General features: G+C 56.9%; 55 protein-coding genes, 1 pseudogene and 1 other annotated feature (2 of these 57 cut by a window edge). Of the genes and pseudogenes, 32 read left to right on the top strand and 24 right to left on the bottom strand.

Annotated elements, in window-relative coordinates:
* From USF70_RS01115 to USF70_RS01105, 3 genes are all read left to right on the top strand, one after another.
* Positions 1 to 680: the final stretch of a PTS transporter subunit EIIC gene (locus USF70_RS01115; protein WP_148243963.1), read on the top strand. It extends 820 nt beyond the left edge of the window; the window shows 680 of its 1500 coding nt (coding positions 821-1500); the start codon falls outside the window, past its left edge; the stop codon is at positions 678 to 680.
* An 86-nt stretch (positions 681 to 766) separates the two neighbouring features.
* A complete protein-coding gene (gene malI, locus USF70_RS01110) occupies positions 767 to 1783 on the top strand; it encodes a Mal regulon transcriptional regulator MalI (RefSeq protein ID WP_320735179.1) in 1017 nt (338 codons plus the stop codon).
* 74 nt (positions 1784 to 1857) lie between these two features.
* Positions 1858 to 2385, top strand: a complete 528-nt coding sequence (locus USF70_RS01105; RefSeq protein ID WP_039263988.1) for a metal-dependent hydrolase — start codon at positions 1858 to 1860, stop codon at positions 2383 to 2385.
* Positions 2386 to 2474: 89 nt separating this feature from the next.
* Here USF70_RS01105 and cysS read toward each other — a convergent pair whose 3' ends face one another.
* Positions 2475 to 3860 carry a cysteine--tRNA ligase gene (gene cysS, locus USF70_RS01100; RefSeq protein ID WP_029741052.1) on the bottom strand — a complete coding sequence of 462 codons (1386 nt, stop codon included), beginning with the start codon at positions 3858 to 3860 and terminating at the stop codon, positions 2475 to 2477.
* A gap of 174 nt (positions 3861 to 4034) precedes the next feature.
* On the opposite strand from cysS, the gene ppiB reads away from it, so the two are divergent.
* The 7 genes from ppiB to mnmH all read left to right on the top strand — a co-directional run bounded on the left by ppiB (position 4035) and on the right by mnmH (position 8746).
* Positions 4035 to 4529: a peptidylprolyl isomerase B gene (ppiB, locus tag USF70_RS01095; protein WP_010428247.1), complete on the top strand. Its 495-nt coding sequence runs from the start codon at positions 4035 to 4037 to the stop codon at positions 4527 to 4529.
* Positions 4530 to 4532: 3 nt separating this feature from the next.
* Positions 4533 to 5255 carry a UDP-2,3-diacylglucosamine diphosphatase gene (lpxH, locus tag USF70_RS01090; protein WP_232938487.1) on the top strand — a complete coding sequence of 241 codons (723 nt, stop codon included), beginning with the start codon at positions 4533 to 4535 and terminating at the stop codon, positions 5253 to 5255.
* Between the two features lie 137 nt (positions 5256 to 5392).
* Positions 5393 to 5602 (top strand): YdgH/BhsA/McbA-like domain containing protein, encoded by a 210-nt coding sequence (locus tag USF70_RS01085; protein WP_033144821.1) that lies wholly within the window; start codon positions 5393 to 5395, stop codon positions 5600 to 5602.
* A gap of 68 nt (positions 5603 to 5670) precedes the next feature.
* The gene (locus USF70_RS01080; RefSeq protein ID WP_029741050.1) at positions 5671 to 5856 is read left to right on the top strand and encodes a hypothetical protein; all 186 of its coding nucleotides are present in this window, start codon (positions 5671 to 5673) and stop codon (positions 5854 to 5856) included.
* 161 nt (positions 5857 to 6017) lie between these two features.
* Entirely contained in the window at positions 6018 to 6527 is a 510-nt protein-coding gene (purE, locus tag USF70_RS01075; protein ID WP_023310631.1) for a 5-(carboxyamino)imidazole ribonucleotide mutase, read from the top strand.
* Positions 6524 to 7591 carry a 5-(carboxyamino)imidazole ribonucleotide synthase gene (gene purK, locus USF70_RS01070; protein ID WP_033144820.1) on the top strand — a complete coding sequence of 356 codons (1068 nt, stop codon included), beginning with the start codon at positions 6524 to 6526 and terminating at the stop codon, positions 7589 to 7591. The genes purE and purK overlap by 4 nt, the downstream gene beginning before the upstream one ends.
* A gap of 84 nt (positions 7592 to 7675) precedes the next feature.
* On the top strand, positions 7676 to 8746 hold the full coding sequence (mnmH, locus tag USF70_RS01065) for a tRNA 2-selenouridine(34) synthase MnmH (protein WP_320735178.1): 1071 nt from the start codon (positions 7676 to 7678) through the stop codon (positions 8744 to 8746).
* 125 nt (positions 8747 to 8871) lie between these two features.
* Here mnmH and USF70_RS01060 read toward each other — a convergent pair whose 3' ends face one another.
* The 3 genes from USF70_RS01060 to ybbA form a co-directional block, all read right to left on the bottom strand.
* Positions 8872 to 10017 carry a porin gene (locus tag USF70_RS01060; RefSeq protein WP_045887957.1) on the bottom strand — a complete coding sequence of 382 codons (1146 nt, stop codon included), beginning with the start codon at positions 10015 to 10017 and terminating at the stop codon, positions 8872 to 8874.
* A gap of 183 nt (positions 10018 to 10200) precedes the next feature.
* Complete coding sequence (gene ybbP / locus USF70_RS01055) at positions 10201 to 12615, bottom strand: putative ABC transporter permease subunit YbbP (protein ID WP_320735177.1); 2415 nt, start codon at positions 12613 to 12615, stop codon at positions 10201 to 10203.
* Positions 12612 to 13298, bottom strand: coding sequence for a putative ABC transporter ATP-binding protein YbbA (ybbA, locus tag USF70_RS01050; protein WP_033144812.1), 687 nt, complete (start codon positions 13296 to 13298; stop codon positions 12612 to 12614). Before ybbA ends, ybbP begins: the two co-directional genes overlap by 4 nt.
* Here ybbA and tesA point away from each other — a divergent pair.
* Genes tesA through USF70_RS01035 form a run of 3 tightly spaced genes read left to right on the top strand, consistent with a single transcriptional unit; the run spans position 13269 to position 15604 of the window.
* Positions 13269 to 13892, top strand: coding sequence for a multifunctional acyl-CoA thioesterase I/protease I/lysophospholipase L1 (gene tesA, locus USF70_RS01045; RefSeq protein ID WP_032661743.1), 624 nt, complete (start codon positions 13269 to 13271; stop codon positions 13890 to 13892). The two genes, ybbA and tesA, sit on opposite strands and share 30 nt — an antisense overlap.
* Before the next feature lie 28 nt (positions 13893 to 13920).
* Positions 13921 to 14691: an SDR family oxidoreductase gene (locus USF70_RS01040; protein WP_014882827.1), complete on the top strand. Its 771-nt coding sequence runs from the start codon at positions 13921 to 13923 to the stop codon at positions 14689 to 14691.
* A 58-nt stretch (positions 14692 to 14749) separates the two neighbouring features.
* Positions 14750 to 15604: a co-chaperone YbbN gene (locus tag USF70_RS01035; RefSeq protein WP_320735176.1), complete on the top strand. Its 855-nt coding sequence runs from the start codon at positions 14750 to 14752 to the stop codon at positions 15602 to 15604.
* A 49-nt stretch (positions 15605 to 15653) separates the two neighbouring features.
* On the opposite strand, the gene fetB is transcribed toward USF70_RS01035, so the two are convergent.
* Both fetB and fetA read right to left on the bottom strand, forming a co-directional pair.
* Entirely contained in the window at positions 15654 to 16436 is a 783-nt protein-coding gene (gene fetB / locus USF70_RS01030; RefSeq protein ID WP_023310623.1) for an iron efflux ABC transporter permease subunit FetB, read from the bottom strand.
* A complete protein-coding gene (gene fetA, locus USF70_RS01025; RefSeq protein WP_320735175.1) occupies positions 16429 to 17100 on the bottom strand; it encodes an iron efflux ABC transporter ATP-binding subunit FetA in 672 nt (223 codons plus the stop codon). Before fetA ends, fetB begins: the two co-directional genes overlap by 8 nt.
* Positions 17101 to 17243: 143 nt before the next feature.
* Between fetA and USF70_RS01020 the strand changes: the two genes are divergently transcribed.
* The 3 genes from USF70_RS01020 to USF70_RS01010 are packed head-to-tail and all read left to right on the top strand — an operon-like array spanning position 17244 to position 19503.
* Complete coding sequence (locus tag USF70_RS01020; protein WP_033144808.1) at positions 17244 to 18095, top strand: hypothetical protein; 852 nt, start codon at positions 17244 to 17246, stop codon at positions 18093 to 18095.
* Between the two features lie 44 nt (positions 18096 to 18139).
* Positions 18140 to 19054 carry an SPFH domain-containing protein gene (locus USF70_RS01015; protein ID WP_023310620.1) on the top strand — a complete coding sequence of 305 codons (915 nt, stop codon included), beginning with the start codon at positions 18140 to 18142 and terminating at the stop codon, positions 19052 to 19054.
* Positions 19051 to 19503, top strand: a complete 453-nt coding sequence (locus USF70_RS01010) for an NfeD family protein (RefSeq protein ID WP_039263977.1) — start codon at positions 19051 to 19053, stop codon at positions 19501 to 19503. Before USF70_RS01015 ends, USF70_RS01010 begins: the two co-directional genes overlap by 4 nt.
* Here the strand turns inward: USF70_RS01010 and cueR are convergent.
* A complete protein-coding gene (gene cueR / locus USF70_RS01005; protein WP_214579314.1) occupies positions 19500 to 19910 on the bottom strand; it encodes a Cu(I)-responsive transcriptional regulator in 411 nt (136 codons plus the stop codon). The genes USF70_RS01010 and cueR overlap by 4 nt on opposite strands.
* Positions 19911 to 20018: 108 nt before the next feature.
* Between cueR and copA the strand changes: the two genes are divergently transcribed.
* The 3 genes from copA to ybaK all read left to right on the top strand — a co-directional run bounded on the left by copA (position 20019) and on the right by ybaK (position 24041).
* The gene (copA, locus tag USF70_RS01000; RefSeq protein ID WP_320735174.1) at positions 20019 to 22517 is read left to right on the top strand and encodes a copper-exporting P-type ATPase CopA; all 2499 of its coding nucleotides are present in this window, start codon (positions 20019 to 20021) and stop codon (positions 22515 to 22517) included.
* Positions 22518 to 22567: 50 nt separating this feature from the next.
* On the top strand, positions 22568 to 23362 hold the full coding sequence (locus USF70_RS00995; protein WP_087822114.1) for a TraB/GumN family protein: 795 nt from the start codon (positions 22568 to 22570) through the stop codon (positions 23360 to 23362).
* A gap of 199 nt (positions 23363 to 23561) precedes the next feature.
* On the top strand, positions 23562 to 24041 hold the full coding sequence (gene ybaK / locus USF70_RS00990; RefSeq protein ID WP_023310615.1) for a Cys-tRNA(Pro)/Cys-tRNA(Cys) deacylase YbaK: 480 nt from the start codon (positions 23562 to 23564) through the stop codon (positions 24039 to 24041).
* A 121-nt stretch (positions 24042 to 24162) separates the two neighbouring features.
* Here ybaK and ushA read toward each other — a convergent pair whose 3' ends face one another.
* Entirely contained in the window at positions 24163 to 25815 is a 1653-nt protein-coding gene (ushA, locus tag USF70_RS00985; RefSeq protein ID WP_033144802.1) for a bifunctional UDP-sugar hydrolase/5'-nucleotidase UshA, read from the bottom strand.
* Positions 25816 to 25984: 169 nt separating this feature from the next.
* On the opposite strand from ushA, the gene USF70_RS00980 reads away from it, so the two are divergent.
* Together USF70_RS00980 and ybaL are read left to right on the top strand one after the other, a co-directional pair.
* Positions 25985 to 27193 carry an MFS transporter gene (locus USF70_RS00980; RefSeq protein WP_320735173.1) on the top strand — a complete coding sequence of 403 codons (1209 nt, stop codon included), beginning with the start codon at positions 25985 to 25987 and terminating at the stop codon, positions 27191 to 27193.
* A gap of 229 nt (positions 27194 to 27422) precedes the next feature.
* On the top strand, positions 27423 to 29099 hold the full coding sequence (ybaL, locus tag USF70_RS00975) for a YbaL family putative K(+) efflux transporter (RefSeq protein ID WP_087822111.1): 1677 nt from the start codon (positions 27423 to 27425) through the stop codon (positions 29097 to 29099).
* A 119-nt stretch (positions 29100 to 29218) separates the two neighbouring features.
* Here ybaL and USF70_RS00970 read toward each other — a convergent pair whose 3' ends face one another.
* From USF70_RS00970 to USF70_RS00930, 9 genes are all read right to left on the bottom strand, one after another.
* The gene (locus tag USF70_RS00970) at positions 29219 to 30523 is read right to left on the bottom strand and encodes an inosine/guanosine kinase (protein ID WP_069303753.1); all 1305 of its coding nucleotides are present in this window, start codon (positions 30521 to 30523) and stop codon (positions 29219 to 29221) included.
* Between the two features lie 62 nt (positions 30524 to 30585).
* Complete coding sequence (gene hemH, locus USF70_RS00965) at positions 30586 to 31548, bottom strand: ferrochelatase (RefSeq protein WP_069303752.1); 963 nt, start codon at positions 31546 to 31548, stop codon at positions 30586 to 30588.
* 124 nt (positions 31549 to 31672) lie between these two features.
* Complete coding sequence (adk, locus tag USF70_RS00960; RefSeq protein WP_006809841.1) at positions 31673 to 32317, bottom strand: adenylate kinase; 645 nt, start codon at positions 32315 to 32317, stop codon at positions 31673 to 31675.
* 228 nt (positions 32318 to 32545) lie between these two features.
* Positions 32546 to 34420: a molecular chaperone HtpG gene (htpG, locus tag USF70_RS00955; protein ID WP_320708984.1), complete on the bottom strand. Its 1875-nt coding sequence runs from the start codon at positions 34418 to 34420 to the stop codon at positions 32546 to 32548.
* Between the two features lie 110 nt (positions 34421 to 34530).
* Positions 34531 to 35136: a recombination mediator RecR gene (recR, locus tag USF70_RS00950; protein ID WP_008499298.1), complete on the bottom strand. Its 606-nt coding sequence runs from the start codon at positions 35134 to 35136 to the stop codon at positions 34531 to 34533.
* Complete coding sequence (locus USF70_RS00945) at positions 35136 to 35468, bottom strand: YbaB/EbfC family nucleoid-associated protein (RefSeq protein WP_003858972.1); 333 nt, start codon at positions 35466 to 35468, stop codon at positions 35136 to 35138. The genes recR and USF70_RS00945 overlap by 1 nt, the downstream gene beginning before the upstream one ends.
* Positions 35469 to 35522: 54 nt before the next feature.
* Entirely contained in the window at positions 35523 to 37451 is a 1929-nt protein-coding gene (dnaX, locus tag USF70_RS00940) for a DNA polymerase III subunit gamma/tau (RefSeq protein WP_320735172.1), read from the bottom strand.
* Positions 36129 to 36193 (bottom strand) — a sequence feature (DnaX frameshifting element). It overlaps the preceding gene by 65 nt.
* Positions 37452 to 37539: 88 nt before the next feature.
* Positions 37540 to 38091 carry an adenine phosphoribosyltransferase gene (gene apt / locus USF70_RS00935; RefSeq protein WP_000127359.1) on the bottom strand — a complete coding sequence of 184 codons (552 nt, stop codon included), beginning with the start codon at positions 38089 to 38091 and terminating at the stop codon, positions 37540 to 37542.
* A gap of 150 nt (positions 38092 to 38241) precedes the next feature.
* Positions 38242 to 38619 (bottom strand): DUF454 family protein, encoded by a 378-nt coding sequence (locus USF70_RS00930; RefSeq protein WP_033144794.1) that lies wholly within the window; start codon positions 38617 to 38619, stop codon positions 38242 to 38244.
* Between the two features lie 50 nt (positions 38620 to 38669).
* Between USF70_RS00930 and priC the strand changes: the two genes are divergently transcribed.
* Together priC and rsmS are read left to right on the top strand one after the other, a co-directional pair.
* Positions 38670 to 39197 carry a primosomal replication protein N'' gene (gene priC / locus USF70_RS00925; protein ID WP_047061255.1) on the top strand — a complete coding sequence of 176 codons (528 nt, stop codon included), beginning with the start codon at positions 38670 to 38672 and terminating at the stop codon, positions 39195 to 39197.
* Between the two features lie 14 nt (positions 39198 to 39211).
* Positions 39212 to 39410 (top strand): annotated as a pseudogene (rsmS, locus tag USF70_RS00920) (pleiotropic regulatory protein RsmS).
* 11 nt (positions 39411 to 39421) lie between these two features.
* On the opposite strand, the gene mscK reads toward rsmS, so the two are convergent.
* Positions 39422 to 42769, bottom strand: a complete 3348-nt coding sequence (mscK, locus tag USF70_RS00915; protein ID WP_232938490.1) for a mechanosensitive channel MscK — start codon at positions 42767 to 42769, stop codon at positions 39422 to 39424.
* 113 nt (positions 42770 to 42882) lie between these two features.
* On the bottom strand, positions 42883 to 43536 hold the full coding sequence (gene acrR / locus USF70_RS00910) for a multidrug efflux transporter transcriptional repressor AcrR (RefSeq protein ID WP_033144791.1): 654 nt from the start codon (positions 43534 to 43536) through the stop codon (positions 42883 to 42885).
* Positions 43537 to 43677: 141 nt separating this feature from the next.
* On the opposite strand from acrR, the gene acrA reads away from it, so the two are divergent.
* From acrA to USF70_RS00880, 6 genes are all read left to right on the top strand, one after another.
* Positions 43678 to 44871, top strand: a complete 1194-nt coding sequence (gene acrA / locus USF70_RS00905; protein WP_029741963.1) for a multidrug efflux RND transporter periplasmic adaptor subunit AcrA — start codon at positions 43678 to 43680, stop codon at positions 44869 to 44871.
* A 22-nt stretch (positions 44872 to 44893) separates the two neighbouring features.
* A complete protein-coding gene (gene acrB, locus USF70_RS00900; RefSeq protein WP_063145542.1) occupies positions 44894 to 48040 on the top strand; it encodes a multidrug efflux RND transporter permease subunit AcrB in 3147 nt (1048 codons plus the stop codon).
* Positions 48041 to 48551: 511 nt separating this feature from the next.
* Complete coding sequence (gene tomB, locus USF70_RS00895; RefSeq protein WP_008499288.1) at positions 48552 to 48926, top strand: Hha toxicity modulator TomB; 375 nt, start codon at positions 48552 to 48554, stop codon at positions 48924 to 48926.
* A gap of 27 nt (positions 48927 to 48953) precedes the next feature.
* Positions 48954 to 49172: an HHA domain-containing protein gene (locus tag USF70_RS00890; RefSeq protein WP_008499287.1), complete on the top strand. Its 219-nt coding sequence runs from the start codon at positions 48954 to 48956 to the stop codon at positions 49170 to 49172.
* A gap of 205 nt (positions 49173 to 49377) precedes the next feature.
* On the top strand, positions 49378 to 49929 hold the full coding sequence (gene maa, locus USF70_RS00885; protein ID WP_023310599.1) for a maltose O-acetyltransferase: 552 nt from the start codon (positions 49378 to 49380) through the stop codon (positions 49927 to 49929).
* Between the two features lie 117 nt (positions 49930 to 50046).
* Positions 50047 to 50514, top strand: coding sequence for a YlaC family protein (locus tag USF70_RS00880; protein ID WP_023310598.1), 468 nt, complete (start codon positions 50047 to 50049; stop codon positions 50512 to 50514).
* Here USF70_RS00880 and USF70_RS00875 read toward each other — a convergent pair.
* A complete protein-coding gene (locus USF70_RS00875) occupies positions 50486 to 51946 on the bottom strand; it encodes a PLP-dependent aminotransferase family protein (protein ID WP_232938492.1) in 1461 nt (486 codons plus the stop codon). The genes USF70_RS00880 and USF70_RS00875 overlap by 29 nt on opposite strands.
* Positions 51947 to 52047: 101 nt before the next feature.
* Here USF70_RS00875 and USF70_RS00870 point away from each other — a divergent pair, with 101 nt between their 5' ends.
* The gene (locus tag USF70_RS00870; protein WP_221702704.1) at positions 52048 to 52758 is read left to right on the top strand and encodes a GNAT family N-acetyltransferase; all 711 of its coding nucleotides are present in this window, start codon (positions 52048 to 52050) and stop codon (positions 52756 to 52758) included.
* Here USF70_RS00870 and ykgO read toward each other — a convergent pair.
* Together ykgO and USF70_RS00860 are read right to left on the bottom strand one after the other, a co-directional pair.
* Entirely contained in the window at positions 52755 to 52895 is a 141-nt protein-coding gene (ykgO, locus tag USF70_RS00865; RefSeq protein ID WP_003859006.1) for a type B 50S ribosomal protein L36, read from the bottom strand. The two genes, USF70_RS00870 and ykgO, sit on opposite strands and share 4 nt — an antisense overlap.
* A 2-nt stretch (positions 52896 to 52897) precedes the next feature.
* Entirely contained in the window at positions 52898 to 53158 is a 261-nt protein-coding gene (locus USF70_RS00860) for a type B 50S ribosomal protein L31 (protein ID WP_006176933.1), read from the bottom strand.
* 219 nt (positions 53159 to 53377) lie between these two features.
* Between USF70_RS00860 and USF70_RS00855 the strand changes: the two genes are divergently transcribed.
* On the top strand, positions 53378 to 54943 hold the full coding sequence (locus tag USF70_RS00855; protein WP_320735171.1) for an EAL domain-containing protein: 1566 nt from the start codon (positions 53378 to 53380) through the stop codon (positions 54941 to 54943).
* Here the strand turns inward: USF70_RS00855 and USF70_RS00850 are convergent.
* Positions 54936 to 55208, bottom strand: a complete 273-nt coding sequence (locus USF70_RS00850) for a metal-sensing transcriptional repressor (protein WP_023310594.1) — start codon at positions 55206 to 55208, stop codon at positions 54936 to 54938. The genes USF70_RS00855 and USF70_RS00850 overlap by 8 nt on opposite strands.
* A 134-nt stretch (positions 55209 to 55342) precedes the next feature.
* Here USF70_RS00850 and USF70_RS00845 point away from each other — a divergent pair, with 134 nt between their 5' ends.
* Entirely contained in the window at positions 55343 to 56176 is an 834-nt protein-coding gene (locus tag USF70_RS00845) for a nickel/cobalt efflux protein RcnA (protein ID WP_232938494.1), read from the top strand.
* Positions 56177 to 56215: 39 nt separating this feature from the next.
* On the opposite strand, the gene USF70_RS00840 is transcribed toward USF70_RS00845, so the two are convergent.
* Positions 56216 to 56387 carry the 3' end of a beta-galactosidase gene (locus tag USF70_RS00840; RefSeq protein ID WP_232938496.1) on the bottom strand. The gene runs 2918 nt beyond the window's last position, so the window shows 172 of its 3090 coding nt (coding positions 2919-3090); its start codon lies beyond the right edge, outside the window; it ends in the stop codon at positions 56216 to 56218.

The raw sequence follows: 56387 nt of genomic DNA, 5'->3' as shown, positions 1-56387 counted from the left end.
TGTTCGCGCTGCCCGCCGCGTGCCTGGCGATGTATCACGAAGCCCATACGAAGAATAAGAAAATCGCGGCCGGTATTCTGTTCTCTGCGGCGCTGACCTGCTTCCTGACGGGGATCACTGAACCGGTAGAGTTTACCTTTATCTTCGTGGCGCCGATCCTGTACGTCTTTAACGCCATCATGGCGGGCCTGGCCTACATGACCATGTATCTACTGCATGCGCATATCGCCAAGTCGTTCTCCGCGGGCTTTATCGACTATCTGTCATTCGGGATCCTGCCGTCCTTTAACGGCTACAAGACCAACTTCCTGAATGCGATTATTATCGGCATTCCGATGGGCCTGATTTATTACTTCACGTTCCGCTTTGTGATCCGTCGTTTCGACGTGAAAACGCCGGGCCGCACTGAAGTGACCGCCAACGCGGATGATAAGTCTGATTCAGAACTCGCAACTGAGATCATCTCCCTGCTGGGCGGGGCGCATAACATCGACTCCGTTGGTTCCTGTATCACCCGCCTTCGCCTGGAAGTGGCAAAAAGCGAGGTGGTCGATAAGGACGGCCTGAACGGACTGGGTGCGCGCGGCGTGGTCTTCGTCGGCGACAACGGTATTCAGGTGATATTCGGTGCCAGAGCACAGTTTATCGCCCAGACCATGTCCACCATGATCGGCAAATAATAAGATGCCTGAACGACGCGTCTCCTGTAGTCTGGGAGACGCATTGTCGTATCTGACTGATAATCGGTGAATTTCAGGGAGCGGTTTTGAAGAAAGTCAGCATTATTGATGTCGCAAAGCACGCGGGCGTATCGGTCTCAACCGTCTCGCTGGTTTTGCGCCAGAAAGGGAAAATCTCAGAGGCAACGATCGAGAAGGTCAACGCTGCCATCAATACGCTGGGCTATGTTCATAACGTTGCCGCTGCCAATCTCCGCGCCAATACGTCCAATCTGATTGGCCTGATCCTCCGCGACTTTAGCGACAGTTTCTCCATCAAGGTGATGGCGAGCATCGTCCAGGATCTTGAAAAACAGGGGTATATGGTTTTTCTCGGCCAGCCCCAGAACGACCATGACCATCTTAAGCGCTGCCTGCTGTCGTTTAAGCAGCAGGGCGTCGCCGGGGTTATCTATCTGGCCTCGGATACCCGCACCTCCACCCTGCCGGAGCAAATTCGCCGCTGCCCGCTGCCGCTGGTGGTGGTTTCTCAGTCGCTGCTGGATGAAAAATGCAATCTGGTGATGCGCGATAACCGTCAGGCGGCAAACCTGGCGGTGCGTTATCTTATCGAGCGCGGCCATCGCAATATTGCCTACATTGGCGGGCGTGAAGGCTGCCTCATCCGCGAGCAGCGCCTGCTCGGTTTTCGCAGCGCGATGACGCAGAACGGGCTGGTCTGGCGCGATGAATACTCTCCGGCCTGCAGCGATGACACCCTGGCAGCGGGTTTCGCCACCCGCCAGCTGCTGGAAAAAAACAACACCATCACCGCCCTGCTCTGCCACTCGCCGGATGCCATGATCGGCTCCATCTCCGGTATTCATCAGGTTGGACGAACGGTGGGTAAAGATGTGTTTTTGACGCAGCAGGTCGCGCTGGTCGGTTTCGAAGATATGCTCCACGTTAACCTCACCTCGCCGTCCTTTACCTACGTGTCGTCCGCCAGCGAAGAGACGGGGCGTCAGGCTGCCGGGCTGATTATTCGCACGCTGAAGGAGCCGACGCTGCAAACCCAGCGCATTACGCTTTCCGGACAGCTTATCGCGCGCGAGTCGGCGTAAAAATAAGAATTTGACGCGGGTCTGCCGGCGCGGGATTGCTGCTATATTTCCATGATTTGCCATGGATAATCGCAATGCCTACCGTTATTACACACGCTGCTGTTCCGCTTTGTCTGGGCTTAGGCCTGGGAACCAAAGTGATTCCTCCCCGCCTGCTGTTTGCCGGGATTGTCCTCGCCATGCTGCCGGATGCCGACGTGCTGGCGTTCAAGTTCGGCGTCGCGTACGGCAATGTTTTCGGCCATCGCGGCTTTACCCACTCCCTGCTGTTCGCCTTTGTGGTGCCGATACTCTGCGTGCTGACTGGACGACGATGGTTCCGGGCCAGCCTGACGCGGTGCTGGCTGTTTTTAACCGTGTCATTGCTATCGCACAGCCTGCTGGATTCGATTACCACGGGCGGGAAAGGCGTCGGCTGGCTGTGGCCGTGGTCAGATGAACGCTTCTTTGCGCCGTGGCAGGTGATTAAGGTCGCGCCGTTTGCGCTGTCGCGCTACACCACGCCGTACGGGCATCAGGTGATCGTGTCGGAGCTGCTGTGGGTGTGGCTGCCGGGAGTCGTGCTGATGGGGTTGCTGTGGTGGAGAAAACGTGGGCGCTGATGCCCTCACCCCGGCCCTCTCCCACGGGGAGAGGGAGAAAACCTAATAATTCCCTCTCCCTTTGGGAGAGGGTTAGGGTGAGGGGAAAATTACTTACGGCGCCAGGTGGTGCCCTGCGGGCCATCTTCCAGAATGATGCCCATCTCGGTCAGACGGTTACGCGCCGCATCTGCCGCCGCCCAGTCTTTTGCCTGACGCGCTTCCAGACGCGCTTTGATCAACGCTTCAATTTCCGCCACTTCACCGTCGTCCGCCTGCGCACCGCTCTGCAGGAACGCGTCCGGATCCTGCTCCAGCAGGCCGAGCACGGAGGAGAGCTTACGCAGATGGGACGCCAGCGCATTCGCCGCGGCCATATCTTCTGACTTCAGGCGGTTCACTTCGCGCGCCATGTCGAACAGCACGGAGTACGCTTCCGGGGTGTTGAAGTCGTCGTTCATCACCTCAACAAAGCGGGCTTCGAACGCTTCGCCGCCTGCAGCAGGAACAGACCTGTCGGTACCGCGCAGCGCGGTATACAGACGCTCCAGCGCAGAGCGCGCCTGTTTCAGGTTCTCTTCGCTGTAGTTCAGCTGGCTGCGATAGTGGCCGGACATCAGGAAGTAGCGCACGGTTTCCGCGTCGTAATACTTCAGCACGTCGCGCACGGTGAAGAAGTTACCCAGCGATTTAGACATCTTCTCGCGGTCAACCATTACCATGCCGGAGTGCATCCAGTAGTTAACGTACTCGCCGCCGTGGGCGCAGGTGGACTGCGCGATTTCGTTTTCGTGGTGCGGGAACATCAGGTCTGAACCGCCGCCGTGGATATCGAAGTGCTTGCCCAGCTGCTTGCAGTTCATCGCGGAACATTCAATGTGCCAGCCCGGACGGCCTTCGCCCCACGGTGATGGCCAGCTTGGCTCGCCCTCTTTGGACATTTTCCACAGCACGAAGTCCATCGGGTTACGCTTCACGTCAACCACGTCAACGCGCGCGCCGGCCTGGAGCTGGTCCAGATCCTGACGGGAAAGCGAACCGTAGGTTGGGTCCGTCGGCACCGAGAACATCACGTCACCGTTGTCCGCAACGTAGGCATGACCGCGAGCGATCAGCTTTTCGGTGATCTCGATGATTTCGTGAATATGGTGGGTCGCGCGCGGCTCGCTGTCCGGGCGCTGAATATTCAGGGCGTCGAAATCTTTGTGCATTTCGACGATCATGCGATCGACCAGCGCAACGAAGCTTTCGCCGTTTTCATTAGCGCGCTTGATGATTTTGTCGTCGATGTCGGTGATATTACGCACGTATTTCAGGGTGTAGCCCAGAAAACGCAGGTAGCGTGACACCACGTCGAAGGCGACAAAGGTACGGCCATGGCCAATATGACAGAGATCGTAAACCGTAATACCACACACGTACATGCCGACTTCCCCGGCATGGATAGGTTTAAATTCCTCTTTCTGGCGCGTCATTGTATTAAAGATTTTTAACATCGAAGATTCCATGTAAACACGTGTGTGGTTGAAAACCGGCTATTCTACCCGTAATTCAAACCCGAAGCAGCACACAATGCAAGGTGATCGCATCCTGTGGTTATGCTATAACAAGCCCCTATAGATGACCCGAACGCGGGTCGACGTACCACAATAACGGAACAGGATGCAAAAATGGTTACTTTCCACACTAATCATGGCGATATCGTAATCAAAACCTTTGATGACAAAGCGCCTGAAACAGTTAAAAACTTCCTGGACTACTGCCGCGAAGGTTTCTACAACAACACCATTTTCCACCGCGTGATCAACGGCTTTATGATCCAGGGCGGCGGTTTCGAACCTGGCATGAACCAGAAAGAGACCAAAGAAGCGATCAAAAACGAAGCGAACAACGGTCTGAAAAACACCCGCGGTACGCTGGCAATGGCCCGTACTCAGGCGCCACACTCTGCCACCGCGCAGTTCTTCATCAACGTGGCGGACAACGACTTCCTGAACTTCTCCGGCGAAAGCCTGCAGGGTTGGGGCTACTGCGTATTCGCAGAAGTGGTTGAAGGTATGGACGTGGTTGACAAGATCAAAGCCGTCTCTACTGGCCGCAGCGGTATGCACCAGGACGTTCCTAAAGAAGACGTTGTGATTACAAGCGTGACCGTCAGCGAGTAATTCGTGGCGACACTCTTTATTGCGGATCTGCATCTGCAAACAGAAGAACCGGCGATAACCGCCGGTTTTCTGCGTTTTTTACGCGGTGAAGCGAAAAGCGCCGATGCGCTGTACATCCTGGGCGACCTCTTTGAAGCCTGGATTGGCGACGACGACCCTAACCCGCTGCACCGTGAAATGGCAGACGCCATTCACGCCCTCGTGGATTCCGGCGTTCCCTGCTATTTCATTCACGGCAACCGTGATTTCCTGATCGGCAAGCGCTACGCCCGCGAAAGCGGCATGACGCTGCTGCCGGAAGAGCAGGTGCTCGATCTCTATGGCCGCAGGATCCTGATCATGCACGGCGACACGCTCTGCACCGATGATACCGGCTACCTGGCGTTTCGCGCCAAAGTCCACACCCCGTGGATCCAAAAGATGTTCCTTGCGCTGCCGCTGTTTATCCGCAACCGTATCGCCGCCAGAATGCGCGCGGGCAGTAAAGCCGCCAACAGCAGCAAATCCATGACCATCATGGACGTGAACCCGCAGGCCGTGGTGAGCGTGATGGAAAAGCATGGCGTTCAGTGGTTGATCCACGGTCATACCCATCGTCCTGACGTCCATTCCCTTATCGCCAACGGCGAACCGGCCCATCGCGTGGTATTAGGTGCCTGGCACACCGAAGGTTCCATGGTCAAAGTCACGCCAGAGGGCGTGGAGCCGATCGCCTTTCCGTTTTAACCCCTCGCACCATCATTCTATTTTTTTGAACAATATCGGCAAATTGTTTCGATTTTAATCAGCCCGTGGGCGGCCTATTATTTATCACATCAGGGCAACACGCCCTATCCCAGATAAAACACTTAAGGAATACGACCATGAAATCCATCAAAACTTTCGTTGCAGCTGCCGCTCTTTCCCTGGTTTCTTTCGGTTCTTTCGCTCAAAGCGTGAGCGCAACCGCCTCTACCCTTGACCGCGCAGAAGCGAAAATTGCCGCGCAGGCCGCCGAGCAGAATGCCTCTTATAAAATCACGAGCGCGAAGGTCAACAACCGCGTGTACATGACCGCAGAACTGACTAAATAAAAACCCTGATTGCCGTGCCGCCAGCGAAGACGTGCGACAGCGACAATACGATGAGGAAGGAACAGAGAATGAAAAACATCAGCATCGTAAGTACCCTGCTGCTGGCAGTCGTGGTGTCCACTGGCGCACAGGCCGCGGAGAATCGCTTCTCCGTGCCAAAATCGGGCTCGAATGCCGACACCAGCATGGTGAATCATATCGATGTCAGCCGCGCGTTCGACAACGAGAACCTGTCCGCAGGGGATCTTCAGTAACATCATATAAAAGACCGCCATCGTGCGGTCTTTTTTGTTATCGCTTTCTCGCCATAACTGCTCACCTTTTAACCGCGCAACCGTTTTCCTTGCCCGTATAACATGCTATTCTCTGTGCCCTCGAAAGCAGTGTGTTTCGCACCACAGGAGTTTTAAGACGCATGTCTTCCCGCAATAATCCGGCGCGTGTCGCCATCGTGATGGGGTCCAAAAGCGACTGGGCTACCATGCAGTTCGCCGCCGAAATCTTTGAAATCCTGAATGTTCCGCACCACGTTGAAGTGGTCTCCGCGCACCGTACACCGGACAAACTGTTCAGCTTCGCCGAAAGCGCCGAAGAGAACGGTTATGAGGTGATCGTTGCCGGCGCGGGCGGCGCAGCACATCTGCCAGGCATGATTGCCGCTAAAACCCTGGTGCCGGTACTGGGCGTTCCGGTCCAAAGCGCCGCGTTAAGCGGTGTGGATAGCCTCTACTCAATCGTCCAGATGCCGCGCGGTATTCCTGTCGGCACGCTGGCGATTGGTAAAGCGGGTGCTGCCAATGCCGCCCTGCTGGCGGCGCAAATTCTTGCGACGCACGATAAAGCATTACACCAGCGTCTGGCGGAGTGGCGTAAAGCCCAGACAGACGAGGTGCTGGACAATCCGGACCCGCGGGGTGCGGCATGAAGCAGGTTTGCGTCCTCGGTAACGGCCAGCTAGGCCGCATGCTGCGTCAGGCCGGTGAGCCGCTGGGTATTGCCGTCTGGCCCGTCGGGCTGGACGCCGAACCGGAAGCCGTACCGTTCCACCAGAGCGTGATCACCGCCGAGATCGAACGTTGGCCGGAAACGGCTCTGACGCGCGAGCTGGCGCGTCATAACGCCTTCGTTAACCGCGACGTGTTCCCGATCATCGCCGACCGTCTGACGCAAAAGCAGCTGTTCGACAAGCTCGGTCTGCCGACCGCGCCGTGGCAGCTCTTGTCCGATAAAAGCGAGTGGAATGACGTTTTCGCGATGCTGGGCGAGCTGGCAATCGTGAAGCGCCGCGTGGGCGGTTACGACGGCCGCGGCCAGTGGCGCCTGCGTGCAGATGAAACGGCAGAACTGCCGGACGACTGCTACGGCGAGTGCATCGTTGAGCAGGGCATCAACTTCAGCGGCGAAGTGTCGCTGGTTGGCGCGCGCGGGCAAGACGGGCATACCGTCTTTTATCCGCTGACGCATAACCTGCATCAGGACGGCATTCTGCGCACCAGCGTCGCCTTCCCGCACGCCAATGCTGACCAGCAGGCGCAGGCGGAAGATATGCTCTCTGCCATCATGCACGAACTCGGGTATGTGGGCGTCATGGCGATGGAGTGCTTTATCACCCCGTCCGGTCTGCTGATCAACGAACTTGCGCCGCGCGTGCACAATAGCGGCCACTGGACGCAAAACGGCGCGTCCATCAGCCAGTTCGAGCTGCACCTGCGCGCGATTACGGACCTGCCGCTGCCGCAGCCGGTGGTAAACAGCCCGTCGGTGATGATCAACCTGATCGGCACCGATCTGAACTACGACTGGCTGAAGCTGCCGCTCGTGCATCTGCACTGGTATGACAAAGAGGTTCGCGCGGGTCGTAAGGTCGGTCACCTGAACCTGAACGACAGCGACACGGGCCGCCTGAGCGCCACCCTGGAAGCAATGATCCCTCTCCTGCCGCCGGAATATGCGAGCGGCATTGTCTGGGCACAGTCAAAGCTCAAGTAAGACATCTGCGCCGGGGAGTTGATCTTCCCCTTCCCCGGCGTACAATCCCCGCCCATTGCTGCTGAGTTTTCTTCTGGAACAACCATGAACGATGGAACGGACTATCGCGCGATCCTCGCGTCTGATACCCCTTTAATCGACGTTCGCGCGCCGATCGAATTTGCCCAGGGCGCGATGCCTGCGGCGATCAACCTGCCCTTAATGAACGACGACGAGCGCGCCGCCGTCGGTACCTGCTATAAACGCCAGGGCCCCGAGGCCGCGCTGGCGCTCGGCCATCAGCTGGTGAGCGGCGAGACGCGTGAGGCACGCATTAACGCCTGGCGGGAAGCCAGCCTTACCCATCCTGAGGGCTTTCTCTGCTGCGCGCGCGGCGGCCAGCGCTCGCATATCTCGCAGGCCTGGCTGAAAGAGGCGGGCGTTGACTACCCGCTGATCCGCGGCGGCTACAAAGCCCTGCGTCAGACGGCGATTCAGGTGACCATCGAGCAGTCGCAAAAGCCGATGGTGCTGATTGGCGGCTGTACCGGAAACGGTAAAACCCTGCTGGTGAAGCAGCACGCGCAGGGTATCGATCTGGAAGGGCTGGCGCACCACCGAGGTTCGTCGTTTGGCCGCACGCTCACGCCGCAGCTTTCCCAGGCCAGCTTTGAAAACCACCTTGCGGTTGAGCTCCTGAAAAAAGACGCCGCGCGCTGGGTGCTGGAAGACGAGGGCCGGATGATTGGCTCCAACCACCTGCCGGAGTGCCTGCGCGACCGCATGGCTGAAGCCCCTATCGTTGTCGTCGAAGACCCGTTTGACGTCCGCCTTGAGCGCCTGCGCGAAGAGTATTTCGACCATATGTGGGCAGACTTTTCTGCCGCATACGGCGAGGAAGCGGGCTGGAAAGAATACAGCGAGTATCTGCACCACGGCCTGTTTGCCATTCGCCGCCGTCTGGGGCTGCAGCGGTATGCAGAATTCACCGCGCTGTTAGATTCCGCGCTGCTGGAACAGCAACGCTCCGGCAGCACTGCCGCGCACTTCAGCTGGCTTGCGCCGCTGCTGAAGGATTATTACGACCCGATGTACGGCTATCAGCTGGAGAAAAAGGCGGAGAAGATTGTGTATCGCGGGACGTACGAAGAGATTGCTGAGTGGCTTGATCGCTGAAAAATAAAGCCGGGTGGCGAGGTAAAAGCAAAACGGCAACCTGGGTTGCCGTTTTTAATGTTTATTCCCTCTCCCCGTGGGAGAGGGTCAGGGTGAGGGCATCAGGGCGCACCCAACAAGACGACTTAGAAGTCGTAACGCAGACGCACCAGGTTCATGTCGCCCAGGTTGTCGGTGCTGGAGGTGAACACGTGTTCGTAATCCACGCGGAAACCGTAATCCAGCTGGAAGCTGATACCCACGCCGTTGTCGATGCGCTGGTAGTTACGGCCGTTCACGTACTCAATACGGTCGCCCATGAAGTAAGGCTGGATGGATTTAACCGCGTACTGGCCGACCGGGAACTTGTAGCCCGCAAAGTATTCAATACCCCATGCATCACCCGCAAAGTAGTCGTTAACCGACACTTTTTTGGTGGTCATGAAGTTCTGGTACCAGCCGCCGCCTGCGGAGAAGGTCCAGTTGTCCGGGGTCCAGCTCAGCGCGGTACCGAGAATGTTCTGGTCGTAGGTTTTGCTGTCGCCGTTGTCCGGGTTACGCATGTCCGCGCGGGTGTAGTTCCACGCCGCGCCCCAGGTCAGGTCGGTAGTCAGGTGGTAATCCAGACCCAGCGAGCCGCCGCCTTTACGCTTGTAGCGCAGGCCGTTGCCCGGCAGGTATTCGCTGTCTTCAAACAGGTAAGATGCGTAGATGTCGGCATCGCCCACGGTTTTCTTATATTTCAGCATCTGGCGTGAACGGTAAGAACCGTCGTAATCGCCGTTGATCCCGTTACCCGGAGCCTGACCAATCATGTCGTAGTCCCAGATATCGGTTTTCGCGCCCACCACATCATAGTAAACGCTGTTCTGTTGACCGAAGGTCAGCGTACCCCAGGTATCGCTCTTCAGACCGGTGTAGAGCATACGACGCGTGGTGTCGTGTGCGCCGTCGGCGTAGTGGTGATCCCAGTTAAACTGCGCAGGAATATTGACACCCAGCTCGTAGTAGCTGATCCAGCTGATGTCATCAAACAGGTAGTAATCAGCCGCGAAACGGAAACGGGTGCCGCCGTCAAAGCCGTTACGCTTGTAGCTGTTTTTACCGTCGTCGCCGGTCATGTTCTGGAACTGAGGACGAATACTGCCGCCAACGGTAAAGTTCAGGCGGCTCAGCGGGTTACCCGCCTGAGGCTCCTGCTTAAGAACGGTGATTTCCGCCTGAGAAGCGAAGGTAGTCAATGCCACTGCCGCGCCGATCGTTGCCGCCAGCGCTGATTTTTTTATAGTCATTATTTTTCCTTAATAGACACGCTGCTAAATATTTAGCGGGTGAATATTAACTGGAAATAATCGGGCCGTGTGGTCGGGTTTTTAATGTTTTGTGCTACTAAATGAGTGGGTATTATCAGTTTGTGCTATTTAAACGCTGCGCACCGGCATTAAAACCCGGTGCGCAACTATCACCGTGCTAAATCAACTCGCAAACTGACGGAACAGGGCTTTGCCCTTTAACAGCCGCGTGCCGAGCCAGCCTCCGCAGAGAGAAAGCAGCACCGCGCCGCTGAGAGGCAGGATCAACCAGAGACGCCAGTCAGGCTCCCACGGGAAGTCGAAAACCTTTGTCTGCAGCACCGCCAGCGCCGTTTCCGCGCCAATGGCCGCTACCAGACCCGCCACCAGCCCCAGCAGCGCAAACTCGCTCCAGAGCGTCATCCGCAGCAGCCGCTTTCCAGCCCCCAGCGTGCGGTAGACCACCAGCTCCTGATGGCGCTGGCGCATGCCCACCTGCACCTGGGCCAGCAGCAACAGCACGCCGCAGATCGTCACCAGCACCACCATCACCTCCAGCGCGCGGCTCACCTGCTCCAGAACCTGCCCTACCTGCTTCAGGATCGCGCCAATATCCAGCAGGCTGACCGTCGGAAACTCCCGGTTGAGCTGGGTCAGCATGCCGTTGCCGTTTTCCCAGCGGAAACTGGTCAGCCAGCTCTGCGGCTGACCGTCCAGCGCGCCCGGCGGGAAGATAAAGAAGAAGTTTGGCCGCAGGCTTTCCCAGTCCACTTTACGCAGGCTGGTGACTTTCGCGGTAAAATCCTGGGTATCGCCGGTAAAGGTGACGCTGTCCCCCAGCTTCACGTTCAGGCGCGTCGCCAGCCCCTCCTCCATCGACACTTCCCCCGCTTTTGGCGGCCAGGTGCCGGCGGTAAGCGGGTTGTGGTCAGGGCGTTTCTCCTGCCAGGTCAGGTTCAGCTCGCGGTTCAGCGACTCGTCCTTGTTCCCGTCCGCTGGCTGGCCGTTGATCTGCGTCAGACGCGCGCGAACGATGGGATAGAACGACTCAGGGATAATGTGATGCTCCGCCAGGAAGCCCTTCAGCGACGTGACCTGCTCAGGGGCAATGTTGATCAGGAAATAGTTCGGGCTTTCCGGGGGAAGCTGCTGCTGCCAGCGATCGAGCAGATCGCCGCGCAGCACTAACAGCAGCGCCAGCAGCATAAACGACAGCGAAAACGCCGACAGCTGGCTGAGCGTTGACCACGGCTGATGCAGCAGGCGGTTGACCGCCAGGCGCACGGGCAGCGATTTCACCGTGAGCCGCTTCAGGACGTTGAGCAGTATCCAGCCCAGCACGCCGCACAGCAGCGCCAGCACAACCGCCCCGGCCAGTACCGCCCACAGCAGCGTGCTGCCCCCCATCAGCCACGCCAGCAGCCCCACCGCCACGGCAATAATCACCGGAAGGTAGAACTTCAGCGGCCAGACGTTCGCCACCACATCGTTGCGAAGCACGCGCAGCGGCTGCGTCGCGAGCAGCAGGCGGTAGGGGCGTAGCCCCACCAGCAGCGAAATCACCGTCATTGCGCCCATCGCCCACAGCCACGGCCAGAGGCTGGCCGGCGGCAAGGCGGCCGGGAGCACCGGCTTCAGCATCACCATCAGCAGTTTTTCAAACAGCAGCCCGATTATTCCGCCAGTAATCGCGGAGAGGACCAGCAGCATCAGCCACTGGCCGACAATCAGCTTGCGCAGCTGCGCCCTGCCCGCCCCCAGGGTTTTGAGGATCGCCACCAGGTCGTAACGGCTGCGGCAGTAGTGCCCCATCGCCACGGCAACCGCCGCCACCGCCAGCAGCAGGGTCAACAGTGCCGAAAGCAGCAGGAACTGCTGAGAACGTTCAAGTGATTTACCCAGCGCCCCTTCGTCCTGCTCCAGCCCGTACCAGCGGTGCTCCGGCTTGAGCTGCGGCAGAAGCCATTTTTCGTACGCGTCAAGCTGGGCAGGCGTGCCGCCAAACTTATAGCGCCAGGTGACGCGGCTGCCCGGCTGTACAGCATGGGTTGCCGCGACATCCGCGGTGTTCATCAGCAGGCGCGGCGCGAGCTGGAAGGGGTTAAAGCCGGAATCGGGCTCCTGCACCACTTCCCCGGCAATGTTGAAGGTGGCGTCGCCGACGTCGATGCTATCGCCGGGTTTCAGGTTCAGAAGCGCCATCAGACGTGATGCCAGCAGCACCGTACCGGGCTTTGGCTTCAGCCCTGGCGGGTTGGTCTGCAGTTCGCCGTACATCGGGTAGATATCATCGACGGCTTTAACGCTGGCGAGCTGCGGCGTGTCGCCCGCAAACGTCATGGTCTGGAAGCTTATCTGCTCCCCCACCTTCAGCCCTTGTTTACGTGCTTCGTCAATCCAGCCCGACGGCACCGGGCGGGAGCTTTGCAGCGCCCGGTCACCCGCCATAAACTCCCGGCTCTGCTGGCTAAGCCCTTTTTCCATGCGGTCGCTGACGCTGCCGAGCGCCAGCACGCAGGCCACCGCCAGGCTTAGCGCCAGCCAGACAATCAGCAGCGAGGGCGAGCGCCACTCGCGCCAGAACCAGCGGGTAATCATGCCTCCTCCTGAAGAATACCGTTCACTAGCCGCAGGCGACGGTCGCAGCGGGCGGCGAGCTGCGGATCGTGGGTGACGAGGATCAGCGTGGTGCCGTGCTCGCGGTTGAGCGAAAACAGCAGGTCGGCAATCCGGTCACCGGTTTTACGGTCAAGGTTACCTGTGGGCTCATCGGCAAACAGGACTTCGGGACGACCGTTAAACGCCCGCGCCAGCGCCACGCGCTGCTGCTCACCGCCGGAAAGCTGTGCGGGAAGGTGGTCGAGACGCTTGCCCAGACCGAGCTGCTCCAGCAGCGCCTTCGCGTGCGCCCGGCTTTCACGGCTGTTTTCACCGCGCAACAGCGCCGGGAGTTCGACGTTTTCCAGCGCGTTCAGGGTGGGGATCAGCATGAAGGACTGGAAGACAAAACCAACGTGACGCGCGCGCAGCGCGGCCCGCGCCTCTTCATCAAGCTGGTGCAGCGGGTGCCCGACAAGGTGGACCTCGCCGCTGCTGCCGTCGTCCAGACCGGCCAAAATCGCCAGCAGCGTGGACTTGCCGGAGCCGGATTCGCCAATCAGCGCGATGGTTTCAGCGCGTTTGACAACGAGTTCAACTCCAGTAAGGATGGAAAGCTCGTGTTCCCCCTGACCGACGGACTTCTTAAGATGATGAACTTCAACACTGTTTTCCGCTGGCATTTGCCCTTCCTGTTTTTGATTCTGATGACCTTCCGCGCGGCGGCAGCGGACACGTTACTGGTTCTCGGCGACAGCCTGAGCGCAGGCTATCGCATGGCGGCCAGCGCGGCCTGGCCTGCTCTGCTCAACGACAAATGGCAGAGCAAGACGTCGGTAATTAACGCCAGCATCAGCGGCGATACCTCGCAGCAGGGCCTGTCGCGCCTGCCTGCACTGCTCAAACAGCATCAGCCGCGCTGGGTGCTGGTGGAGCTTGGCGGTAACGATGGATTGCGCGGTTTTCAGCCTCAGCAAACCGAGCAAACGCTGCGCACCATTTTGCAGGATATCAAAGCGGCAAACGCCCAGCCGCTGCTGATGCAAATTCGCCTGCCCGCCAACTACGGTCGTCGGTATAATGAAGCCTTTAGCGCGATCTACCCTAAGCTTGCCAAAGAGTTTGATATTCCGCTGCTGCCATTTTTCATGGAAGAGGTCTATCTCAAACCCCAGTGGATGCAAGACGACGGGATCCACCCCAATCGCGATGCTCAGCCGTTTATTGCCGACTGGATGGCAACGCGGCTGGCTCCTTTAGTTAAACATGACTCCTGATTAAGCGGAGATCCTGACAGGTAAAGTTATGCAAAAATCGGTCTTAATTACAGGATGTTCCAGTGGAATCGGCCTGGAAAGCGCGCTCGAACTGAAGCGCCAGGGGTTTCGGGTGCTGGCGGCGTGTCGCAAACCCGACGATGTCGAACGCATGAACGGGCTGGGCTTTACCGGCGTGCTGCTGGATATGGACTCGCCGGAGAGCGTTGAACGCGCCGCCGATGAGGTGATCGCGCTGACCGACAATCGTCTGTACGGGCTCTTTAACAATGCCGGCTACGGCGTGTATGGCCCGCTGGATACGCTCTCCCGCGAAACGCTGGAGAAACAGTTTTCGACCAACTTCTTCGGCGTGCATCAGCTCACCATGCGCCTGCTCCCCGCGATGCTGCCGCACGGTGAAGGGCGCATCGTGATGACATCGTCAGTGATGGGGCTGATTTCCACCCCGGGCCGCGGCGCCTACGCCGCCAGCAAATATGCGCTGGAGGCCTGGTCCGACGCCCTGCGCATGGAGCTGCGCCACAGCGGCATCAAGGTCAGCCTGATTGAGCCCGGCCCGATCCGCACCCGCTTTACCGAAAACGTGAACCAGACCCAGGCGGATAAGCCGGTCGAGAACCCCGGCATTGCCGCACGTTTTACCCTCGGGCCAGAGGCGGTGGTGGCCAAAGTGCGCCATGCTTTTGAGAGCGAACATCCTAAAATGCGCTATCCGGTGACGCTGGTCACCCATGCCGTAGGCTGGTTAAAACGCCTGCTGCCGGGCCGGATGATGGACAAAATTTTGCACGGTTGAGTTGAAGCGACGACGCTCATCCCCATGTAAAGAACAAACCGACAAAAGAGAAAGCCGCATGTCCGTACAGAATATCGTCAATATTACAGAAGCTAACCTGCAACAGACCCTTGAACAGTCGATGACCAAACCGGTCCTGTTCTACTTCTGGTCTGAACGCAGCCAACACTGCCTGCAGCTGACGCCGGTGCTGGAAAGCCTTACCGCCCAGTACAACGGTCAGTTCATTCTCGCTAAGCTGGACTGTGACGCCGAGCCGATGGTGGCGTCTCAGTTTGGTCTGCGCGCCATTCCTACCGTCTATCTGTTCCAGAACGGTCAGCCCGTTGACGGTTTCCAGGGGCCGCAGCCGGAAGAGGCTATCCGCGCCCTGTTGGATAAAGTGCTGCCGCGTGAAGAAGAGCTGAAAGCGCAGGAAGGCATGGCGCTGATGCAGGAAGGTAAATACGACGAGGCGCTGCCGCTGCTCAAAGAGGCGTGGCAGCTGTCGAATCAGAACAGCCAGATTGGCCTGCTGCTGGCGGAAACGCAGATCGCCCTGCACCGTTCAGAAGACGCGGAAGCCGTACTCAAGACGGTTCCGCTGCAGGATCAGGACACCCGCTATCAGGGTCTTGTCGCGCAGATTGAGCTGCTGAAACAGGCGGCGGACACCCCGGAAATTCAGCAGCTGCAGCAGCAGGTTGCCGACAACCCGGCCGACGCCGCGCTGGCAAGCCAGCTGGCGCTGCAGCTGCACCAGGTGGGGCGTAACGAAGAGGCGCTGGAACTGCTGTTCAGCCACCTGCAAAAAGACCTGGCAGCCGCAGACGGTCAGGCGCGTAAGATGTTCCAGGAAATTCTGGCCGCGCTGGGCACCGGAGACGCGCTGGCGTCGAAGTATCGTCGTCAGCTGTACGCGTTGCTCTACTAACAAAAAAATGCCCGGTGGCGCTAACGCTTACCGGGCCTACAAAACAGGCTTAACCCGTTTTCTTTAATTGCGTCACCACCAGCTGGTGGCGCGCGTTGTAGAACTTCCGATAGGTCAGGTAGCAGGCAATGATGGTTGACAGGCTTGCCGTAGAGAGCAGCATAAACGTCACCATGATCTGATACTTAATCGCTTTGACCGGATCGATACCGGCAAAAATCAGCCCCGACATCATGCCCGGCAGGCTCACCAGCCCCACCGTTTTGGCTGAATCGACCGTTGGGATCAGCGATGAGCGAATGCTCTCACGAATCAGCCGCGCCGAGGCCACTTTAGGCGTCGCTCCCAGGCTTAATTTCTCCTGCAGCTGCTGCTGTTCACTGCTGAAGCGCTGGCCGAGATTGTTATAACAGAGCCCAACGGCCACCATGGCGTTCCCCGCAATCATCCCGGAGATAGGGATAACCTGCATCGGCGTAAACGCAATCGAGCCGGAGAGCACCAGCACCGCCAGCGTGAGCGCCGTTCCGGTGGTAATGGCAATAAACGACGAGATAAACGCCTTATCAATGTATTTACTGCGCTTTTTCGCATTCCACGCCGCGTTAAAACAGATAAAGAGCACCATCAGCAGCGTCAGCACCGCGTGGTTGACGTTGAAAATATACTTCAGCACATAGCCAACAATGATGAGCTGAACCACCGCGCGGCAGATACTCCACACAATATCTTTTTCCAGCCCCAGCTTTTCCCGGTAGCTAACCACAATTGCAATCAGCACCAGCACCATCGAAAACGCCAGGGATTCATTGGTAATGTTATGCTCACCCACGGTTAGCCTCCTGCATTTTCCCGCCGTGCGGCTGAAGCGTAATCACGTCATCCGCATGGGTTATTTCATTAGCGTCGTGCGTCACCCACAGCACGGCAATATTCTGCTCCCGGACGTAGCGATGAATAATCTCGTTAACGTTGCGCTTGTTGACGTCATCGAGCGCGCTGGTAATTTCGTCCAGCAAAAGCACCTTCGGTAAAAACTGCAGGTTGCGGATCAGCGAGACGCGCTGCTTTTCTCCGCCCGACAGCGCGGTGATGGATTTGGTTAACGTCTCCTGCGCCAGGCCAAAGTGGGCCAGATCGCTGATAAACTTTTCCGGCTCCGGCGTTTTATTGCGGATTTGCCACGGGAAAATCAGGTTGTCATAAACCGTATCGCCAAACAGCGCGGGGGTTTGCACGCAGTAGGAGACCTGCTGGCGATAGTTTTCCGGGGACAGGGTTGAGATATCCTGTCCTTCAAACAGAATGGTGCCCTCCGTCGGGCTGAGGAGTGAGGCCACAATTTTCAGCAGCGTGCTTTTACCGCAGCCTGAAGGGCCCGTGATTAATTTAAACTCGCCCGGCGACAGGCTAAACCCGACGTGCTGAAGAATAATGTTTTCTCCAACACGAAATCCGATATCCCTGAGATGTAATAGTTCTTTTTTATCGTTCATTACGCTTCCGTTAACCGCTTCGTGTAATAACCGCCTGTAGCATAATCCTTTCGTGCGCACAGAGCGAATAGCCTCACGCTAAAGCAAGTGTTAAACTTTTTGTTTGTCATTTGTCTCCACCATCACTACAGGAAGTAAGCAGCATGGCACATATCTTTTATGAGTTTCCTTCCCTGAAGCCTGGTGTTCCTGATGTCGAAACATTAATGGAAGTCATCAAATCGTCGGAACTCACGCGTTTTGTCATCGGTGCAGAGGTGGTGGATTTTGTTAAGAAGGCGCTTATCGTGAACACCACGATCGGCAGTTTCAAAAATTGCTATTTCGCCTTCGACAACGGGACACACTTCCTGGAATTTGACGGCAAGGGAAAATCCAAACGTTTCAATGAGGTACCCGACTGGTTCGTCTCTCCGGCTGAATTTTCTCGTACCCAGTGGCTTATCAACCACGATCTTGCGGATGTAAAGGCCACCCAATTCATTGACGTGCTGATGTCCTATCCGCTGAAAGAGCGCCGTGCGCACTGTAATTTGTTATTCGGGCTGGAGCTGGAAAAGGTGAATGCGGTTCCGGCCCCAGCGTCAGCCGCAGGGAAAATCGGCAATAAAAACGGTAAAACGACCAAACCGCGCGTCACCGATCTGGGATCGTTTGAATTGTTCAGCCAGTTCTTTGCGCGCATGAAAACCGCCGTGCTGGCCGATGAGTTTCCCACCCTGCAGGTTCTGACGGGCATGGATAACCTGACTAAAGCGCCGCATAATTTAAAGCAGGGTATCAGAACGTGGTTCAAAGCCATCGCGGGCGATCTTCCTCCCAATAACAAGCGCGTTGAAGCGGGAAATGCCGTTCTGTTCTGCGCCCCCATTCGCGAACAGATCCAGCGTATCGAAGCGCTGGGGCTGGAGAAGTACTACCAGGGATTATCCAAAGCCATTGCCGAAGCGGGTGATGGATTCATCTCTGACTTTACCTATACTTACGAGCAATAAACACACACTTTCACTCATCACAGCATGCAAAACAGGAGGTTTTTATGCTTATCGTTGTTCCTGTCCTTATTTTCGTTGCGCTGGTTATTGTGGGCGCAGGCGTCAAAATTGTCCCTCAGGGCTATCAGTGGACCGTCGAGCGTTTCGGTCGCTACACCAATACCCTCCAGCCAGGCTTAAGCCTGATTGTTCCGTTCATGGATCGGATTGGTCGCAAGATCAACATGATGGAGCAGGTACTGGACATTCCTTCTCAGGAGATCATCTCCAAGGATAACGCCAACGTCACCATCGACGCCGTCTGCTTTATTCAGGTGATTGATGCGCCGAAAGCGGCCTATGAGGTCAGCAACCTGGAGCTGGCGATCGTCAACCTGACGATGACCAACATCCGTACCGTGCTCGGCTCAATGGAGCTGGACGAGATGCTTTCCCAGCGCGACAGCATCAATACCCGCCTGCTGCACATTGTCGATGAGGCAACGAACCCGTGGGGGATCAAGGTCACCCGTATCGAGATCCGCGACGTGCGCCCGCCGGCGGAGCTGATCGCCTCCATGAACGCCCAGATGAAGGCCGAGCGAACCAAGCGCGCCTACATTCTGGAAGCCGAAGGGGTGCGTCAGGCGGAGATCCTCAAAGCGGAAGGGGAAAAACAGTCGCAGATCCTGAAAGCGGAAGGCGATCGTCAGTCCGCATTCTTACAGGCGGAAGCGCGTGAACGTTCAGCCGAGGCGGAAGCCCGCGCCACCCAGATGGTGTCCGAGGCAATCGCCGCCGGTGATATCCAGGCCGTGAACTACTTTGTCGCGCAAAAATATACCGACGCGCTAAAACAGATCGGCTCGGCGAACAACAGCAAAGTGGTGATGATGCCGCTGGAGGCCAGCAGCCTGATGGGCTCTATCGCCGGTATTGCCGAACTGATTAAAGACAGCGGAAACGAGCGTAAAAAATGATTGAGCTGATCGCTGCACATCCTCATGCCTTCTGGCTAAGCCTCGGCGGCTTATTGCTGGCGGCGGAGATGCTGGGCGGCAACGGCTACCTGCTCTGGAGCGGTGTTGCCGCCGTCATTACGGGCCTTCTGGTCTGGATCCTTCCCCTGGACTGGGCGTGGCAGGGTGCGCTATTTGCCGTGCTCACGCTGGTGGCCGCGTGGCTGTGGTGGCGCTGGCTAAACCGGCGGGTTACCGAGCAAAAGCCGCTGGACGCGCACCTCAACCAGCGCGGACAGCAGATTGTCGGCAAGCGTTTTACGCTCGACACCGCGCTGGTAAACGGGCGCGGGCATATGCGCGTGGGCGACAGCTCGTGGCCGGTAGTCGCCGACGACGACCTCAGCGCCGGCACGCGGGTTGAGGTCATTGCGGTGGAAGGCATTACCCTGCGGGTGAAGGCCTGTTAGACAGAGGCCTTACGATGACAGCAGCCGGCAAGATTATCGATAATCGGGCAGTCGGCGCTGTCATCCCCCGGACAGGATTCCGCGAGCTGTAGCAGCTGTTCGCGCATCGACTGCAGCTCGATGATGTGGCGTTCAATTTCGGCCACTTTTTCCAGCGTGCGTTTTTTCACGTCGGCGCTGTGACGCTTCGGATCGTTAAACAGGTTCACCAGCTCGCCGCACTCTTCCAGATTAAAACCGACCTGTCTTGCCTGGCGCAGCAGCGTCAGTTCATCCAGATGCAGCTGCGTGTAGCTGCGGTAGCCGTTTTCACTGCGCAGCGGTGGCGTTACCAGCCCCTTCTCTTCATAAAAGCGGATTGCCTTGCTGGTTAAGCCGGTTTTTTTTGCCACGTCACTGATATTCACAATTCCCCCTTGACCTTCCCCTTGATGGAAGGTTTAACCTTCATAACAGTTAGCGAAAAGCGTTACTCCGGTCAACTACTGACCAGTTCATTATACGGGAGTTTTGTTATGTCTCACACTATCGACCTGACGCTGGACGGCCTCTCCTGCGGCCACTGCGTCAAACGTGTTAAAGAAAGCCTGGAACAGCGCCCTGACGTTGAAAGCGCTGACGTGACTATCGATCATGCCGCCGTAACCGGCAGCGCCAGCGCGGATGCGCTGATCGATACCATCAAGCAGGCCGGTTACGGGGCGGAGTTAAGCCACCCAAAGGCTAAACCGCTGGCAGAGTCATCATCCCCGTCGGAAGCACTGACAGCGGCCACTCCTGAGCTTCCGGCAGCTGATGAGATTGACGACAGCCAACAGCTGCTGATCAACGGCATGAGCTGCGCCAGCTGCGTCTCCCGGGTACAAAACGCCTTGCAGGCCGTACCGGGCGTCGCGCAGGCACGGGTAAACCTCGCGGAGCGCACTGCGCTGGTGATGGGCAGCGCCTCCGCCGCAGATTTAGTGCAGGCCGTTGAGAAAGCGGGCTACGGGGCGGAGGCCATCGAAGATGATGCCGAGCGCCGCGAGCGCCAGCAGGAAACGGCTATCGCCACCATGAAGCGCTTCCGCTGGCAGGCGATTGTCGCCCTGCTGGTGGGTATTCCGGTGATGGTGTGGGGCATGATGGGTGACAACATGATGGTCACCGCTGACAACCGCACGCTGTGGCTGGTGATTGGTCTGATTACCCTTGCGGTGATGGTGTTTGCAGGCGGGCATTTCTATACCAGCGCCTGGAAGAGCCTGAAAAACCGCACCGCGACGATGGATACGCTGGTGGCGCTCGGTACCGGCGCGGCGTGGCTCTATTCGATGAGCGTGAACGTCTGGCCCCAGTGGTTCCCGATGGAGGCGCGTCATCTCTATTACGAAGCCAGCGCGATGATTATCGGCCTGATTAACCTGGGCCACATGCTGGAAGCCCGCGCCCGCCAGCGCTCCTCGAAAGCGCTGGAAAGATTGCTTGATTTAACCCCGCCGACGGCCCGCGTGGTCACGGACGAGGGGGAGAAAAGCGTCCCGCTGGCGGAAGTTCAGCCCGGCATGACGCTGCGCCTGACGACGGGCGATCGCGTTCCCGTTGACGGCAAGATAACCCAGGGCGAAGCCTGGCTGGATGAAGCGATGCTGACCGGCGAGCCTATCCCTCAGCAGAAATCAGACGGCGACGCCGTTCATGCCGGCACGGTGGTGCAGGACGGCAGCGTGCTGTTTACCGCCAGCGCCGTCGGCAGCCACACGACGCTGTCGCGTATCATCCGCATGGTGCGCCAGGCGCAGAGCAGCAAGCCGGAAATTGGCCAGCTTGCTGACAGAATCTCGGCCATTTTTGTGCCGGTGGTGGTCGGCATTGCCCTGCTGAGCGCGGCGATCTGGTATTTCTTCGGCCCCGCACCGCAGATTGTTTACACCCTGGTGATTGCCACTACGGTGCTGATCATCGCCTGTCCTTGCGCCCTTGGCCTGGCGACCCCAATGTCGATTATCTCCGGCGTAGGCCGCGCGGCCGAATTTGGCGTACTGGTACGGGATGCGGACGCGCTGCAGCGGGCCAGCACCCTCGACACGCTGGTGTTTGATAAAACCGGGACGCTGACCGAAGGCAAACCGCAGGTGGTGGCCGTCACTACCGCAGGCATTGCGCAAGAGGAGGCGCTGCGTCTCGCCGCCGCGCTGGAGCAAGGATCCAGCCATCCGCTGGCGCGCGCCATTCTCGATAAAGCGAATGCTTCTGCCCTGCCGCAGGTCAGCAATTTCCGCACCCTGCGCGGGCTCGGCGTCAGCGGTGAAGCAGAAGGCCACGCGCTGCTGCTGGGCAACCAGGCATTGCTCAATGAAAATGGTATTGATACCGCCGCGCTGGAAAGCGAGCTGAAGGCGCAGGCGTCTCAGGGCGCTACGCCGGTTCTGCTGGCGGTGGATGGCAAAGCCGCCGCGCTGCTGGCCGTGCGCGATCCGCTTCGCCAGGACAGCGTGGACGCCCTGCAGCGTCTGCACCGTGCGGGCTATCGTCTGGTGATGCTGACCGGGGACAATCCGACAACGGCCAACGCCATCGCGAAAGAGGCCGGAATTGATGAGGTCATTGCAGGCGTACTGCCGGACGGTAAAGCGGACGCCATCAAGAAACTGCAAAGTCAGGGTCGTCAGGTGGCGATGGTCGGCGACGGCATCAACGATGCCCCGGCGCTGGCCCAGGCGGACGTCGGGATTGCCATGGGCGGCGGGAGCGATGTCGCCATCGAAACCGCTGCCATTACGCTGATGCGCCATAGCCTGATGGGCGTTGCCGACGCGCTGGCCATTTCAAAAGCCACGCTGCGCAACATGAAGCAGAACTTACTGGGAGCGTTCGTCTATAACACCCTCGGTATCCCAATCGCGGCCGGTATTCTGTGGCCGCTGACCGGTACGCTGCTTAACCCGGTGGTCGCGGGTGCGGCGATGGCGCTCTCCTCCATTACCGTGGTGAGCAACGCCAACCGGCTGCTGCGCTTTAAACCGAAGGATTGAACCTTGTACCCGTACGCGCTAGCATGAACCTTTCCATTCATGGAGCGCGTATGGGTCTGTTTAATCGTATAAAAGCATCGTTTCGCGCCCTCTTTCCTCGCCGTTATGCCTGGCCCGGTCTGGATATCTCTCTCCCCGGCGGGCAGCACCTGCACCTGGTCGGCAGCATTCATATGGGTACGCAGGATATGTCTCCCCTGCCACCCGGGCTGATTAAACTGCTAAAACGCGCCGACGCGCTGGTCGTTGAGGCGGACATTTCGGGTCAGGAGTCGCCGTTTGTCGGGCTGGAAAGCGATCTCACTCTGGCGGAACGTCTGGATGATGCCCGGCTTGCGGAACTGACGCGCGTCGCGGATGAAACCGGCGTGTCGCTCTCCATGATTGACACCCTGCCGCTCTGGCAAATTGCGATGGTGCTGCAGGCTACGCAGGCGCAGCGTCTGGGACTGCGCGGTGACTACGGCATTGATTACCAGTTGCTGAACGCGGCAAGGGCCCGCAGCCTGCCCGTCATTGAGCTGGAAGGGACGGACAGCCAGATTGCGCTTCTGCGCCAGCTTCCCGACGACGGCCTGATGCTGCTGGATGATACGTTGACCCACTGGCACACCAACGCGCGCCTGCTGCAGACCATGATTGGCTGGTGGCTGGACGCGCCGCCTGAGGACGGTAAGCTGGCATTGCCCTCGACGTTCAGCGAATCGCTGTATGATGTGCTGATGAATGCGCGCAACAAAGCCTGGCGGCAGACGCTGCATGCTTTGCCCGCGGGGCATTACGTGGTGGCGGTTGGGGCGTTACATTTGTACGGAGAAGGGAATTTGCCGTCACTGTTGAAATAAAAAAATGGCCAATATTTCTATTGGCCCGTCAAAGAGGAATTTCATCGTTTTTATTATGCCGAAGGAGACCTTCGGTTGAGCCGATTGTCGCTCAAAGTGACCATCACTGCCAATACTATTGCGCAAGATGGTGCTATTTTTTAGACAAACGTCAGGCGTATGCTGATGGCATGATTTGTCTGTCGTAAGAAGGATAGCTATGACTCCCGCCGTTAAATTACTCGAAAAAAACAACATTTCTTTCCGGATCCACACTTACGATCACGATCCGAATGAAACTAACTTTGGTGATGAAGTGGTGCGCAAGCTGGGGCTGAATGCTGACCAAGTTTATAAAACGCTGCTGGTGGCGGTGAATGGCGATATGAAACACCTCGCCGTCGCGGTTACTCCGGTGGCGGGACAGCTGGATCTGAAGAAAGTCGCCAAAGCCCTGGGGGCGAAGAAGGTGGATATGGCGGATCCGATGGTGGCGCAACGCACCACGGGCTATCTGGTGGGCGGGATCAGTCCGCTCGGGCAGAAAAAACGCCTGCCGACGCTGATTGATGCCCCTTCGCAGGAGTTTGAAACCATCTTTATATCCGGCGGCAAACGCGGGCTGGATATCGAGCTGGCGGCGGGCGACCTGGCGAAAATGCTGGACGCGAAGTTTGCGGATATTGCGCGCCGGGATTGAGAAAATTGCCCGGTGGCGGCTGCGAGGTAAAAGCAAAACGGTAACAGGCGTTACCGTTTTTTGTGTTCGCGCCCTCTCCCGGTGGGAGAGGGTTGGGGTGAGGGCATCAGGCCGCACACCACTACTGCCAGCTCACCTCACCCTTCGGCTCGTACGCATTCACGTCAATCGGCGAATTCTGCTCGATGAACTGTTTCAGCACTTCCGCATCGATAAAGCCGGTATTCACGTATCCCGGTTTATTATCGATATGCGGATAGCCGTCGCCGCCGGTGGCGTTAAAGCTTAACGTCGCCAGACGGTACGTTTTGGCCGGGTCAACCGGTTCGCCTTTGATCTTCAGGTCGTTAAGCTTGCCGTCTTTCGCCACAAAGCTGACGTTGGCAAACTGCGGATAGGCCCCGGAATCCGGCTTCATCTGCGCCACGGCGGTCAGGTAGTCAATCACCTCTTTCCCGCTCATGTCCGCATAGACCACCACGTTGCCGAACGGCTGCACCTTCAGGACATCCTTATAGGTAATGTTTCCACCCTCGATGGAATCACGAATACCGCCGCCGCTCATCACGCCGAAGTCGGCGCCGGTGCGCGCCATTTGCGCCGCCAGCACCAGGTGGCCCATGTTGGTCTGCACGAAGCGAACTTTACTGCGGTCTCCCTCCAGACGACCGTTCAGCGTGCCGATTTTCACGTCCAGCTGCGCCTTGCCCTTGTTCTGGAACGGCGTCAGCAGGGAGAGCATCTGCTGGTTTTCAGCGATCTCTGGCGTGTAGAGTACGCGCTCACTTTTACCGTCCGGGTAGGTGACTTTCTTCTTCAGGTTGACCGGGATGAGCTGATAATGAACAAGCTTCATCTCGCCGTTACGGAACTCAAAATCCGCCCGGCCGACGTATTTGCCCCACTCGTGCGCCTGAACAATCCAGATACCGTTCTGACGGTCCGGCGCGCACGGCGTGCCCGGCACGTAGTCCACCTGCTTTTTGTTCTCGGATGCCATACACACCGGATCCTGTGAGTGACCGCCCACAATCATTGCCAGCGAGCCCGCAGGCAGGCTGCGCGCCATCTCCACATCGCCGGGCGCGTTAGAGCCGTGCTCGCCGTTGTCGTAGTGCCCCATGTGCGTGGTGGCGATAATCACGTCCGGCTTTTCGTTTTGCTGCAGCTCCTGAATCACCAGCTTCGCTTCGTCTGCCGGTTTGCGGAATTCAATATCGGTAAAGAACTCGGGGTTGCCAATTTTCGCCGTGTCGTCAGTGGTTAAGCCGATGACCGCAATTTTCAGATCCTGGCGCTTAAACAGCGCCCACGGCTTAAACAGGCGTTCGCCGGTGCTTTTCTGGTAAATATTGGCGGAGAGGAAGGGGAATTTGGCCCATTTTTCCTGCTGACGCAGCACGGTCAGCGGATTATCGAACTCGTGGTTACCCACGGCCATCGCGTCGTAGCCAATCAGGTTCATGCCGCGAAAATCAGGTTCCGCGTCCTGTAAATCGGATTCCGGCACGCCGGTATTGATATCGCCACCCGACAGCAGCAGCACGCTGCCGCCCTGGGCAGCCACCTCTTTGCGGATGCCGTCCACCAGCGTTTTTTGCGCCGACAGGCCATATTCGCCGTATTCGCTGCGCCAGAAATGACCGTGGTGATCGTTGGTATGCAGAATGGTGATTTTATAGGTTTTGTCTTTTTCATACGCCTGCGCGGGCAAGCTTACCAGGCCCCACGCGGCGATGAGCGCCAGCGCGACGCCCCGCTTCATAAACTTCATCTTCTCTCTCCCTGACCAATAGACAAAGGCAAAAATTACAGTGACTAACAAGAATAGACAAATAAGTTTTCAGAATTGCGACTTTCTTCAAATGTCCCGGACGGGTATGTTAGTCGGATAATAATTACACCCTGCATCTCTAATAACGAAAAACGTGGTACTTCTCTCTATGGCAATCAGTGAATCAACCCAGCCCGTTCCGGGCGCGCCGGCGTCGCGCACCTCCTTTAAAGTCTTAGGCGCAATCAGTCTCTCGCACCTGCTCAACGACATGATCCAGTCGTTGATTCTGGCCATTTATCCGCTGCTGCAGTCCGAGTTTTCGTTAACGTTCGTGCAGATCGGGATGATCACCCTGACCTTCCAGCTGGCTTCCTCACTGCTGCAGCCGGTGGTGGGCTACTGGACGGATAAATACCCGATGCCGTGGTCGCTGCCGATCGGCATGTGCTTTACCTTAAGCGGGCTGGTGCTGCTGGCCATGGCGGGGAGTTTTGAAGCGGTGTTGGTTGCCGCCGCGCTGGTGGGCACCGGATCGTCCGTCTTCCATCCGGAGTCCTCGCGCGTGGCGCGTATGGCTTCAGGGGGCCGTCACGGTCTGGCGCAGTCTCTCTTCCAGGTGGGCGGTAACTTTGGTAGCTCTCTCGGCCCGCTGCTGGCCGCGGTGATTATTGCCCCTTACGGTAAAGGCAACGTGGCATGGTTTGTACTGGCCGCGCTGCTGGCGATCATCGTGCTGGCGCAGATCAGCCGCTGGTATGCCGCTCAGCATCGCGTGAATAAAGGTAAACCTAAAGCGAAGGTTATCAATCCCCTTCCGCGCAATAAGGTTATCCTGGCGGTTTCCGTGCTGCTGGTACTGATTTTTTCGAAATACTTCTATATGGCGAGCATCAGCAGCTATTACACCTTTTATCTGATGCAAAAATTCGGATTATCGGTACAGAATGCGCAGATCCACCTGTTTGCCTTCCTGTTCGCCGTTGCGGCCGGCACGGTCATTGGCGGGCCTTTGGGTGATAAGATTGGGCGTAAATACGTCATTTGGGGCTCTATCCTCGGCGTGGCGCCGTTTACCCTTATTTTGCCGTACGCGAGCCTTGAATGGACGGGGATTTTAACCGTGATCATTGGTTTTATTCTCGCATCCGCGTTTTCCGCCATTCTGGTCTATGCCCAGGAGCTGCTGCCTGGCCGTATCGGTATGGTTTCCGGGCTCTTTTTCGGTTTCGCCTTCGGCATGGGCGGGCTTGGCGCGGCGGTGTTGGGGATGGTGGCGGATCACACCAGCATCTTCCTGGTTTATAAAATCTGCGCTTTCCTGCCACTTCTTGGGATGTTGACCATATTCCTGCCTGATAACCGTCATAAAGCGTAAATTACGGGTAGCCAAAGTTTTACTTTGGCTACCTGATACCCTGATGCCATAAGGGTTTCTTCTTCTTACCCTCGCTGAATTTATCAAAACGCGCTTTTTTACGTGCATATTGCTGTTTTATTCAAACTTCAACAATAATTCATAAACATAAGGGTAAAAATTGTCATAAACTATTACTCGGTTTTTTGGTTTTCGCCAAAAAGGAACACCCACAACGAAAGGAGACGGAATGCACCACGCCACACCGCTTATCACCACCATTGTTGGTGGACTTGTGCTCGCTTTTATCCTCGGCATGATTGCCAATAAGCTGCGTATTTCTCCTCTTGTCGGCTATCTGTTAGCGGGTGTACTGGCGGGCCCCTTTACGCCAGGCTTCGTGGCGGATACCAAGCTGGCCCCTGAGCTGGCGGAATTGGGCGTGATTCTGCTGATGTTTGGCGTCGGCCTGCACTTCTCCCTGAAGGATCTGATGGCGGTAAAGTCGATCGCCATACCGGGAGCGATCGCCCAGATTGGGGTGGCGACGCTGCTGGGGATGGCGCTTTCGGCGGTGCTGGGCTGGTCGTTAATGACCGGCATCGTATTTGGGCTGTGTCTCTCAACCGCCAGTACCGTGGTGCTGCTGCGCGCGCTTGAAGAGAGACAGCTGATAGACAGCCAGCGCGGGCAAATCGCGATAGGCTGGCTGATTGTTGAAGACCTGGTGATGGTCCTGACGCTGGTGCTGCTGCCAGCCGTCGCCGGGATGATGGAAAAAGACAACGTCGGTTTTGCCTCGCTGGCGCTGGATATGAGTATCACCATCGGTAAGGTGGTGGCATTTATCGCCATCATGATGCTGGTGGGACGCCGTCTGGTGCCGTGGATCATGTCCCGCAGCGCGGCAACCGGCTCCCGCGAGCTGTTCACCCTCTCCGTGCTGGCGCTGGCGCTGGGTATCGCTTTTGGTGCCGTAGAGCTGTTTGACGTCTCCTTTGCCCTGGGCGCGTTCTTCGCCGGGATGGTGCTGAACGAGTCCGAGCTGAGCCACCGCGCGGCGCATGACACTCTGCCGCTGCGCGATGCCTTCGCCGTGCTGTTCTTCGTCTCCGTCGGGATGCTGTTTGACCCGATGGTCCTGATTCACCAGCCGCTGGCTGTGCTGGGCACGCTGGCGATCATCATCTTTGGTAAGTCGCTCGCCGCCTTCTTCCTGGTGCGGATGTTTGGCCACTCGCCGCGGACGGCGTTGACCATCGCCGCCAGCCTGGCGCAGATCGGTGAGTTCGCCTTTATTCTGGCCGGTCTGGGCATGGCCCTGAACCTGCTGCCGCAGGCGGGGCAAAACCTGGTGCTGGCGGGGGCGATTCTGTCGATTATGCTGAACCCGGTGCTGTTTGCCCTGCTGGAAAAATACCTCGATAAAACCGAAACGCTGGAAGAACAGACGCTCGAAGAAGCCATCGAAGAAGAGAAGCAGATCCCGGTGGATATTTGCAATCACGCCCTGCTGGTCGGCTTTGGCCGCGTGGGCAGCCTGCTCGGTGAGAAGCTGATGGCGCAGGGCATTCCGCTGGTGGTGATTGAGACCTCACGCACCCGCGTCGACGAGCTGCGCGAGCGCGGGATTCGTGCGGTGCTGGGCAATGCGGCAAACGAAGAGATCATGAATCTGGCGCATCTGGACTGCGCGCGCTGGCTGCTGCTGACCATACCTAACGGCTATGAAGCGGGCGAGATTGTGGCTTCCGCACGCGAGAAGTGCCCAACGATTGAGATTATCGCCCGGGCGCACTATGACGACGAGGTGGAGTACATTACCGAGCGCGGTGCAAATAAGGTGGTGATGGGCGAGCGCGAGATTGCGAATACGATGCTGACGCTGCTGGAGAATCCGCCGGTTGAAGAAGGGGTGACGGGGTAGGTTTGGTGCGGTCTGGTCCCCTCACCCCGGCCCTCTCCCCATAGGGGCGAGGGAGAAAAGACGGCTTCGTGCTATCCCCTCTCCCCTATGGGGAGAGGGTTAGGGTGAGGGGTTTTCTTTTACCTGTCCCAGTACGCCTCTTCGAGGCTGTCTTCACGTTCCGGCAGACCACGCGTTAAGCGCGGGGAGTGCTGGTTCAGTACCTGATAGCTCACGCGGTTGGCATATTTACACACCTGCGCCAGCGAGGAATAGGTCAGCCAGCTGAACTTGTGCTTGCTGGAGTTCGGCACGTTGGTTTTATGGTAGGCGTTAGCGGTGATGTCGTGCAGCAGTGCGGCCAGCGCGCCGTCGCCCGCACCGTTGGTGTTCATGATCTTCTCCGGCCCGCCCATATACGGCGCGATATGAGAGTAGATTCGCAGCGGATTCACGCAATCTTTGTAGCGCATGCCGCGGCTGAACTCGTACTGGTTGAACTCGGCAATCGCACCGGGCAGCAGCGGGTGCTGGGTTTTGCGCTTGCTCTCTTCTTCCGTGAAGCCCGCCATATAGAGCCCAACCGGGCCGGCGGTGCAGAGCACCAGATCCACCCAGTCCAGCGCTTTGTCAGACGCCAGCAGCGGATCGCTTTCGCCGGTCAGCGCTTCGGCCTCTTCTTCGTTCATTGCCAGAATCGAGACGTGCTCTTTCAGGAACGCCTGCCACCACTCCGGGTTATCGGCGATAACGAATTTCGTGCCCAGCGTCAGAACGACCGGCACGTTGTATTTCTTCGCGTACTCGATCGCTTTCATGGTCGCTTCCGGCATCGGCTCGCCCGGCTTACAGCGCACCAGATAGGAAGTCAGCACCAGCGCCGAGGCGCCCGCGATCACCTCTTCCGGAATACTCTCGGCGCGCAGCTTATTCATATGACCCGGGCTGATGGCAAAAGTACGCTCGCCGGAATCGCTAATCAGCGTAAAGCAGCGGCCAATAGGCCCGTCGACGCCCTGAAGGTAGTTCAGATCGGTACGGCTGGAGGTGTTGCAGAGATAGCGGTAGGCATAGCCACCGATTTCAATATTGCTGCACATCACGCCGAGCAGCACCGAGCGGTCGTCGGCCAGCACGGAGTAGTTATGCATGGTATTGCCGATGGTGCCACCGGCGAACTGATGGGTAATCAGGCTTTCGCGCACCAGCTCCTGATACAGCGCTTCGGCAACGTCGTCCTCAATCACCAGCGAGTGACCGGCGCTCAGACCGTAACGGGCGACAAACGCATCATCCACTTTCGCTTCAATGTCCACCAGCGTCTGATCGATACCGACGACCCATGCCGCGCTGGTTTCGTTTTCTGGCTGGATTTGCTGCAGGAGCGGGTCGCGGGCATCGACGGGGAAGTAGTGTTTGGATTTGCGTTTACCGGGAAATTTCATGGTCTGAACTGTACGAAGAATATGGGCCGGGAATGGTAGCACAAACCCGGCCCGGAGTGCGATCAGCGGCTGTTCGTTACCAGCGAGACCATCATGTCGATATGCTCAGGCGAGTCGTTAAGCGCCGGAATGTACTCGTACTTTTCGCCGCCAGCCTCAAGGAAAAATTCCCGGTTTTGCACCGCGATCTCCTCCAGCGTTTCCAGACAGTCAGCCGAGAAGCCCGGCGACATCACCTGAATGTGCTTCACGCCCTTCTCACCCAGCATTTTGAGGGTTTCATCGGTGTACGGCGTCAGCCACGGCTCGCGGCCGAAGCGCGACTGGAAGGTCATCATCACCTTATCCGGCGGCAGGCCAAGGGCAGAGACCAGCTCGCGCGTGGTATCGCGGCAGCGCTGTGGATAATCATCCCCTTCATTGGCGAAACGCTGTGGGATACCGTGATAGGAAAGGAGCAGCAGATCCGGCTCGCCGTGCTTTTCAAACGACGCGCGCGCGCTGTTGGCAAGCGCCTTGATGTAGAGATCGTTATCCGCGTAGTCGCGAATAAAGGTCACGCCCGGAATGCGGCGGCGGGTCGCCAGAATGCGGGCAAGCTCGTCCCAGACGGCGGCCACCGTCGAGCAGGAGTACTGCGGGTAGAGCGCCAGCACGACGATATGGTCCACGCCCTGCGCCAGCAGTGATTCCACCGCGCTTTGCAGGGACGGTTTTCCGTAGCTCATGCCGAGCGCGACGGGCATATCCGGCAGTCGGGCGGCCAGCGCTTTTTCCTGACGACGGCTGTATACCATCAGCGGCGAGCCCTCTTCCATCCAGACGGACTGATAGAGTTTGGCGACGCGCGGAGAACGAATCGGCAGAATGACGCCACGCAGCAGCGGCCACCACAGCAGTCTCGGGAAATCCACAACGCGCGTGTCGCTTAAAAATTGTCGCAGGTAGCGTTTTACCGCGTCTGATGTAGGTGCTTCTGGAGTGCCCAGATTGGCAAGCAGGATGCCGGTTTTCGCCTGACTCATTCACGCCTCTTAACCATTTGATAGGTTGTCAATTGTAGCGGAAATGCGTTTAAACGAAACCCATTGCTGTAATAGGTAAGATGAGAATATTTCTCACCCGGGAGCCCGGGTGAGAGGCGCGCGATTAGCCGAGGATTTTTTCCAGCTCTGCACGTACGTCAGCCACGGCTTTGGTGCCGTCAACTTTGGCGTATTTGGTGTTACCCGCCTGCGCTTCTTTGGTGTAGTAGCCGATCAGCGGCGCGGTCATCTGATGGTATTCCACCAGGCGTTTACGCACGGTCTCTTCCTGATCGTCTTTACGGGTGGTCAGCTCTTCGCCGGTCACGTCGTCTTTGCCTTCAACCTTAGGCGGGTTGAATTTGATGTGGTAAACGCGGCCAGAAGCAGCGTGTACGCGACGGCCAACGATACGGTCAACGATCAGCTCGTCCGGTACGTCGAACTCCAGAACGTAGTCCACGTTGATGCCCGCTTCTTTCATGGCGTCAGCCTGAGGAATGGTGCGTGGGAAGCCGTCCAGCAGGAAACCGTTACGGCAGTCTTCCTGCGCAATGCGCTCTTTGACCAGAGCAATAACCAGCTCGTCGGTCACCAGCTTGCCTGCGTCCATGATGTCTTTCGCTTGTTTACCCAGCTCGGAGCCAGATTTTACAGCGGCGCGCAGCATGTCACCGGTGGAGATTTGCGGAATACCGTATTTCTCCATGATGAACTGAGCCTGAGTTCCTTTACCCGCGCCCGGAGCGCCAAGCAGAATAATACGCATTGCGAAAATCCCCTCAAAAGTCGTTTCAATTTTTCAAAAGCGCTAAACAATACCACCAGAACGGGCATCGCTCAAGGAAGGCGGGAAGGCTGAAACGGTTAACGGGGGGAGATTATTTGCATTAGTGCGGTTGTTTCCCCTCACCCTAACCCTCTCCCCAAAGGGGAGAGGGAATTTGAACACCCTCTCCCCTTTGGGGAGAGGGCAGGGTGAGGGGCAGGTGTTTAATTACGCCAGCAGTAGCGCATTCACACGTTTAATGAACAGGTTAGGATCTTCCAGCGTGCCGCGCTCGGCCAGCAGGGACTGATCCAGCAGCAGTTCAACCCACTCGGCAAAGCGGGCGTCGTCCTGGGTATCCGCCGCGCGTTTCACCAGAGGATGATCCGGATTAAGCTCAAAGATATATTTCACTTCCGGCATCGCCTGGCCCGCCGCCGCGAACAGTTTCGCCATCTGGGTGCTCATTTCGTCCGCATCGGTGGTGACAATCGCCGGAGTATCGGTCAGACGGTGCGTGAAGCGCACCTCTTTCACGCGATCGCCCAGTAGGGTTTTCACGCGCTCAACGAACGGCTCCAGCGCCTTCTCGGCTTCTTTCGCGCTTTCGTCCACTTCATCCGCCAGCTTGTCGATGGACTCGTCGGCCTTGGCTACGGACTGGAACGCCTTACCGTCGAACTCGGTCAGGTAGTTCATCATCCACTCGTCGATGCGGTCAGAAAGCAGCAGCACTTCGATGCCTTTCTTACGCAGCAGCTCCAGGTGCGGGCTGCTCTTCGCCGCCGCGTAGCTGTCGGCGGTGATGTAGTAGATCTTCTCCTGCCCTTCTTTCATGCGGGAGACGTACTCTTCCAGCGACACGGTCTGCGCGGAGGAGTCGGTGTGCGTAGAGGCGAAGCGCAGCAGCCTGGCGATCGTTTCAACGTTCGCGGTGTCTTCTGCCGGGCCTTCTTTCAGCACCAGGCCAAACTGTTTCCAGAAGGTCTGATATTTTTCCGCATCGTCTTTCGCCAGTTTCTCCAGCATCTGCAGCGCACGTTTGGTCAGGGCGTTGCGCAGGTTACGGGTGACGGTGCTGTCCTGAAGGATCTCACGGGAGACGTTCAGCGGCAGATCGTTGGAATCGATCAGACCACGCACGAAGCGCAGGTAGTTCGGCATGAACTGCTCGGCGTCGTCCATGATGAACACGCGCTGCACGTACAGCTTCAGGCCGTGCTTGTGATCGCGGTTCCACATGTCCCACGGCGCCTGTGCCGGAATGTACAGCAGGCTGGTGTACTCCTGCTTACCTTCCACGCGGTTGTGGCTCCAGGTCAGCGGGTCGGTAAAGTCGTGGGCGATGTGCTTGTAGAACTCGTTATATTCGTCGTCTTTAATTTCAGACTTGTTGCGCGTCCACAGCGCCTGCGCCTTGTTGATCTTCTCCCAGGAAACCACGGTTTCACCGTCTTTCTCTTCCTGTTTTTCAATCTCTACCGGCAGGGCGATGTGATCGGAATATTTGCTGATGATGGAGCGCACGCGCCAGTCGTTCAGGAAATCATCTTCCCCTTCACGCAGGTGCAGGGTGATTTCGGTACCGCGATCCGCTTTGGTGATGTCATCAACGGTATATTCGCCTTCCCCTTTGGATTCCCACAGCACGCCGTTCTCGGCGCTGTCGCCTGCCGCACGGGTACGGACGGTAACTTTGTCGGCCACGATAAACGCCGAGTAGAAGCCCACGCCGAACTGGCCGATGAGCTGGCTGTCTTTCGCCTGGTCAGAGCCCATGGACTCAAGGAACGCTTTGGTGCCGGATTTGGCGATGGTGCCGAGGTGGTCGATCACCTCGTCGCGGTTCATCCCGATGCCGTTATCGGCGATGGTCAGGGTGCGGTTCTCTTTATTGAACGAGACGCGCACGCGCAGCTCGCCGTCACCTTCGTACAGGTCCGGGTTAGACAGCGCGCGGAAGCGCAGCTTGTCCGCCGCGTCCGAGGCGTTGGAAATCAGCTCACGCAGGAAAATTTCTTTGTTGGAATACAGGGAATGGATCATCAGGTGCAGAAGCTGTTTTACTTCTGACTGGAAACCACGGGTTTCTTGTCCTTTCATCTATGTCGACCTCAACAATGCCATTTAATGGGGTTTTAAAACGTTGAGTGAGAGATGGGGATAAGGGGGGAAATTTTCAAGCGGAGGCCGCGCGCGCAGCCTCCGTTTGGTCAGAAAATAATCTTGTGACGCCCGGCCAGAGAGTGCGACAGCGTGGTGCCGTCGACCATTTCCAGCTCGCCGCCCACCGGCACGCCGTGGGCGATGCGGCTGGCGTCAACGCCGTACTGCGAGCACAGTTCGGCGATGTAGTTGGCGGTTGCCTCCCCTTCCACCGTTGGGTTGGTGGCGAGGATCACCTCTTTGATGGTTTCGGACTCAAGACGCTGTTCAAGGCGGTCAAGACCGATATCATCCGGGCCAATACCGTCCAGCGGGGAGAGATGCCCCATCAGCACGAAGTAGCGGCCGGAAAACTGCCCGGTTTGTTCGATGGCGTAGATGTCCGCCGGACTCTCCACCACGCAAATCTGACCGTTTTCCTGACGACGCGGGTTCGTACAGATGTTACACACGTCCTGCTCGGTAAAGGTGCGGCAATCCGCACAGTGACCAATTTCTGACATGGCGCGGGTTAAAGCCTGCGCCAGGCGCATCCCGCCGCTGCGGTCGCGCTGCAATAGCGTAAACGCCATGCGCTGCGCCGACTTCGGGCCAACGCCCGGCAGGCAGCGCAGTGCTTCCATTAACTGCGTGAGCAGCGGACTGGTTTGCATCAGAATGGCATCTTGAAGCCAGGCGGCAGCTGCATACCGCTGGAAACAGAGGCCATTTTCTCTTTCTGAGTTTCGTCGATACGGCGAGCGGCATCGTTAAACGCGGCTGCAACCAGATCTTCCAGCATCTCTTTGTCGTCTTCGAGCAGGCTCGGGTCGATTTCCACGCGACGGCAGTTGTGCGCACCGTTGATGGTCACTTTGACCAGACCGGCACCGGATTCACCCGTGACTTCCAGCTGAGCGATCTCTTCCTGCATCTTCTGCATTTTTTCCTGCATCTGCTGAGCCTGCTTCATCAGGCCACCCAGACCGCCTTTTCCACCAAACATAGGCTTCTCTCTTCTTTCACGTTTAAGGATTACAACCGTAAGTCAGACTCACGATCAAATGGGGCGAATACTCTCTTCATCCAGATCGGCGTCGAAGAACCGGCGCAGGGTCTGAATGTTGTTATCCGCAATAATCGCCTCGCGCGCCTGCGCGAGCTTTTCTTCATAAATGGCCTGACGCCACTCGAGCGGCGTTTTCACTGCCGGATTATCATCTTCAATGATAGTCAATTCAACCGGCGCACCCTGTAATGCGGTGAGCGCCTCGGCCAGCGCCTTTTGCGCGCCAGGGGAATTGAGGTGCCGCTGGCCCGGACGCAGGTGCAAACGCACCTGATTGCCGTCCTGCTCTTTCCAGGCATTCAGCGCGACCTGCTCGACCAGCTTCGGCAGCTGGAGTTTGCTGACCTCGGCGGCCCAGGGGTCGCGCGCAATGGACTCTTCAGCAAGCTTCGCGGAAAGCTCCGGCGTTTTCTCATGCTCCAGCGCCTTTTTCAGCGCTTTCGGCGTGGCGACCTCTTCCTTCACCTCTTCGGTGATGGTGGTTGCCTTCCAGCGGTAAGCCTCTTCTTTCACCGGGGCTTTCTGCTCGAGCGCGGACGGTGCAGGACGCGACTGTACGCGCTCCGTTACCGAGGCCAGTCGTTCAAGCGCGGCGTTGTTCACCGGCCGCGCTCTTCCTGGCGCTGCCGGTTCACTCTTTTTTGGTTTGGTTACTCCCTGCGCACGCTGCAGCTGGCTGCGTGCGGCAAGCACCGAACTGGTGGCATCCGACAGCGGCACGTTTTGCGGCGGCGGCGGTGTCGGCTGCGGTGGCACCTGCTGCGGCGACATCACCGCCGTAGGGGCGACCGGCGCGAAAGACTGCCGCGGCGCTTCCGGCTCCGGCAATGGCATGCGCGGGTGGAACGCCAGCGCGCGCAGCAGCGTCATTTCAACGCCCATTCGTGGATCCGGCGCGAACGGTAACTCTTTGCGGCCAATCAGCAGCGTCTGGTAGTACAGCTGCACGTCGGCAGGCGGCACGGTGCGGGCAAGTTCACGCATCCGCTGTTCAATGGCGGCCATATCCGCTCCGATGGCGGACGGAGAAAGCTGCAGCATCGCCACGCGGTGCAGCAGGCTGAGCATCTCAACCAGCAGTCCTTCCCATTCGATACCGCGGGCAGCGGCCGCGTTCACCTGCGACATCACGCGTTCGCCGTTGGCGGCGATCATCGCCTCGATAAGCGACAGCGCCTGATCGTCATCCAGCGTGCCGAGCATGGTGCTGACCGCCTCGGTGGAGAGCTTGCCGTCACCGCTGGCAATCGCCTGGTCGGTCAGGCTGAGCGCATCACGCAGGCTGCCGTCCGCCGCCCGGGCCAGCAGCTGCAGGGCTCGCGGCTCGTGAACAATCTTCTCTTCATCAAGAATGTGCTCAAGCTGCGTGCGGATCTGCTCAACGTCCAGCGCCTTCAGGTGGAACTGCAGGCAGCGCGACAAAATCGTGACCGGCAGCTTTTGCGGATCGGTGGTCGCCAGCAGGAACTTCACGTGCGCGGGCGGCTCTTCCAGCGTTTTCAGCAGGGCGTTGAAGCTGTGGCGCGACAGCATGTGCACTTCATCGATCAGGTAGACCTTGAAGCGGCCGCGCGCCGGGGCGTACTGCACGTTATCGAGCAGATCGCGGGTATCTTCCACTTTGGTACGCGAGGCGGCGTCGATCTCGATCAGATCGACAAAACGCCCCTGCTCGATCTCCCGGCAGTTATCACATACGCCGCACGGCGTGGCGGTGATCCCGGTTTCGCAGTTGAGACCTTTTGCCAGCAAACGGGCAATAGAGGTCTTACCGACGCCGCGGGTGCCGGAGAAAAGATAGGCGTGATGGATGCGACCTAGCGACAAGCCGTTCGCCAGGGCCGTCAGCACATGTTCCTGACCGACAACGTCAGCAAAGGTTTGTGGTCGCCATTTACGGGCTAACACCTGATAACTCATGGGCAGGCTCTGCAACGCTGGAAGGTGAATTTATGGAGGGGAATGCTATCACAACCTCACCCATTGAGCGAGGTTGTGAAAACCGGGATTAATGACCCGGGAAAGGCACCAGGCTGTAGCTGGTGATGCCCTGTTTTTCCAGGCGCTGCTCACCGCCGAGATCGAACAGGTTGATGATGAATGCCGCGTCGGTCACTTCACCACCCAGACGACGGATCAATTTCACGGTCGCTTCAATGGTACCGCCGGTTGCCAGCAGATCGTCCACCACCAGCACTTTGTCGCCAGGCTTGATCGCATCAACGTGGATCTCCAGCTGATCGGTGCCGTACTCCAGCTCATAGCTCTCAGCAATGGTTTCACGCGGCAGTTTGCGCGGCTTACGCACCGGCACAAAACCCACGCCCATTGCCAGCGCAACCGGTGCGCCAAACAGGAAGCCACGGGCTTCGGTACCTACTACTTTGGTGATCCCGGCGTTTTTATAACGCTCGACCAGCAGTTCAATGCTGAGCGCGTACGCTTTCGGGTCTTCCAGCAAGCTGGTGACATCACGGAAAAGAATGCCAGGCTTTGGATAGTCCTGGATGCTTTTGATGCTGTTTTTCAGATATTCAAGCTGCTGTGCAGTTGCGGTCATCGGTTTTGCCTAAATGAAACAGTGTTACTCACAGCGCGCAACGAGTCGGCCAAGGCAACAATTGATTAACCTTTGACCAGGCGCACCTGTGCTCGAAAACGGTCGAATTTACTGGCTGCGCGTGATAATTGCAACAGCCATGATGAGGCTTCAGTGCTTTTGTTGCTTTTCATCAACCACGGGGATCCGCCACATGAAGAAAAGCAGGCAGGAGAGGATCGCCAGCAGCAGAATACGTACCCACATCATTTTCACCAGCCATAATGAAATAGCGAAGGTGATGAGGATCACCGCGATCGCGCGCGGCTTCGCGCCGGGCGGCATGGCCCGGTGTTTTTGCCAGTGCCGCAGATAGCCGCCAAACCACGAGCGATAGAGCAGCCAGTGGTGAAAACGCGGCGACGAGCGGGCGAAGCACCAGGCCGCAAGCAGGATAAACGGGGTGGTCGGCAGCAAGGGTAAAAACACGCCCAGCGTGCCAAGCACTACCGCGAGCCAGCCAATGATGATTAAAATAGTACGCTTCATAATGCGAATCGTTATCAAACTGAACGGCTACTTTACCACTGGAGAGCGCCTTGAAAACAGCACTGCTTCTTGAGAGGCTGCAAAATCAGCTTAGTGCTCTGCGGGAGCAGGCTACACCGCTGATGGGCCACGCCACGCTGAAACCGCGCTTTGACCGGCAGCTTTTTCGTACCCGCAGCACCGTCATTCAGGATTACCTGGCGGAAGCGCAGACGAACCTCGACGAGCTTCGCCATGCGGTTGAGAGTGAACAGCAGGAACAGGTGGCGTGGCTCGCAGAGCATCTCACAGAGCAGATCACCGCTCTGCATCGCGAAATCGCCGCCTGGCCGCTGCGCGCCTGGGACAGCGCCTCGCCGGGGCTCGGTAAATGGCAGCGCAAGCGGCTGGAGAACCAGGAGTTTGAGCGCCGGCTCTTTGAGATGAAGCGCGAGCGCGAGACGCGGCTAAACAACAGCGAGACGCTGGAAGAGCAGCAGCTATTGATGCGCGAGATTAGCGCGCTGGAAGGACGTATCGTCCGCTGCCGTCAGGCGCGGGACGAGATTGAGCGCGTCATTGAACGTTTGACCCGTTAACAGGAGCCACACCCATGTCACTGGAAAATGCACCCGATGAGGTCAAGCTGGCCGTCGATTTGATTATGCTTCTCGAGAATCATGAGATCCCCGCCGAGACGGTGCTTAAGGCGCTGGAGATTGTGCGGCGGGATTTTGAAGGAAAATTACCCTCACCCCAGCCCTCTCCCTGAGGGAGAGGGGGAAAATCGTTCCCTCGCCCCTGAGGGCTGAGAGAAAATAGATTAAGCAGGCGTAGGATCGTCACCCTTAATGTCGCGCTTCACTTCCGTATGCTCATCACCCTTCTCGTTGCGCAGGTGAACCTCAAGCTGGTTGAAGGCGATATTAATATCGTTTTCACGACACAGACGATCGATAGAGCGGTTGAGTTCATCCACCGTGTAGCTGCGGTCACGCAGCTCGCGCACGTATAAACGCAGCTCGTGATCCAGCGTGCTCGGCCCAAAGGTGGTGAAGAAGACCGCCGGCGCCGGATCGTGCATCACTTTCGGGTGTTCTGACGCCGCCTTGAGCAGTACCTCTTTCACCTTCTCCAGATCCGATCCGTAGGCTACGCCCAGGCGGATCACCACGCGCGTCACCGTATCGGAGAGCGACCAGTTGATCAGGCGCTCGGTCACGAACGCTTTGTTCGGGATGATCACCTCTTTGCGATCGAAGTCGGTGATGGTGGTGGCACGAATACGGATCTTGCTGACCGTACCGGAGAAGGTGCCGATGGTGACGGTATCACCGATTCGTACCGGACGTTCGAACAGGATGATCAGGCCGGACACGAAGTTACCGAAGATCTCCTGCAGGCCAAAACCCAGACCGACCGAGAGGGCGGCAGCCAGCCACTGCAGTTTATCCCACGAGACGCCAAGCGAGCCAAAGACCGTCATCGCCCCAACAATAATGATCACGTAGTTGAGGATCGTGGTAATGGCGTAGGACGCCCCCTGGCGGAGATTCAGACGTGACAGGAGCAGCACTTCAAGCAGGCCTGGCAGGTTGCGAATCAGCGCCCAGGCCACCACCGACGACACCAGCGCAAACAGCAGGCTGCCCATGGTCACGCTTTTCATGACCGCCGCGCCCGCTTCGGTACCGTTGTATTGCCAGAGGGTAATACTGTCGAGATAGGCGAAAACGGTAATAAGATCGGACCAGATAGCCCAGAACATCACCGCAAACAGGGCGATCATCACCAGCATGGTGATGCGCAGCGTCTGCTGGTTAACCTGCTCCAGGGCGATGGTCGGCTCTTCCTGAGGCTCCGCGCCTTCGGCCCCCTCTTTAACCTGATGCTGACGACGCGCGATAGCACGGCGATAGGCAATGCGGCGGGCCGCCACGCTCAGGCCGCGCAGCACGGTCTGATAGAGCAGGTTCCAGACGATCACCAGATAGACCGTTTCAATCCAGCGCCCGGACAGGCGCAGCGTGGTATAGAAGTAGCCCGTTGCCGTCAGCACCATTAGCGCCAGCGGAATGATCGCCAGCACCGTCACGGTGGCCAGGCGAATATTGTGGGACTCTTTATCACGCCAGCTGTCGCGACACATCGGCCACATCAGGATCGCAATCAGCAGCAGGTTCAGCAGGATAACCAGCTGGCCCAGCACGTCATCCATCAGGTGCAGCGGAGAAAGCTCAGAGACAACCGACCAGAAGTGCAGCGGCAGGAGCGCCAGGCTGATGCGCACAATCTGACGACGCCAGTGGCTGGTCAGCTGCGCTGGCATGTTGAAATGACGCACCGCCACGCCGTCTTTTTCCAGCACCTTCCAGCACACGCCAAACACCAGCCAGAACAGCGCCAGTTTTTTACTGAACGCCCACAGCAGGTCGCTGACGTTGAGCTGCATGGTGAGCAGAATCAGGCCCACGGCCAGAATAATCAGACACACCGGCAGGGCGCGGATGAGATCGATGAGAATCGCTTTTGGCGTATGGAGCTGGCTATCGTTGCGCAGCTGCCCCACTTCGGAGGCCAGCTTCGCCTGGTAGTTTCTCAGCCAGCCCAGACGCCAGCGGATCAGACCGGCAATCAGCAGCAGCGGTAATCCCGCCAGCAGGGCAATCGTCACCGCAGGCCAGGCTTTCTCCCAGTTTACGGTGATCTTCATGCTCTTAATCTGCGTTTTCAGCGTCTCCGGGAAGGATTTGACCCAGTCCCAGTCCATCGGCTTGTTGCTGTTCACCCAGAAAATCTGCTGGGTCAGTATCTCCTGCAGACTTTTCGAGACGCTCACCAGCTGCTGCTGGTTGATTTGCAGGTTAATGGCCATCATCAGCTGGTTGCCCAGCTGTTTGTTGAGCTGGTCCAGCAGCTCGCGACGCATATCGACGACCTGGAGCAGCGCGTCGTGCACTTCCGGGTTCACGTCGCTGGAATGCCCCTCTTCAATTTTGGCGACAAAGGCATCGCTCTGGAAAAGGGCATCACGCTGCTGGTTGACGTCAAACTGTTCCAGACGTAAATCCGCAATGCGGTTGGTCATGTCCTCCAGCTCATCGGCGGACGGGAGCGTCTGCTGCTGCTGGTAGAGAATACGCGACAGCAGGAGGCTGCCCTTCAGGACCGCAATCTGCTCTTTGATGTTGCGTTCAGCCTGCAGCGCGCGATCCAGCCAGTTCTTCACTTTGATATTTTGCTGAACCAGCGAGTTGCCGTTTTCCGTCGCCAGTATCAGGCGCTGGCTAAGCTGGTGGTTGGCCTCGAGCTCCTGTTTCACCAGCGGATTTGCCTGAATGCGGGCGGTTTCGTCAGGCGATACGGCCTCCTGGGCGGTTTTTTCCGTCAGGGTCAGGCGTTTGCTGTTGACCGCCTCCTGCAACAGCTGAAGCTGGTGTTCCAGGCGGTTAATATTCGCGGTGACGTAATCACGCTGTTTCTGAAGCGTGTCCTGCAGCACCGTATTCCCTTCCAGGCTTTTACGCTGCTGTTCGATTTGCGCATTGAGCAAGGTCTGCTGTACCAGCAGCAGGGTTTGCTGCGTCGGGCGCAGCGTGCCTTCGCCTACCGTCGTGCCGTTCAGACGGTTGCGGATCTGCTGCAGCTGCTGAGACGCGGCGTACATCGCGTTTTGCACGCGCTCGGGCTGGGTCTGCAGCGAGACAAGCTGGCTGTTATAGGTGGCGAGATCCGACTGCGCGGTTTGCAGGTCGTCAAGCAGCTGCGCGACGCGGGACTCCAGCTGGCGTAAAGAGAGCGTCGAGAGCGTCTTGCGCGTCTCGTCATCGTTATCCACATCGCTGAGGGCATTCAGCGCGTCGGTGGCCTTACGCATGTTTTCAGGCGCCTGCGCCACCTTCTGGCGAAGCTGGACGGTTTCCGCTTTGATGCGTTCAATTTTATCCAGCGTTTCCAGCGTTTCCGTCAGATCCTGCTGGACGAGTTTCTCCTGAGGGGAGAGATCTTTTTGTTTGTTCAGCGTGTCGAGCTGCGACTGAACATCGCTGCGCGAGGGAATATCATTGCTGTTATCGGCGCGGGCCCAGGTCAGCGGCGCCGTGGCGAAGAAAAACAGCATCGCAAAGAGCAATGCAAAAACAGGATGTTGCGAGCGATTGATGGGCAGCATAGTTGTGAATGATGTCAGAAGATGACCGAAAATAGTCCGGCGTGAAGAATATCACGCTCGCTGAAAGCAGAATAGCGCGAACGTTATCCTCTGAGATAAATCCTGGAAAGGGATCAGGCCGTTAGCGAAGGCGCGTCGCTGCGCAGCGTGGGGCAGAGCTGTAGCATTTCCAGTAAAATCGCCACGTAGCTGCGGGCTTCCTCTTTGAGGTCAAAGGATTGCGGCGAGAAAAGCCAGTTTTCCATCAGACCTGAAATGTAGCTGCGCATCAGGATTGCCGCCCGTCGGGTCAAGAGATTGGCCGGTAAGAGTTTTGCCTGCATACACAGGTTCAGATTCTGTTCAATACGATCATAGCTCTCCAGGCTAAGGCTGCGTTGCGCCTGCTGCACCACCGCCATCTCGCCCACGAACTCGCATTTATGAAAAATAATCTCCATCATTAATCTGCGACGTTCTTCAACTACCGTTGCTTCAAGGATATATACTAATATTTCTCTCAATACTGAGAGTGGATCGTCAGGGAATTTTGCCCGATACTCACTCTCGAGATCGCTAATGCTGGACTCTGAAAGCTCCCAGATTTCACTGAACAGATCTGACTTATCTTTAAAATGCCAGTAAATCGCTCCTCGCGTCACACCGGCAGCCTGAGCAATCTGCGCCAGCGAGGTGGATGAAACACCCTGCTGCGAGAACAAACGTATTGCCACATCCAGAATGTGTTGTCGGGTTTCCAGCGCTTGTTGTTTAGTTTTTCGTGCCATAGGTGGGTGAATTTACAGGAGTCAGATTTACATACATTTGTGAATGTATGTACCATAGCATGACGATAATATAAACGCAGCAATGGGTTTTTAGACTCAGGACCCTTGATCAATTTGAAATCGGACACTCGAGGTTTACATATGAACAAAAACAGAGGGTTAACGCCTCTGGCGGTCGTTCTGATGCTCTCAGGCAGCTTAGCGCTAACAGGATGTGACGACAAACCAGCTCAACAAGGAGCTCAGCAGGCGCCAGAAGTAGGCGTCGTGACGCTCAAATCTGAACCTCTACAAATCACCACCGAATTACCAGGCCGTACCAATGCTTACCGCATTGCGGAAGTGCGTCCTCAGGTCAGCGGCATTATCCTGAAGCGTAACTTCACCGAAGGTGGTGATGTGAAAGCCGGTGAGTCTCTGTATCAGATTGATCCAGCAACCTATCAGGCCTCTTATGAAAGTGCGAAAGGCGACCTGGCGAAAGCACAAGCCGCGGCCAAAATTGCTCAGCTGACGTTGAACCGCTACCAAAAGCTGCTCGGTACCAAGTACATCAGCCAACAGGATTACGATACCGCTCTGGCCGATGCACAGCAGGCTAACGCGGCCGTGGTGGCAGCCAAAGCGGCCGTCGAAACCGCGCGCATTAACCTGGCCTATACCAAAGTGACCTCCCCTATCAGCGGTCGTATTGGTAAATCTTCCGTCACGGAAGGGGCGCTGGTGCAGAACGGTCAGACCAATGCGCTGGCAACCGTGCAGCAGCTTGATCCGATCTACGTTGACGTGACGCAGTCCAGCAACGATTTCCTGCGCCTGAAACAGGAGCTGGCTAACGGCACCCTGAAACAGGAAAACGGCAAAGCCAAAGTGGAGCTGATTACCAATGACGGTATCAAGTTCCCGCAGGAAGGAACCCTGGAATTCTCTGACGTGACGGTCGACCAGACTACCGGTTCCATCACCTTACGTGCGATTTTCCCGAACCCTGACAAAAATCTGCTGCCAGGTATGTTCGTTCGCGCGCGTCTGGAAGAAGGAACGAATCCAACCGCACTTCTGGTTCCACAGCAGGGTGTGACCCGTACGCCACGCGGCGATGCGAGCGCGCTGGTTGTTGGGGCTGATGACAAAGTCGAAACGCGCAATATCACCGCCACCCAGGCGATTGGCGATAAATGGCTGGTGACGGAAGGTCTGAAAGATGGCGATCGCGTGATTGTTACTGGTTTGCAAAAAGTTCGTCCTGGCGCGCAGGTTAAAGCACAGGAAGTGAAATCTGACGATAAACAACAAGCTTCGGCCGCTGGCCAGTCAGAACAAACCAAGTCTTAACTTAAACAGGAGCCGTTAAGACATGCCTAATTTCTTTATCGATCGCCCCATATTTGCGTGGGTGATCGCCATAATCATCATGCTGGCCGGGGGACTTGCGATCCTGAAGCTGCCTGTCGCGCAATATCCAACGATTGCGCCACCGGCGGTGACAATTTCCGCAACCTACCCGGGGGCTGATGCGAAAACGGTGCAGGACACCGTCACCCAGGTTATCGAACAGAACATGAACGGTATCGATAACCTGATGTACATGTCCTCAAACAGTGACTCCACCGGTACGGTGCAGATCACCCTGACCTTCCAGTCAGGTACGGATGCTGACATTGCGCAGGTTCAGGTGCAGAACAAACTGCAGCTGGCAATGCCTTTGCTGCCGCAGGAAGTACAACAGCAGGGTGTGAGCGTCGAGAAATCGTCCAGTAGCTTCCTGATGGTTGTCGGCGTTATCAACACCAACGGCACCATGACGCAGGAGGATATTTCCGACTACGTGGGCGCCAACATGAAGGACGCTATTAGCCGTACTTCCGGTGTGGGTGACGTGCAGCTGTTCGGTTCCCAGTACGCGATGCGTATCTGGATGGATCCGAACAAGCTGAACAACTTCCAGCTGACGCCGGTTGACGTGATCAGCGCGATTAAAGCGCAGAACGCCCAGGTAGCGGCCGGTCAGTTAGGCGGTACGCCGCCGGTGAAAGGCCAGCAGCTTAACGCCTCGATCATCGCGCAGACCCGTCTGACCTCTGCCGATGAATTCAGCAAAATTCTGCTGAAGGTGAATCAGGACGGTTCGCAGGTTCGCCTGCGCGACGTGGCGAAAGTTGAGCTGGGCGGTGAGAACTACGACATCATCGCGAAGTTCAACGGTAAACCGGCTTCCGGTCTGGGTATCAAACTGGCGACCGGCGCTAACGCCCTGGACACCGCCACGGCGATCCGCGCAGAGCTGAAGAAGATGGAACCGTTCTTCCCGTCAGGTCTGAAAATCGTTTATCCGTACGACACCACGCCGTTCGTCAAAATCTCGATTCATGAAGTGGTTAAGACGCTGGTTGAGGCGATCATCCTGGTATTCCTGGTGATGTACCTGTTCCTGCAAAACTTCCGCGCGACGCTTATCCCAACGATTGCCGTGCCGGTGGTATTGCTCGGGACCTTTGCGATCCTGTCGATATTTGGCTACTCGATAAACACCCTGACGATGTTCGGGATGGTGCTCGCCATCGGCCTGCTGGTGGATGACGCCATCGTCGTGGTCGAGAACGTCGAGCGTGTGATGGCGGAGGAAGGTCTGCCGCCGAAGGAAGCGACCCGTAAATCAATGGGTCAAATCCAGGGCGCGCTGGTCGGTATCGCGATGGTGCTGTCTGCGGTATTTATCCCGATGGCCTTCTTCGGGGGCTCTACCGGTGCGATTTACCGCCAGTTCTCCATTACCATCGTTTCCGCGATGGCGCTGTCGGTGCTGGTGGCGTTGATCCTGACGCCTGCGCTGTGTGCCACCATGCTGAAGCCGATTCAGAAAGGCGGTCACGGCGAGCATAAAGGGTTCTTCGGCTGGTTTAACCGCATGTTCGATAAGAGCACGCACCACTACACCGACAGCGTGGGTAACATCCTGCGCAGCACCGGTCGTTACCTGCTGCTCTATATCATCATCGTGGTGGGCATGGCCTTCCTGTTCGTTCGTCTGCCAAGCTCGTTCCTGCCAGATGAAGACCAGGGCGTGTTCTTGACGATGGCACAGCTTCCAGCGGGTGCCTCGCAAGAGCGTACCCAGAAAGTGCTGGATGAAGTGACGGACTACTATCTCACCAAAGAGAAAGACAACGTTGAGTCCGTGTTTGCGGTTAACGGCTTTGGCTTTGCGGGTCGTGGTCAGAACACCGGTATTGCCTTCGTTTCTCTGAAAGACTGGTCTGAACGTCCGGGCGAAAAGAACAAGGTTGAAGCTATCACCGGTCGTGCAATGGGCACCTTCTCGCAGATTAAAGATGCGATGGTCTTCGCCTTTAACCTGCCAGCGATTGTTGAACTGGGTACGGCGACCGGCTTCGACTTCCAGCTGATTGACCAGGGCGGTCTGGGCCACGAAAAACTGACGCAGGCGCGTAACCAGCTGTTTGGTGAAGTCGCTAAACACCCTGACCTGCTGGTCGGCGTGCGTCCAAACGGCCTGGAAGATACGCCGCAGTACAAGATCGATATCGACCAGGAGAAAGCCCAGGCGCTGGGCGTATCCATCAGTGACATCAACACCACGCTGGGCGCAGCCTGGGGCGGTAGCTACGTTAACGACTTCATCGACCGCGGTCGTGTGAAGAAAGTGTACGTGATGTCCGAGGCGCAGTACCGTATGTTGCCAAACGATATCAACAATTGGTTCGTGCGCGGCAGCAATGGTCAGATGGTACCGTTCTCGGCGTTCTCAACCTCACGCTGGGAATACGGTTCTCCGCGTCTGGAACGCTATAACGGTCTGCCATCGATGGAGATCCTGGGTCAGGCTGCTCCGGGCCGAAGCACCGGTGAAGCCATGAACCTGATGGAAGAACTGGCAAGCAAACTGCCTGCGGGTATCGGCTACGACTGGACCGGTATGTCCTATCAGGAACGTCTGTCCGGTAACCAGGCCCCTGCCCTGTACGCCATTTCACTGATTGTGGTCTTCCTGTGTCTGGCGGCACTGTACGAGAGCTGGTCGATTCCGTTCTCCGTTATGCTGGTGGTTCCACTCGGGGTTATCGGTGCGCTGCTTGCGGCAACGTTCCGCGGACTGACCAACGACGTTTACTTCCAGGTAGGCCTGCTGACAACCATTGGCTTGTCGGCGAAGAACGCGATACTTATCGTTGAATTCGCCAAAGATCTGATGGAGAAAGAGGGCAAAGGCCTTATTGAGGCGACGCTTGAAGCGGTTCGTATGCGTCTGCGCCCAATCCTGATGACGTCGCTGGCGTTTATCCTCGGCGTCCTGCCGCTGGTTATCAGCTCCGGCGCAGGCTCCGGCGCGCAGAACGCGGTAGGTACAGGCGTAATGGGCGGTATGGTTACCGCGACCGTACTGGCTATCTTCTTCGTACCGGTGTTCTTCGTGGTGGTTCGCCGCCGCTTTAGCCGCAAGAATGAAGATGTTGAACACAGTCATTCGGTAGAACCTCACTGATACCGGTTCCACATGATAAAAAGGCCGCATTAGCGGCCTTTTTCATTTTCAGAAAAAATCATAAATTACGCTTATTGTGGCTCTATTTATTTTCTGCCATCTTAAATAGACATATCATAATTAACTGATACCTTAATCGGTGAATTCAGGATTTTTTTAATTTCATTTCCCCGCTTAAGCTATTAGGAATATTCCTAATAAGAAGTTCTTACAAAGATAAGTCTGAATCTGAACTTTTCTCATCATTTTTGCTAAGCCGATGAAACGTAAGGAAGCGATAAAACCCCGTCGTTAATTTGGATAAAAACGTTGAGTCCAGGGTGACCATTTGCGTACACGCTCCCAGCCTGCGGTTTTTATTTGTAATTTTTCGTAATAGCGCGGTGAAATCCAGGAAGGAGTGGCTTATAGTTAGGTTATCAGGAACACAGCACTCATGTAGCTAAGTCAGTTGTATCCATCCCGACAATGATGTTCGGTGAGTAAGAAATCACTCAGAAGGGGATGCGCTATGGACGAGTACTCGCCAAAAAGGCATGATATCGCGCAGTTGAAATTTCTCTGCGAATCCTTGTACCATGACTGCCTTGCCAATCTTGATGAAAGTAACCATGGCTGGGTAAACGACCCAACATCTGCCATCAATTTACAGTTGAATGAGCTGATAGAGCATATCGCAACCTTCGCACTTAATTATAAAATTAAGTACAATGAAGATAATAAGCTCATTGAGCAAATTGATGAATACCTGGACGACACCTTTATGTTGTTCAGCAGTTACGGCATTAACGCGCAGGATTTGCAAAAATGGCGTAAATCGGGAAATCGGCTATTCCGCTGTTTCGTCAACGTGAGCAGAGCTAACCCGGTGAGTCTTTCCTGTTAAAATTATTACAATTACTAAGGTGAATTTATGTCTGATAAACCACTCACAAAAATCGATTATTTGATGCGCTTACGACGTTGTCAGTCAATTGATACGCTTGAGCGCGTCATTGAAAAGAATAAATACGAGCTTTCTGATAATGAACTGGCGGTATTTTATTCAGCCGCTGACCATCGTCTTGCTGAACTGACAATGAATAAACTGTATGACAAAATCCCTACTTCTGTGTGGAAATTTGTCCGTTAATCTTTGAAGGGTGTCTGTAGAGTTCTACGCCTCGTTCTGAGTATTTACCTGTCCCGTTATGCTCCCTGTGCCCAGGCCAGGTCTCCGTGTAAAACGTGTTCATCAGCAGCAATGTTGTGACGTCAGTCACATCGGCTTTTCGGGAACGTTCCCCTTCTGGCCTGTTCCGATTACCCTTCGGTAATAACATCCAGAGAGGTTTCCAATGAGCTTAGAAAAACAGAAAATGATTGCCGGTGAACATTACCGCCCCGGCGATGAGACGTTACGGGCTGACCGACTGCGGGCCCGCCATCTGGTTTACCGCTATAACCATACCGCGCCTGATGAAAAAACAGAACGCCAGAACATTCTGGCGGAACTTCTGGGACAAAGTGCAGGCGCTTATATTGAGCCGAGCTTCCGCTGCGACTACGGATATAACATTTATCTGGGCAAAAACTTTTACGCTAACTTCGACTGCGTGATGCTGGATGTCTGCCCTGTTCATATTGGCGATAACTGCATGCTCGCACCGGGTGTTCATATTTATACGGCTACCCATCCCCTGGACGCGGAAGAACGAAACAGCGGCGTGGAGTTTGGAAAACCCGTCAATATTGGCAATAACGTCTGGATTGGCGGCAGGGCTGTCATTAACCCTGGCGTCACCATTGGTGATAATGTGGTGGTGGCCTCCGGCGCCGTCGTGACGAAAGACGTCCCGGCTAACGTCGTCGTTGGTGGCAATCCGGCAAAAATCATCAAAACGCTGTGAGGTTGCGGGGAGTCAACTGTTATAGTCTTTTAGCGCCAGACTGTTACTTTTTTCAGCCTGATGGCTCCCCTAGAATTGGCAGACCCCCTGTATTGTCAACTCTTATGAAGGCAAAAAATGACCGAGATACAGCGCCTGCTTACCGCCACCATCGACGATCTCAACCTCCGCGAAAAGCGCGACAATCGCCCGCGCTTTAGCATTAGCTTTATTCGCAAACATCCTGGACTGTTTGTCGCCATGTATGCCGCCTGGCTGGCGACGCTTATTGTGATGCTGAAGTCCGAAACGCTGGTGGACTCCGTCTGGCTGCTGGTTGTACTGTTTGTCGTCTTTAACGCCTTTTTCTTTTTCGACGTGAATCCGCGCTACCGTTACGAAGATATCGACGTGCTCGATTTCCGGGTCTGCTATAACGGCGAATGGTACAACACGCGTTACGTGCCAGAGGAGCTGATCGAAAACATCATGCACTCTCCGGCGGTTGAAGCCGGGCAAAAAGAGAAGCTGCAGAAAATGGTCTCCACCAAAGGCCAGCTCTCTTTCTATGATGTCTTTACCCTTTCCCGCCCTGCTGCTGCGTAATTAACGCCTGCAGGCGTCGGATCCCCGGCGCAAACTGAGAAGCAGAGGTATTGCCGTAACCTAAAACCAGACCGGTTTGCCCCTGCTTCGCCTCCAGGTAGTACCCGCTCAGCGCAGCGGGTGCCAGCTGAAACGCCCTCGCCTGCTCCACCAGCTTCTGGTCGTCAATACCGTCTATCGCCAGCGTCAGATGCATTCCCCCTTCGCCTGCCAGAATGCGGTGCGGAGAATAAAGCTCTGCGCCCAGCACCTCCCGCAGCTGGCGGTAGCGTTTACGGTAGAGCCGACGCATGGCGGCAAGATGACGTGCGTAATAACCTTCTTCAATAAACAGCGCCAGGGTACGCTGCTCCGCACGATGCCCTCCGCGCAACAGCGAGCCGATGGCCGGGCGAGCCGCTTTCGCCAGCGCTGGCGGTAGCACCATGAACCCCATTCTGAGCGAGGGAAACAGCGTTTTACTGAACGTCCCCAGATACACAACGGGCGCATTGTTGACCATTCCCAGCATCGCCGGTACGGGCTCACCGGCATAGCGGAACTCGCTGTCGTAATCGTCTTCAATGATCCACGCGTTGTGCTGCCGGGCCAGCTCCAGCAGCGCCAGCCGCCGCCGCGCGCTGAGCACGCTCCCGTAAGGGAACTGATGCGAAGGTGAGGTAAAAATCAGTGAAGGAGCGGGCGAATTCAACCCTTCCCAGCACATTCCCTCGTCATCTACCGGTATTCCCGTCATTGCCAGGCCAGTTTTAACAAACGCACTCTTTGCCCCGCTATAGCCGGGGTTTTCTACCCAGGCGACATCGCCAGGCTCGCTTAACAGCATCGTGCAGAGGTTGACGCCTTCAAGCGCCCCTTCGGTTATCACAATCTGGCTGGCGTCGCAGTCGATACCGCGGGACAGGGCGAGATGCCGGGCAATCGCGGCACGCAGCGACGGCTCGCCGGCCGGGTCGCCATAGCCTAACAGGGCACTTCCCTCCTCGCGCAGGACGCGATCGTACAATCGCCGCCACAGCGGCAAGGGGAAATAGTTAATGGCTGGCGTTCCCGGCGTAAACGCCATCACCGGGGTGTCGCGCGGCACGGGCGCGGGCAGCAGGGCGACCCGTTTTGTCAGCCTGATGTCAGGATCCGGCAATGCCCGGGCAATCGTACGCTGAGCGAATTGCCCCACCCGCGTTCCCTGACGGTTACGCAGTAAATAACCTTCGAGCGTGAGCTGGTCCAGCGCCGCATTGACGGTGTTTCGGGAAACCGAGATCTGCTGCGCCAGCGTTCGCGAACCGGGCAGTTGGCTGCCGGACCGAAGCCTTCCGCCCAGTATGGCCTCCCGCAAAGCAAGATAGAGCGCGCGCTGAAGCGTCTCCTGCCCACGCTTTTTCAGCGCAGCATGGAGCAAAGTGTAAAGCTCATCACCCGGTATATTCATCTTCCCTCCTTGTGGTACCAGAAAAACATAGCCTGGTGGTTCTTTTTAAGGAACCAGCAATTCACTAATCTGGAGATCTTTTCAACGTCATGGAAATAAAGATGAATACATTCAACGAGTTTGGACAACCTGTAGGCGAAGCCCTTATCGACTGGCAGCCTCGTCAGCACCCGTCCCGGGTGGTCCTTCAGGGTCACTATTGTCGGCTTGAGCCGCTGCGCGTGGAGCATGCCCACGCGTTGTTCTCCGCCTATTCCCTGGCTGAAGATACCCGCAGCTGGACGTGGCTGCTGCGTGAACCCGATGCCACCGCAGAGGAGTTTGCCGACTGGGTGGCGAGCGTAAGTGAGTTATCCGATCCCATCCACTTTACCGTTATGGATAACCGGACCCAGTCTCCTGTCGGGACGCTGTCCCTGATGCGGATCGATCCTAAAAACGGGGTCGTGGAAGTGGGGCACGTTCACTTCTCTCCTCTGTTAAGCCGCACGCCAGGGTCGACAGAAGCGCAGTATCTGCTGATGCGATACGTGTTCGATACCCTGGGGTACCGGCGTTATGAATGGAAGTGCAATAGCCTGAACGAGCCTTCCCGTAAAGCGGCGCTGCGTCTGGGCTTTCAGTTTGAGGGGCGCTTTCGTCAGGCGCTGGTCATAAAAGGCCGTAACCGGGATACCGACTGGTTTTCGATTCTCGACAAAGAGTGGCCGGCGCTGGCGAGCGCCTTTGAAAGCTGGCTTGCCACCGACAATTTTACCGCCGATGGCAAACAGATTAGATCCCTGGAAAGCTGGCGAGAAACGCGCGTTTAGCGTCTTTTTTTACGTCCCTGAACCGCCTTAAAGCGCGGATTAGATTTGCAAATCACGTATAAGCGTCCCTTGCGTTTGACAATCTGGCAATCCGGGTGACGCTGCTTTGCACTGCGTAATGAGTTAAGTACCTGCATGATTAGCCCCGCTTCGCATTGAGAAAACCGCCAAAACGCTTGCGGAAGCGCGCTGCGCTGCCGTCCGTGGAGAACGTTTTCTGCTTACCGGTATAAAACGGGTGCGATTTTGAAGAAACCTCAATGGTGATGTACGGATACGTTTCACCGTCGAGTTCAATTTCGCGGTCGGTTTTAATGGTTGAGCCGACTTTAAAGTATTCATTAGCGCTGGTGTCGTGGAATACCACGGTGCGATAGGCTGGGTGGATATTGGGTTTCATCGCAAATCCTTTATGTTTTGTTATAACATAACAAAATAATATCCAGGCGAGGTTGAAAAAACAACCCCTCTCTTCTGACGATAATTTCTCGTATGCCTGAGATAAAATGAAAACCATGCCAACCACGTGCTATAACTATATCATTTCGCGGTAAAATCTTTCTCTTCAGGCAGGGAACTCAATGCCCAGGAACGGGTATACGAGGAAGGACACGACAGCATGAAAACCCGACATCTGGTCAGTCTGGTGACTGGCGTACTTATCTTTTCTGTGCTGGTCCCCATTTGCCTGAGCATCTGGCTGGCCCATCGCCAGGCGGAAGATAAATTCGCCGATGCGCTGGATAACTATGCCTCCCGCGTGCTGGTACGCACCGACAGGGTTGTGGATCAGGCAAAAGAAGCGCTCGATCACCTGCAGGCCTTTGAGGGCGTGCCGTGTAGCCCCTTGCAATTGCGGGAAATGCGCCGGGTCGCTTTCTCGTGGCGATATGTCCAGGAAGTGATTTATATCGACAATCTTCGACCGCTCTGCTCCTCCCTGGAGCAAACCAGTCACGCGTCCCCTTTCCCTCCTCCAATGCGCATTACCGAAGATGGTTACAGCGCGTGGCTGACAACGCAAAACGATCTTGGGTTTAACCGCTACATGACGGTGCTGGGAAAAGGCCACTACCTTGTCATGATCGATCCTGCCTCGCTGGTGGACGTGATCCCTTTCGGCGAGATAGCGATTGATGCCGCCCTGGTAGGAAGCGCAACGCACCGCATATTTGCCAGCAGCAGCAAGCTCGACTCTCACATCCGCGACATGGTTCAGGAGCGGGGTGTGAAAAGCGTGCAGTACAACGGTTCAATGTACGTCATGAAGTCTGTACCTGAGCTTGGGTTTACCGTTGTCGCATGGGCAACGCTCAAACCGCTGGCTGAAACCTGGCACCGGCAGCTTCTTTTCTGGTTACCGTTCGGCATGTTGATAAGCCTGCTCGCCGCACTGTTTGTCCTGCGGATCCTGCGGCGTATCCAGTCGCCGCGCAATCGCCTGCTTGACGCCATTAACAGCCGGGATTTTGTGGTCCACTATCAGCCCATCGTGGCGCTCTGTAGCGGAAAAATTGTGGGCGCTGAGGCGCTGACGCGCTGGCCACAGCCGGACGGAAGCTGCCTCTCGCCGGATATTTTTGTCCCCTTTGCCGAGCAAACGGGGCTCATCTCGAAGCTGACGCAGTTAGTCATCGAAAAGGTGTTTGAAGATATGGGCCACTGGCTGCAACGCTATCCGGATCAGCATATCTCCATTAACCTCGCCCCTGCCGATTTAACCTCCGGCATCCTGCCGCCTCTGTTGAGTCAGCTCCTGAATAAGTGGCAAATCCATCCCCGACAAATCGCCCTTGAGCTCACCGAGCGCGGCTTTGCCGACCCCAAAATTAGCGCACCGGCTATCGCCGCATTTCGTCGTTCGGGCCACCCTGTTTATATAGATGATTTTGGCACGGGCTATTCCAGCCTGAGCTATCTGCAGGATCTGGACGTCGACACGCTAAAAATTGATAAATCGTTCGTGGATGCGCTGGAGTATAAAAACGTGACGCCGCACATCATTGAAATAGCGAAGTCGCTGAAGCTGGCGATGGTGGCGGAGGGCGTCGAAACCGCAGGGCAGCTCGCCTGGCTGCACCAACACGGCGTGCAGTACGGGCAGGGGTGGTACTACAGCAAAGCGCTGCCAAAAACGGAATTTATTCTCTGGGCAGAAAATAACCTCGGCATGTATTCTACTTAAGATAGGATTTCATCACCCGCAACACCACGCCAAGATCGGCTTCACGCTGCGCTTCTTCAGGCTCTTTCACCACATGATCGGTTAAATGCCCTTCGATCACCTGCATCATCATGCCATTCACCGCCCCGCGGATCGCCGCCAGCTGCTGTAACACCTCGGCGCATTCGTGATCGCTGTTGAGCATTTTCTCCAGCGCGGTGCTCTGCCCCTGAATTTTCTTCAGGCGAGTCAGTAACATCTTCTTGTCTCGAACGGTATGTGACATCTCTGTCTCCCTTATTTTTTGGCTTTTAAAGCATATCACGCTCTACTCCCCCTGAGTATTTTTCTACTGGGGGGTAGTATTACGCTACTGGGGGGGAGTAGTATCTCCGCACGCTTTCCACTCCGGAATTTCCCATGACCGATTTTGCTTCACTCCTTCAGCAGGGCAACGCCTGGCTGTTTGTTCCCAGCGCTATCCTGCTCGGTGCGCTACATGGCCTGGAACCGGGCCATTCAAAAACAATGATGGCCGCCTTTATTGTTGCCATCCGAGGCACGCTGAAACAGGCGGTGCTGCTCGGCCTGGCGGCAACGCTCTCCCATACGGCGGTGGTCTGGCTCGTTGCGATGGCGGGATTATGGTTTGGTCGGGGCTGGGATGCACACACGTCCGAACCCTGGTTCCAGCTGATTTCCGGGGTGCTGATCGTTGCGATCGCCCTGTGGATGGCGTGGCGAACCTGGAAAGAGAGCCAGCCGCACGATCATCATCATCACGACCATGATCACCACCACCACCACCATGACCATGTCCATGACCACCATCATGATCATCATCACCACGAACACTCGCTGGTTGAAGAAGAGTGGCAGGACGCCCACCAGCGCGCTCACGCGCAGGATATTAACCGGCGCTTCAGCGGTCAAAACGTCACCACCGGCCAGATCGTGATGTTTGGCCTGACCGGCGGGCTTATCCCCTGCCCGGCGTCCATCACCGTACTGCTGATCTGCCTGCAGCTGAAGCATTTCGCCCTCGGCGCGACGCTGGTGTTCAGCTTCAGCATTGGTCTGGCGTTAACGCTGGTCGCTTCCGGCGCGATTGCCGCCTTAAGCCTCAAGCACGCGACCAAACGCTGGCCCGGGTTTAGCGAATTCTCCCGTAAAGCGCCGTGGATCTCCGCTGCGCTGATTACCGTAGTAGGGATTTACATGAGCCTGCATGGCCTGAGCGGCATTCTGGCGTAAGACTGCGGCCACGCTCTGTGGCCGCATCTTCATGGTCAGCTAAGGGTTCTGCTGCCAGCTGAAGGTATAGCGAAGCTGGCGTGTCTGCAGGAGGAATTCCGGAGAGACGCTGGGGCTCCAGGAGTCGTCGCCGCCCACGCCCATATGGAACGCATCGAGATTGAGCCAGCATCCCGGCTCTTCGCGCAGCAGATGATGATGGGTTGTCTCA

Origin of the sequence: Enterobacter sp. 237C8 (genome assembly GCF_034106865.1) — a bacterium.
Taxonomy (GTDB): domain Bacteria; phylum Pseudomonadota; class Gammaproteobacteria; order Enterobacterales; family Enterobacteriaceae; genus Enterobacter; species Enterobacter asburiae_B.
The sequence above is the reverse complement of the archived record's forward strand: the minus strand, read 5'-3'. Positions and strand labels throughout refer to the sequence as shown.

What these genes read in the sequence shown, in the direction of transcription:
- USF70_RS00845 (WP_232938494.1), top strand. Translation starts at nt 55,343, where the DNA reads ATGACCGATTTTGCTTCACTCCTTCAGCAGGGCAACGCCTGGCTGTTT.
- USF70_RS01105 (WP_039263988.1), top strand. Translation starts at nt 1,858, where the DNA reads ATGCCTACCGTTATTACACACGCTGCTGTTCCGCTTTGTCTGGGCTTA.
- USF70_RS00860 (WP_006176933.1), bottom strand. Translation starts at nt 53,158, where the DNA reads ATGAAACCCAATATCCACCCAGCCTATCGCACCGTGGTATTCCACGAC.
- USF70_RS01085 (WP_033144821.1), top strand. Translation starts at nt 5,393, where the DNA reads ATGAAATCCATCAAAACTTTCGTTGCAGCTGCCGCTCTTTCCCTGGTT.
- tesA (WP_032661743.1), top strand. Translation starts at nt 13,269, where the DNA reads ATGAACTTCAACACTGTTTTCCGCTGGCATTTGCCCTTCCTGTTTTTG.
- USF70_RS00870 (WP_221702704.1), top strand. Translation starts at nt 52,048, where the DNA reads ATGAATACATTCAACGAGTTTGGACAACCTGTAGGCGAAGCCCTTATC.
- purK (WP_033144820.1), top strand. Translation starts at nt 6,524, where the DNA reads ATGAAGCAGGTTTGCGTCCTCGGTAACGGCCAGCTAGGCCGCATGCTG.
- purE (WP_023310631.1), top strand. Translation starts at nt 6,018, where the DNA reads ATGTCTTCCCGCAATAATCCGGCGCGTGTCGCCATCGTGATGGGGTCC.
- htpG (WP_320708984.1), bottom strand. Translation starts at nt 34,420, where the DNA reads ATGAAAGGACAAGAAACCCGTGGTTTCCAGTCAGAAGTAAAACAGCTT.
- dnaX (WP_320735172.1), bottom strand. Translation starts at nt 37,451, where the DNA reads ATGAGTTATCAGGTGTTAGCCCGTAAATGGCGACCACAAACCTTTGCT.
- USF70_RS00875 (WP_232938492.1), bottom strand. Translation starts at nt 51,946, where the DNA reads ATGAATATACCGGGTGATGAGCTTTACACTTTGCTCCATGCTGCGCTG.
- mscK (WP_232938490.1), bottom strand. Translation starts at nt 42,769, where the DNA reads ATGCTGCCCATCAATCGCTCGCAACATCCTGTTTTTGCATTGCTCTTT.
- tomB (WP_008499288.1), top strand. Translation starts at nt 48,552, where the DNA reads ATGGACGAGTACTCGCCAAAAAGGCATGATATCGCGCAGTTGAAATTT.
- USF70_RS01020 (WP_033144808.1), top strand. Translation starts at nt 17,244, where the DNA reads ATGGCACATATCTTTTATGAGTTTCCTTCCCTGAAGCCTGGTGTTCCT.
- USF70_RS01040 (WP_014882827.1), top strand. Translation starts at nt 13,921, where the DNA reads ATGCAAAAATCGGTCTTAATTACAGGATGTTCCAGTGGAATCGGCCTG.
- adk (WP_006809841.1), bottom strand. Translation starts at nt 32,317, where the DNA reads ATGCGTATTATTCTGCTTGGCGCTCCGGGCGCGGGTAAAGGAACTCAG.
- acrA (WP_029741963.1), top strand. Translation starts at nt 43,678, where the DNA reads ATGAACAAAAACAGAGGGTTAACGCCTCTGGCGGTCGTTCTGATGCTC.
- mnmH (WP_320735178.1), top strand. Translation starts at nt 7,676, where the DNA reads ATGAACGATGGAACGGACTATCGCGCGATCCTCGCGTCTGATACCCCT.
- ushA (WP_033144802.1), bottom strand. Translation starts at nt 25,815, where the DNA reads ATGAAGTTTATGAAGCGGGGCGTCGCGCTGGCGCTCATCGCCGCGTGG.
- USF70_RS01015 (WP_023310620.1), top strand. Translation starts at nt 18,140, where the DNA reads ATGCTTATCGTTGTTCCTGTCCTTATTTTCGTTGCGCTGGTTATTGTG.
- ppiB (WP_010428247.1), top strand. Translation starts at nt 4,035, where the DNA reads ATGGTTACTTTCCACACTAATCATGGCGATATCGTAATCAAAACCTTT.
- USF70_RS01060 (WP_045887957.1), bottom strand. Translation starts at nt 10,017, where the DNA reads ATGACTATAAAAAAATCAGCGCTGGCGGCAACGATCGGCGCGGCAGTG.
- fetA (WP_320735175.1), bottom strand. Translation starts at nt 17,100, where the DNA reads ATGAACGATAAAAAAGAACTATTACATCTCAGGGATATCGGATTTCGT.
- USF70_RS00980 (WP_320735173.1), top strand. Translation starts at nt 25,985, where the DNA reads ATGGCAATCAGTGAATCAACCCAGCCCGTTCCGGGCGCGCCGGCGTCG.
- ybbP (WP_320735177.1), bottom strand. Translation starts at nt 12,615, where the DNA reads ATGATTACCCGCTGGTTCTGGCGCGAGTGGCGCTCGCCCTCGCTGCTG.
- USF70_RS00970 (WP_069303753.1), bottom strand. Translation starts at nt 30,523, where the DNA reads ATGAAATTTCCCGGTAAACGCAAATCCAAACACTACTTCCCCGTCGAT.
- USF70_RS01010 (WP_039263977.1), top strand. Translation starts at nt 19,051, where the DNA reads ATGATTGAGCTGATCGCTGCACATCCTCATGCCTTCTGGCTAAGCCTC.
- acrR (WP_033144791.1), bottom strand. Translation starts at nt 43,536, where the DNA reads ATGGCACGAAAAACTAAACAACAAGCGCTGGAAACCCGACAACACATT.
- hemH (WP_069303752.1), bottom strand. Translation starts at nt 31,548, where the DNA reads ATGAGTCAGGCGAAAACCGGCATCCTGCTTGCCAATCTGGGCACTCCA.
- cysS (WP_029741052.1), bottom strand. Translation starts at nt 3,860, where the DNA reads ATGTTAAAAATCTTTAATACAATGACGCGCCAGAAAGAGGAATTTAAA.
- maa (WP_023310599.1), top strand. Translation starts at nt 49,378, where the DNA reads ATGAGCTTAGAAAAACAGAAAATGATTGCCGGTGAACATTACCGCCCC.
- USF70_RS00855 (WP_320735171.1), top strand. Translation starts at nt 53,378, where the DNA reads ATGAAAACCCGACATCTGGTCAGTCTGGTGACTGGCGTACTTATCTTT.
- USF70_RS01035 (WP_320735176.1), top strand. Translation starts at nt 14,750, where the DNA reads ATGTCCGTACAGAATATCGTCAATATTACAGAAGCTAACCTGCAACAG.
- ykgO (WP_003859006.1), bottom strand. Translation starts at nt 52,895, where the DNA reads ATGCAGGTACTTAACTCATTACGCAGTGCAAAGCAGCGTCACCCGGAT.
- apt (WP_000127359.1), bottom strand. Translation starts at nt 38,091, where the DNA reads ATGACCGCAACTGCACAGCAGCTTGAATATCTGAAAAACAGCATCAAA.
- copA (WP_320735174.1), top strand. Translation starts at nt 20,019, where the DNA reads ATGTCTCACACTATCGACCTGACGCTGGACGGCCTCTCCTGCGGCCAC.
- acrB (WP_063145542.1), top strand. Translation starts at nt 44,894, where the DNA reads ATGCCTAATTTCTTTATCGATCGCCCCATATTTGCGTGGGTGATCGCC.
- USF70_RS00995 (WP_087822114.1), top strand. Translation starts at nt 22,568, where the DNA reads ATGGGTCTGTTTAATCGTATAAAAGCATCGTTTCGCGCCCTCTTTCCT.
- USF70_RS00880 (WP_023310598.1), top strand. Translation starts at nt 50,047, where the DNA reads ATGACCGAGATACAGCGCCTGCTTACCGCCACCATCGACGATCTCAAC.
- ybbA (WP_033144812.1), bottom strand. Translation starts at nt 13,298, where the DNA reads ATGCCAGCGGAAAACAGTGTTGAAGTTCATCATCTTAAGAAGTCCGTC.
- ybaL (WP_087822111.1), top strand. Translation starts at nt 27,423, where the DNA reads ATGCACCACGCCACACCGCTTATCACCACCATTGTTGGTGGACTTGTG.
- USF70_RS00945 (WP_003858972.1), bottom strand. Translation starts at nt 35,468, where the DNA reads ATGTTTGGTGGAAAAGGCGGTCTGGGTGGCCTGATGAAGCAGGCTCAG.
- USF70_RS01080 (WP_029741050.1), top strand. Translation starts at nt 5,671, where the DNA reads ATGAAAAACATCAGCATCGTAAGTACCCTGCTGCTGGCAGTCGTGGTG.
- USF70_RS00850 (WP_023310594.1), bottom strand. Translation starts at nt 55,208, where the DNA reads ATGTCACATACCGTTCGAGACAAGAAGATGTTACTGACTCGCCTGAAG.
- recR (WP_008499298.1), bottom strand. Translation starts at nt 35,136, where the DNA reads ATGCAAACCAGTCCGCTGCTCACGCAGTTAATGGAAGCACTGCGCTGC.
- ybaK (WP_023310615.1), top strand. Translation starts at nt 23,562, where the DNA reads ATGACTCCCGCCGTTAAATTACTCGAAAAAAACAACATTTCTTTCCGG.
- USF70_RS00890 (WP_008499287.1), top strand. Translation starts at nt 48,954, where the DNA reads ATGTCTGATAAACCACTCACAAAAATCGATTATTTGATGCGCTTACGA.
- USF70_RS00930 (WP_033144794.1), bottom strand. Translation starts at nt 38,619, where the DNA reads ATGAAGCGTACTATTTTAATCATCATTGGCTGGCTCGCGGTAGTGCTT.